General features: G+C 71.2%; 47 protein-coding genes (1 of these 47 running past the window's edge). 25 read left to right on the top strand and 22 right to left on the bottom strand.

Features of this window, described 5'->3' with window-relative positions:
• Nucleotides 1–106 carry the end of an aconitate hydratase AcnA gene (gene acnA / locus DT019_RS28875; RefSeq protein ID WP_114039882.1) on the top strand. 2624 nt of this gene lie to the left of the window's left edge, so 106 of the gene's 2730 nt are visible here — the last part of the coding sequence; its start codon lies beyond the left edge, outside the window; its stop codon occupies nt 104–106.
• A gap of 75 nt (nt 107–181) precedes the next feature.
• On the opposite strand, the gene DT019_RS28870 is transcribed toward acnA, so the two are convergent.
• From DT019_RS28870 to DT019_RS28860, 3 genes are all read right to left on the bottom strand, one after another.
• Nucleotides 182–1129, bottom strand: coding sequence for an FG-GAP repeat domain-containing protein (locus DT019_RS28870; protein ID WP_114039881.1), 948 nt, complete (start codon nt 1127–1129; stop codon nt 182–184).
• A gap of 194 nt (nt 1130–1323) precedes the next feature.
• Nucleotides 1324–2283 (bottom strand): FG-GAP repeat domain-containing protein, encoded by a 960-nt coding sequence (locus DT019_RS28865; RefSeq protein ID WP_114039880.1) that lies wholly within the window; start codon nt 2281–2283, stop codon nt 1324–1326.
• 93 nt (nt 2284–2376) lie between these two features.
• Entirely contained in the window at nt 2377–6213 is a 3837-nt protein-coding gene (locus DT019_RS28860) for a GH92 family glycosyl hydrolase (protein WP_114039879.1), read from the bottom strand.
• 486 nt (nt 6214–6699) lie between these two features.
• On the opposite strand from DT019_RS28860, the gene ngcE reads away from it, so the two are divergent.
• The 11 genes from ngcE (at nt 6700) to DT019_RS28805 (ending at nt 21640) form a co-directional block, all read left to right on the top strand.
• A complete protein-coding gene (ngcE, locus tag DT019_RS28855) occupies nt 6700–8124 on the top strand; it encodes an N-acetylglucosamine/diacetylchitobiose ABC transporter substrate-binding protein (protein ID WP_114039878.1) in 1425 nt (474 codons plus the stop codon).
• Nucleotides 8125–8169: 45 nt separating this feature from the next.
• A complete protein-coding gene (locus DT019_RS28850; protein ID WP_114039877.1) occupies nt 8170–9096 on the top strand; it encodes a carbohydrate ABC transporter permease in 927 nt (308 codons plus the stop codon).
• A 25-nt stretch (nt 9097–9121) separates the two neighbouring features.
• Entirely contained in the window at nt 9122–10018 is an 897-nt protein-coding gene (locus tag DT019_RS28845; protein WP_223279825.1) for a carbohydrate ABC transporter permease, read from the top strand.
• Nucleotides 10019–10244: 226 nt separating this feature from the next.
• On the top strand, nt 10245–11444 hold the full coding sequence (locus DT019_RS28840) for an ROK family transcriptional regulator (protein WP_114039875.1): 1200 nt from the start codon (nt 10245–10247) through the stop codon (nt 11442–11444).
• Between the two features lie 133 nt (nt 11445–11577).
• Nucleotides 11578–12687 carry a sugar ABC transporter substrate-binding protein gene (locus DT019_RS28835; RefSeq protein ID WP_189390032.1) on the top strand — a complete coding sequence of 370 codons (1110 nt, stop codon included), beginning with the start codon at nt 11578–11580 and terminating at the stop codon, nt 12685–12687.
• A gap of 192 nt (nt 12688–12879) precedes the next feature.
• Nucleotides 12880–13668: an ATP-binding cassette domain-containing protein gene (locus tag DT019_RS28830; RefSeq protein ID WP_114039873.1), complete on the top strand. Its 789-nt coding sequence runs from the start codon at nt 12880–12882 to the stop codon at nt 13666–13668.
• The gene (locus DT019_RS28825) at nt 13665–14969 is read left to right on the top strand and encodes a sugar ABC transporter permease (protein WP_114039872.1); all 1305 of its coding nucleotides are present in this window, start codon (nt 13665–13667) and stop codon (nt 14967–14969) included. Before DT019_RS28830 ends, DT019_RS28825 begins: the two co-directional genes overlap by 4 nt.
• 177 nt (nt 14970–15146) lie before the next feature.
• Nucleotides 15147–17072 (top strand): 1-deoxy-D-xylulose-5-phosphate synthase, encoded by a 1926-nt coding sequence (gene dxs, locus DT019_RS28820; protein WP_114039974.1) that lies wholly within the window; start codon nt 15147–15149, stop codon nt 17070–17072.
• A 150-nt stretch (nt 17073–17222) separates the two neighbouring features.
• Nucleotides 17223–18719 (top strand): amino acid permease, encoded by a 1497-nt coding sequence (locus DT019_RS28815; RefSeq protein ID WP_114039871.1) that lies wholly within the window; start codon nt 17223–17225, stop codon nt 18717–18719.
• 74 nt (nt 18720–18793) lie between these two features.
• Entirely contained in the window at nt 18794–20290 is a 1497-nt protein-coding gene (locus DT019_RS28810; protein ID WP_114039870.1) for an ArnT family glycosyltransferase, read from the top strand.
• A 198-nt stretch (nt 20291–20488) separates the two neighbouring features.
• On the top strand, nt 20489–21640 hold the full coding sequence (locus DT019_RS28805) for a hypothetical protein (protein WP_223279821.1): 1152 nt from the start codon (nt 20489–20491) through the stop codon (nt 21638–21640).
• Between the two features lie 250 nt (nt 21641–21890).
• On the opposite strand, the gene DT019_RS28800 is transcribed toward DT019_RS28805, so the two are convergent.
• From DT019_RS28800 to DT019_RS28775, 6 genes are all read right to left on the bottom strand, one after another.
• Nucleotides 21891–24023, bottom strand: coding sequence for a 3-hydroxyacyl-CoA dehydrogenase NAD-binding domain-containing protein (locus DT019_RS28800; protein ID WP_114039869.1), 2133 nt, complete (start codon nt 24021–24023; stop codon nt 21891–21893).
• The gene (locus tag DT019_RS28795; protein ID WP_114039868.1) at nt 24020–25246 is read right to left on the bottom strand and encodes a thiolase family protein; all 1227 of its coding nucleotides are present in this window, start codon (nt 25244–25246) and stop codon (nt 24020–24022) included. The genes DT019_RS28800 and DT019_RS28795 overlap by 4 nt, the downstream gene beginning before the upstream one ends.
• A 582-nt stretch (nt 25247–25828) precedes the next feature.
• Complete coding sequence (locus tag DT019_RS28790; protein WP_114039867.1) at nt 25829–29440, bottom strand: beta-galactosidase; 3612 nt, start codon at nt 29438–29440, stop codon at nt 25829–25831.
• A gap of 148 nt (nt 29441–29588) precedes the next feature.
• A complete protein-coding gene (locus DT019_RS28785; protein WP_114039866.1) occupies nt 29589–30872 on the bottom strand; it encodes a ribonuclease D in 1284 nt (427 codons plus the stop codon).
• Nucleotides 30873–30950: 78 nt separating this feature from the next.
• On the bottom strand, nt 30951–31613 hold the full coding sequence (locus tag DT019_RS28780) for a helix-turn-helix transcriptional regulator (protein WP_114039865.1): 663 nt from the start codon (nt 31611–31613) through the stop codon (nt 30951–30953).
• Nucleotides 31614–31874: 261 nt separating this feature from the next.
• Nucleotides 31875–32528 (bottom strand): DUF3000 domain-containing protein, encoded by a 654-nt coding sequence (locus tag DT019_RS28775; protein WP_114039864.1) that lies wholly within the window; start codon nt 32526–32528, stop codon nt 31875–31877.
• Between the two features lie 281 nt (nt 32529–32809).
• Between DT019_RS28775 and hemE the strand changes: the two genes are divergently transcribed.
• Nucleotides 32810–33877 carry a uroporphyrinogen decarboxylase gene (gene hemE, locus DT019_RS28765; protein WP_114039862.1) on the top strand — a complete coding sequence of 356 codons (1068 nt, stop codon included), beginning with the start codon at nt 32810–32812 and terminating at the stop codon, nt 33875–33877.
• Nucleotides 33878–33883: 6 nt separating this feature from the next.
• Here the strand turns inward: hemE and DT019_RS28760 are convergent, their stop codons facing one another.
• Entirely contained in the window at nt 33884–35260 is a 1377-nt protein-coding gene (locus DT019_RS28760) for an FAD-dependent oxidoreductase (RefSeq protein WP_114039861.1), read from the bottom strand.
• Nucleotides 35261–35477: 217 nt separating this feature from the next.
• On the opposite strand from DT019_RS28760, the gene hemG reads away from it, so the two are divergent.
• Both hemG and hemQ read left to right on the top strand, forming a co-directional pair.
• Nucleotides 35478–36908 (top strand): protoporphyrinogen oxidase, encoded by a 1431-nt coding sequence (gene hemG / locus DT019_RS28755; RefSeq protein WP_114039860.1) that lies wholly within the window; start codon nt 35478–35480, stop codon nt 36906–36908.
• A gap of 4 nt (nt 36909–36912) precedes the next feature.
• A complete protein-coding gene (gene hemQ, locus DT019_RS28750; RefSeq protein ID WP_114039859.1) occupies nt 36913–37629 on the top strand; it encodes a hydrogen peroxide-dependent heme synthase in 717 nt (238 codons plus the stop codon).
• Between the two features lie 76 nt (nt 37630–37705).
• Here hemQ and DT019_RS28745 read toward each other — a convergent pair whose 3' ends face one another.
• The 5 genes from DT019_RS28745 to DT019_RS39830 all read right to left on the bottom strand — a co-directional run bounded on the left by DT019_RS28745 (nt 37706) and on the right by DT019_RS39830 (nt 43173).
• Entirely contained in the window at nt 37706–39304 is a 1599-nt protein-coding gene (locus DT019_RS28745; RefSeq protein ID WP_114039858.1) for an alpha/beta hydrolase, read from the bottom strand.
• Nucleotides 39305–39410: 106 nt separating this feature from the next.
• A complete protein-coding gene (locus DT019_RS28740; RefSeq protein ID WP_114039972.1) occupies nt 39411–40169 on the bottom strand; it encodes a TIGR04222 domain-containing membrane protein in 759 nt (252 codons plus the stop codon).
• Between the two features lie 74 nt (nt 40170–40243).
• Nucleotides 40244–41032, bottom strand: a complete 789-nt coding sequence (locus tag DT019_RS28735) for a DUF4142 domain-containing protein (protein ID WP_114039857.1) — start codon at nt 41030–41032, stop codon at nt 40244–40246.
• Nucleotides 41033–41195: 163 nt separating this feature from the next.
• Nucleotides 41196–42509 carry a DUF692 family multinuclear iron-containing protein gene (locus DT019_RS28730; protein ID WP_411292746.1) on the bottom strand — a complete coding sequence of 438 codons (1314 nt, stop codon included), beginning with the start codon at nt 42507–42509 and terminating at the stop codon, nt 41196–41198.
• 58 nt (nt 42510–42567) lie between these two features.
• Nucleotides 42568–43173, bottom strand: a complete 606-nt coding sequence (locus tag DT019_RS39830; RefSeq protein WP_189390030.1) for a DUF4142 domain-containing protein — start codon at nt 43171–43173, stop codon at nt 42568–42570.
• A gap of 296 nt (nt 43174–43469) precedes the next feature.
• Here DT019_RS39830 and DT019_RS28720 point away from each other — a divergent pair, with 296 nt between their 5' ends.
• Entirely contained in the window at nt 43470–44774 is a 1305-nt protein-coding gene (locus DT019_RS28720) for a lipase (protein ID WP_223279820.1), read from the top strand.
• Between the two features lie 11 nt (nt 44775–44785).
• Here the strand turns inward: DT019_RS28720 and DT019_RS28715 are convergent, their stop codons facing one another.
• Nucleotides 44786–45502 (bottom strand): aminoacyl-tRNA hydrolase, encoded by a 717-nt coding sequence (locus DT019_RS28715; protein ID WP_223279819.1) that lies wholly within the window; start codon nt 45500–45502, stop codon nt 44786–44788.
• 70 nt (nt 45503–45572) lie between these two features.
• On the opposite strand from DT019_RS28715, the gene DT019_RS28710 reads away from it, so the two are divergent.
• Genes DT019_RS28710 through DT019_RS28700 form a run of 4 tightly spaced genes read left to right on the top strand, consistent with a single transcriptional unit; the run spans nt 45573 to nt 48021 of the window.
• Nucleotides 45573–46250, top strand: coding sequence for an AIM24 family protein (locus tag DT019_RS28710; protein WP_114039854.1), 678 nt, complete (start codon nt 45573–45575; stop codon nt 46248–46250).
• Nucleotides 46251–46264: 14 nt separating this feature from the next.
• Nucleotides 46265–47101, top strand: a complete 837-nt coding sequence (locus DT019_RS39825; protein ID WP_411292747.1) for an ATP-binding cassette domain-containing protein — start codon at nt 46265–46267, stop codon at nt 47099–47101.
• Complete coding sequence (locus DT019_RS39820) at nt 47098–47766, top strand: ABC transporter (RefSeq protein WP_189390021.1); 669 nt, start codon at nt 47098–47100, stop codon at nt 47764–47766. Before DT019_RS39825 ends, DT019_RS39820 begins: the two co-directional genes overlap by 4 nt.
• A 45-nt stretch (nt 47767–47811) precedes the next feature.
• Entirely contained in the window at nt 47812–48021 is a 210-nt protein-coding gene (locus DT019_RS28700; RefSeq protein WP_114039853.1) for a hypothetical protein, read from the top strand.
• A 14-nt stretch (nt 48022–48035) separates the two neighbouring features.
• On the opposite strand, the gene DT019_RS28695 is transcribed toward DT019_RS28700, so the two are convergent.
• Nucleotides 48036–48899: a polysaccharide deacetylase family protein gene (locus DT019_RS28695; protein ID WP_114039852.1), complete on the bottom strand. Its 864-nt coding sequence runs from the start codon at nt 48897–48899 to the stop codon at nt 48036–48038.
• 231 nt (nt 48900–49130) lie between these two features.
• Here DT019_RS28695 and DT019_RS28690 point away from each other — a divergent pair, with 231 nt between their 5' ends.
• Complete coding sequence (locus DT019_RS28690) at nt 49131–49886, top strand: hypothetical protein (RefSeq protein ID WP_114039851.1); 756 nt, start codon at nt 49131–49133, stop codon at nt 49884–49886.
• Nucleotides 49887–49898: 12 nt separating this feature from the next.
• On the opposite strand, the gene DT019_RS28685 is transcribed toward DT019_RS28690, so the two are convergent.
• From DT019_RS28685 to zapE, 3 genes are all read right to left on the bottom strand, one after another.
• A complete protein-coding gene (locus DT019_RS28685) occupies nt 49899–50771 on the bottom strand; it encodes a PPK2 family polyphosphate kinase (RefSeq protein WP_114039850.1) in 873 nt (290 codons plus the stop codon).
• 79 nt (nt 50772–50850) lie between these two features.
• On the bottom strand, nt 50851–51276 hold the full coding sequence (locus DT019_RS28680; RefSeq protein ID WP_114039849.1) for an OsmC family protein: 426 nt from the start codon (nt 51274–51276) through the stop codon (nt 50851–50853).
• Between the two features lie 66 nt (nt 51277–51342).
• Nucleotides 51343–52449, bottom strand: a complete 1107-nt coding sequence (gene zapE / locus DT019_RS28675; RefSeq protein ID WP_114039848.1) for a cell division protein ZapE — start codon at nt 52447–52449, stop codon at nt 51343–51345.
• Between zapE and DT019_RS28670 the strand changes: the two genes are divergently transcribed.
• The 4 genes from DT019_RS28670 (at nt 52448) to msrB (ending at nt 55799) form a co-directional block, all read left to right on the top strand.
• The gene (locus tag DT019_RS28670; protein ID WP_189390018.1) at nt 52448–53266 is read left to right on the top strand and encodes a pyrimidine reductase family protein; all 819 of its coding nucleotides are present in this window, start codon (nt 52448–52450) and stop codon (nt 53264–53266) included. The genes zapE and DT019_RS28670 overlap by 2 nt on opposite strands.
• A 171-nt stretch (nt 53267–53437) precedes the next feature.
• Complete coding sequence (locus tag DT019_RS28665; RefSeq protein WP_114039846.1) at nt 53438–53887, top strand: indole-3-glycerol phosphate synthase; 450 nt, start codon at nt 53438–53440, stop codon at nt 53885–53887.
• Nucleotides 53888–53983: 96 nt separating this feature from the next.
• The gene (gene murC / locus DT019_RS28660; protein ID WP_114039845.1) at nt 53984–55378 is read left to right on the top strand and encodes a UDP-N-acetylmuramate--L-alanine ligase; all 1395 of its coding nucleotides are present in this window, start codon (nt 53984–53986) and stop codon (nt 55376–55378) included.
• A 19-nt stretch (nt 55379–55397) separates the two neighbouring features.
• Nucleotides 55398–55799, top strand: coding sequence for a peptide-methionine (R)-S-oxide reductase MsrB (msrB, locus tag DT019_RS28655; RefSeq protein ID WP_114039844.1), 402 nt, complete (start codon nt 55398–55400; stop codon nt 55797–55799).
• Between the two features lie 63 nt (nt 55800–55862).
• Here the strand turns inward: msrB and DT019_RS28650 are convergent, their stop codons facing one another.
• Nucleotides 55863–56156, bottom strand: coding sequence for a chorismate mutase (locus tag DT019_RS28650; RefSeq protein ID WP_114039843.1), 294 nt, complete (start codon nt 56154–56156; stop codon nt 55863–55865).
• Nucleotides 56157–56417: 261 nt separating this feature from the next.
• Nucleotides 56418–57149, bottom strand: coding sequence for a 4'-phosphopantetheinyl transferase family protein (locus DT019_RS28645; protein ID WP_223279817.1), 732 nt, complete (start codon nt 57147–57149; stop codon nt 56418–56420).
• Between the last annotated feature and the right edge of the window lie 522 nt (nt 57150–57671).

The following is a 57671-nucleotide window of genomic DNA, read 5'->3' as shown; positions in this document are numbered from 1 at the left end:
CGTCGAGTTCGACGCGGTCGTCCGCATCGACACCCCCGGTGAGGCGGACTACTACCGCAACGGCGGCATCATGCAGTACGTCCTGCGCAACCTGATCCGCAACTAGCCCCACCGCACCACCAACGAACAAGGCCCGCACCCCGATTGGGGTGCGGGCCTTGCTCGTGTGCCGTGTTCTGGATCAGAACATCAGGCGCATGCCGTTCCAGCCGGTGCCGACCTTGACGCGGTCCTTGAAGGGGGCGCCGTTGGTGGTGCCGGTGCCCGCGTAGAACCACAGGCCGCCCGACGTGTCGCGACCGATGAGGTCCGCCTGGCCGTCGTTGTTCAGGTCGCCGATGCCGACGAGCTTGTTGTAGGTGTTCCAGCCGCCGCCGAGCTTGACGCGGTTGCCGAAGGGGGCGGCCCAGTTGCCCGTGCCCGGGTAGAGCCACGCCGTACCGGAGTTGTCGACGGCGATGATGTCGGCCTTGCCGTCACCGTTCATGTCGCCGCGACCGGCGATCTTGGTCATGGCGCCCCAGCCCGCGCCCAGCTTGACGGGCGGGGTGAAGGAGCCGTCGCCCTTGGCCGTGTAGAGCCACAGCACGCCGGACTTGTCACGGGCGATCAGGTCGTCGTTCGGGGCGCCGCCGAGGTCGCCGGGCGTGAAGACGAGGTTGTAGGTGTTCCAGCCCGCGCCGAGGTCCCGGGTGCCGGTGTCGTAGTTCTTGTAGATCAGGTGGCCGTCGAGCGACTTGACGTAGAAACCGTCGGCGCGGCCGTCCTTGTCGTTGTCGTACTGGGTCGCCTCGGAAATGGAGTTCCAGCCGTACGTGTTGGGCCAACGCTCGCCGAAGCCGCCCTGGCCGTTCGACGGGTAGTTCCACAGATAGCCGTCGCTGTCCACCGCCATCAGCTCGAAGGTCTCGGCGGACCCCCCGAACCCGGAGGCGTACGGCGCGGACCGCTGCTGGTCCTTGGCCTTCGGCTTGACGTGCTGCTGGGCCTTGCCCGCCGCGTCCTTGGCGGAGGGAACGCCGTCGGCGGCGGCGGTGCCCGCCGTGGTGGCGACGAGGGCCGCGGCGATGGCGGCGACGGCTATGCGAGAAGCGGTCCGCCCGTGCTTACGGCCGTTGAAAGGGGCCATGTGTTACTCCAACATGCGAAAGCGAGAGACACACATCTGGTCAAGATGCGGTAAGAGCGCTTTAGGCTCTCTTTACAGGATCTTCGCACAGTGCATACGGACTCCCCGCGCCCGGGGGTGACTTGTCGGCACATACGAGACAAGGCCCGTACTCCGCAGGGGAGTACGGGCCTTGCCCGGGTGCGGCCGATGGATCAGAACATCAGGCGCATGCCGTTCCAGCCGGTGCCGACCTTGACGCGGTCCTTGAAGGGGGCGCCGTTGGTGGTGCCGGTGCCCGGGTAGAACCACAGGCCGCCGTCGGCGTCGCGGCCGATGAGGTCCGCCTTGCCGTCGAAGTTCAGGTCGCCGAGGCCGACCAGGGTGTTGTAGGTGTTCCAGCCACCGCCGAGCTTGACGCGGTTGCCGAACGGGGCGGCCCAGTTGCCGGTGCCCGGGTACAGCCAGCCGGTGCCCGCGTTGTCGACGGCGATGATGTCGGCCTTGCCGTCACCGTTCATGTCGCCGCGACCGGCGATCTTGGTCATGACACCCCAGCCCGCGCCCAGCTTGACGGGCGGGGTGAAGGAGCCGTCGCCCTTGGCCGTGTAGAGCCACAGCACGCCGGACTTGTCACGGGCCAGCAGGTCGTCGGCCGGGGCGCCGCCGAGGTCGCCCGGCGAGAAGACGCGGTCGTAGGCGTTCCAGCCGCCGCCGAGGTCCTTCACGACGGAGTTCTCTTCAAGGGGCGCGAAGTACAGGTGGCCGTTGGTGCCCAGGGTGTACCAGGCGTCGGCGACCCCGTCCTTGTTGTTGTCGACCTGGGTCGCCTGGCTGATCACGTTCCAGCCGTTGCCCAGGGCCTGACGGTCACCGAAACCGCCCGAACCGTTCGGCGGGTACATGTAGACGGTGCCCGAACCGTCCGCCGCGGTGAGCGGGAACGTTTCCGCGGCCGGGGTCTCGCTGCCCGCCGCGAAGGCGCGCTTCTGGGCGGAGGGGGACTGCTTGCCCTTGGCCTGGGCGACCTTCTGCGCTGCCGTCGCCGCGGCGGGGGCCGGCGTGCTGTCGGCGGAAGCCGCACCCGCCGTCGTGCCCACGAGGGCGGCTGCGATCGCCGCGACGGCGATGCGGGACAGGGCGCGACCGCCCTTACGGCCGGAAAGTATGGCCACGTATTTCTCCATGTCGAGGAAGAGACGCGCCGCGCCTGGTCGAGGCGCGACGCGAGATCTTCTGGATCCTTTCACGCAATCTTTGCGTGTCAACTAGTTTGCGGACGGGGCGAGTAGCTCCAATTCGGCCAGCGTGGCCTTCGCCGCGGGAACTATTCGGTAATGGGTGTAGGAACCGGGCGAATGGATCGAGAACACCCTCGTCTGGCGGTCCCAGGTGAAGGTTTCACCGGTTCGCCTGTCCAACTCCGTCCACTTCGTTCCGTCCTGTGATCCTTCGAGGACCCAGGCCGAGGGAGCCGTCCCGGCGGTGGCCGAGGTCAGCGTGTACTGCGTGGCCTTCGTGGCCTTGCTGACGGGAAGATCCGTCGGGCCGAACTCGGCCGAGGTCGCGGAGGAGTTGTCGAACAGCGGGCCCGAGCCGGTGATCACGTCGGCCGGGGGAGCGGGCACCTGGTCGTCCTTGGCGATGGAGACCGGCGCCGCGTTCTTGCCGGTGCCCCAGGACGAGGGACGCGCCCCCATCGTGAAGTCGAGCGTGCCGCCGCGCGCGAGCAGGTCGTGCGGGAGCGCCGTCGAGTTCCACGGCTTCCCGTCGACCTTCAGGGACTGCACGTACACGTTCCGCGCGCTGTTCCGCGGCGCCTTCACCACCAGGTCGCGGCCGTTCTCCAGATGGACGGTCGCCTTGGTGAAGAGGGGAGAGCCGATCGCGTACTCGCCGCTGCCCATCACCAGCGGGTAGAAGCCGAGCGCCGAGAACACGTACCAGGCCGACTGCTCGCCGTTGTCCTCGTCACCGAGGTAGCCCTGTCCGATCTCGCTGCCGTTGTACAGACGCCTCAGGACCTCGCGGATCTTCTCCTGCGCCTTGTAGGGCTCGCCCGCCGCGTCGTACATGTACGTCACGTGATGGGCGACCTGGTTGGAGTGGCCGTACTGGCCCATCCGCACGTCACGCGCCTCGGTCATCTCGTGGATGACGCTGCCGTACGAACCGGCGAACTCGGGCGACGCCGTCTCGGGAGTGGAGAAGTAGGCGTCCAGCTTCTTGGCGAGGCCCGCCCGGCCGCCGTACAGGTTGGCGAGGCCGCGCGAGTCCTGCGGGGCGGTGAAGGCGTAGCCCCAGCCATTGGTCTCGGTGAAGTCGTAACCCCACACCCGGGGATCGAACTTCGCGCTGTCCACGCGCCACTGGCCGTTCGCGTCCTTGCCCTGGAAGAAGCCCGCCTTGGCGTCGAAGAGCTTCACGTAGTTCTGGGCGCGGCCCATGAAGTACGCGGACTCCTCCTTGTAACGGGGCTTCTTCGTCTTCGCGTACAGCGCCTGGCCCAGCTGCGCGAGGCCGTAGTCGTTGACATAGCCCTCCATCGACCAGGACAGGCCCTCGGGGGTCGAGGTCGGGGTGTAGCCGAGGAAGGGGGAGGTGTCCATGCCTTTGCGGCCGACGCCGGAGGAGGGCGGGGCGACGGTGGCGTTCTTCAGGGCCGCCTCGTACGCGGCCTCGGCGTCGAACTTCACGCCCTTCACATAGGCGTCGGCGAACGCGACGTCCGAACTCGTGCCGGTCATCAGGTCCGCGTAGCCGGGCGAGGACCAGCGGGAGATCCAGCCGCCGTCCTTGTACTGCTGCACGAAGCCGTCGACCATCTCGCCGGCCTTCTTCGGGGTGAGGAGCGAGTAGGCGGGCCAGGTCGTGCGGTAGGTGTCCCAGAACCCGTTGTTGACGTACACCGTGCCGTCGACGACTTTCGAGCCGGTGTGGGTGGGGGTGTCCGCGCCGGTCTTCGGCGAGAACGGGCTGGCGTACTGGTTCTTCGAACCGACCTTCTCGAAACCGGAGTTGGGGTAGAGGTAGAGCCGGTAGAGCGAGGAGTACAGGGTGGTCAGCTGGTCGTGCGAGGCACCCTCGACCTCGATGCGGCCCAGGATGTTGTCCCAGGCCTGCCGCGCCCGGTCCTTGATCTGGTCGAACCCGGTCCTCGCGGGAATCTCGGCCGCCAGGTTCGCCTTCGCCTGGTCCACACTGATGAGTGAGGTCGCCAGGCGCAGGGTCACCGTGCGGTTCTTGCCGGGTGCGAAGCGCGCGTAGCCGGTGACGTCGGCGCCCCCGCCGCCCGCCAGCCTGCCGCTCGCGGTCACCGCGGTGTCGAAGACGCCGTACACGAAGAGCCGTCCGGCGCCCGCCGACAGGCCGCTCCGCACGTCCGAGAAGCCGGTGAAGGAACGCGTCGCCGGGTCGAGGGTGAGCCCGCCCTGGTTGGTGACGTTGTCGAGGATCAGGCTCGCGTCGTCACCGGGATAGGTGAAGCGCATCATCGCCGCGTGGTCGGTCGGCGTGATCTCCGTCTTGAGACCGTTCTCGAAGGTGACGCCGTAGTAGTACGGCTTCGCGGTCTCGTTCTCGTGCCGGAAGGGCAGCGCGCGGGCGGTCCGGGAGGCGTCGGGGGTCCCGGCCGCCGCGGACGGCATCACCTGGAAGGTCTGCCGGTCGCCCATCCAGGGGCTCGGCTCGTGACTGGCGCTGAAGGCCTGGAGCATCGGCAGGTTGTCGGCGTTGTTGCGGCGCGCGTAGTCGTACAGCCAGTCCTGCGAACCGGCGTTGGTCACCGGCGTCCAGAAATTGAAGCCGTTGGGGACCGCCGTCGCGGGGAAGTTGTTGCCGCGCGAGAAGGAGCCGCTGGAAAGGGTGCCGCGGGTGGTGAGCGCGTAGTCCGCGAGGTGCGCGAGCGGCTTCTCGGGCTTCTTCGGCGCGATCGAGAGGTCGTCGATCCAGCCCTGGAACTTGGCGGGCCCCTTGACCGAGTCGTACGCCACCAGGATCCGGGCCACGCGCTTGCCGGCGGCGACGGTGCCGATCAGCGAGGACACGTGGTTCCACTGGTTGACGTAGAGCGTCTTGGCGGCACCCTGGCCCTGCGGGCTGAGCAGACCGCCGTGCGCGTCGAGCGCCTTGAGGTCACTCAGATAGGTGCCGTCCGTGAAGGCGAGGTCCACGGACACGTTGGTGGCCGGGTAGGTGAGGTCGGTCTCCGTCATCGACGGGAAGATCTTGTAGTCGAGCTCGGTGTCCCGGCCGACCGGCAGGTCCACGTCGAAGACCTTGTTGTACGAGTAGGCCCGGCCGTCCGCCTTGTGGGTGCCGGCGTAGCGCAGCGCCCGCTTCCCGGTGAAACCCGCGTTCGCCTTGGCGGTGGGGGAGCCGCCGGGGCCGCGGTCCGGGGCGGTGCGCATGTCCGGGGGGATCGGGGTGCTGGTGTCGCCGTTGGAGAACTGGATGTCGGCGAGCTGGGTGATGGGGGCGCCGTGGTTGGCGGTGATCTCCAGGCGGTAGTGCGCGTACGCCGTGGTGCCCGGGAAGTCGTACGTCTTGGTCTGGAAGCGGTCCTTGAAGCTCTCGCCGGTGCGGCTGTCCAGGGTCTTCCAGTCCTTGCCGTCCGCCGATCCCTTCAGCGTCCAGTCCTTGGGGTCGCGTTCGGGGGCGTCGTTGGCGGACGTCAACGCGTAGGTGACCGTCTTCACCGGTTCGGACAGATCGAATTCGAGCCAAGCGGTGGGCTGGAAGGCGAGCCATTTCGTGCTGGGCTGCCCGTCGACGAGATTCTCCTTCACCTCGCCGCCGTCGGTGTTCTCCGCGCTGGCCCGGACATCGGTGACCCTGTCGGTCACGTTGCCCGGTATGCCGCTGGTGAAGCCGCCGTCGACGCCCGAGGACCGCTTGTTCCCGGCGCGGTCGGTATCGACGGTATTGGTCCAGTCCGGCTGGGGCTGGCCCGTTTCGAACGAGGTGCTGAACCGGCCGCCGCCGCGGTCGGGTTGGGCGGTCGCGGAGGGCGCACCGACGGCCGACTGCGCCGTCACTACGAGCAGGAACGAGGCGGCCACCAGGGCGGCCGCCGGTCCTCGTCGGTACCGGGATCTGGGCAGCATGCGGGCCCTTTCCTTCGGTGCAAGCCGGGGTGAGCCGGCGTTTGCGAGGTGGACAACGTTGTCAGAGTGGAAACGCAGGATCCAGTAGCACGGCAAGTGGCTGTTCATGTCAAGGGTGTTGAGAAGGAATGGATGGCCTGAATCAACAGGGGCAATGCAGACGTCAAGGTGTGTAATGCGCGTCAAAAGGAGCACCCTCATCCACATTGGTACGTACCAATGGATATATCCGCGAGGTCTCAACTCGGGAAAGAACCTCGGCCAACCCTGCTTTCGATCTTGCTCAGTTGACGGGAAGTGGACTATACCTGTCGGCGTCCGGGCAACCCGCTGAACGCGGGCGGGGGGAACCGCGTGCGGGCCGGTCGGCCCGGGACCGGGCAGCCTCCGCGATGGATGTACGGCATCACTCACGCTTCAACTGTTCGCGGGCGTCGGCGGATTCCGCTGCACCGCATGAGTCCTGGAGAAGGCGAGGACTTGAGCATGGGATCCGAGATCAACCGCCGTGACGCACTCAAGCGGGCCATGGCAATCGGCCTGCTGGCTGTGCCGGCGACCTCACTGCTGAGCGCGTGTGCGAGTTCCGACGGCGGTGACACCACCAAGAAGCCGAGCTCCCAGGGCACCAAGTCGGCGGACAATCCGCTCGGCGTCAACAAGGGCACCGCCCTTGAGGCGTTCGTCTTCAAGGGAGGCTTCGGCGACGACTACATCAAGTCCGCCGAGGCCGATTACAACGCCAAGTACGGCATCACCATCAAGCACACCGGCACGCAGGCGATCGGCCCCAAGCTCCAGCCGCGTTTCGCGGGCGGCACCCCGCCGGACTTCATGGACAACTCCGGCGCCGACAACCTCGACACCGCGGCCCTCGCCAAGACCGGCAAGCTCCAGGACCTCACCCCGCTCCTGGACGCGCCCACCATCGACGACCCGTCGAAGAAGATCCGCGACGTCCTCATCGCCGGCACCGTCGAGCAGGGCCAGTTCGGCTCCAAGGAGATGTACGCGTTCAACTACGCGTTCACCGTCTACGGCAGCTTCTACTCCAACAAGCTGTTCAAGGAGAAGGGCTGGACGTACCCGCAGACCTTCTCGGACATGCTGGCCCTCTGCAAGAAGATCAAGGCCGCGGGCATCGCCCCCTTCACGTACCCGGGCAAGTACCCCTACTACGTGCACTTCGACCTGCTGCACCAGATCGGCAAGGTCGGCGGCAAGGAGGCCCTCAACGCGATCGACAACCTCGACGACGGCGCCTTCAAGACCGACGCGGTCAAGGAAGTCATCACGTACTACGAGGAGCTGGCCGGCCAGGGCTACTTCCTGCAGGGCTCCGAGGGCATGACGCACATCCAGATGCAGACCGCCTGGACGCAGGGCCGCGCCGCCATGGTGGCCGACGGCTCCTGGGTCGAGAACGAGGCCGCGCCCACCATGCCGAAGGACTTCGACCTCGCGGTCGGCTCCCTCATCGGCTCCGGGCCGAGCGACAAGCTCCCCTTCGGCGCCCTGTACGCGGCGGCCGGCGAGCCCTTCATCGTCGCCAAGGACGGCAAGAACCCGGTCGGCGGCATGGAACTGCTGCGCATCATGCTCAGCAAGAAGCAGACCACCAACTTCACCAACGCCATCAAGTCGCTGACCTGTGTGCAGGGCGCCGCCGACGGTCTCAGCCTCACCCCGGGCCTGACCTCCGCGAACGCGGCCCTGAAGGCGGCCGGGCCGAATGTGCTCAACTCCCGTCTGCAGGACTGGTACAAGAAGCTGAACAACGAGACCATCGGCAACCTGACCCTGGACCTGCTCACCGGCAAGATCAAGGCAGCCGAGTGGATGGACAAGGCCCAGAAGGCGTCGGACGACACCAAGAAGGACTCCTCCGTCCCGAAGTTCAAGCACCTCTGACGAGGGCGCTTACCCTTACTGGCTGAGACGAGAGCGACCGGCGACATGCGACACGGCAAGTACCGGTTCATCATCGGGTTCCTGGCAATTCCCCTGGCGCTGTACGGGGTCCTCGTGATCTCGCCGTTCCTCCAGGACTTCCAGATCTCGATGACGAGCTGGAGCGGACTGACGCCCGAGAAGAACTTCATCGGGCTGGACAACTATCAGAAACTGATTCACAACGACCTGTTCTGGAAGGCGTTGTGGCACAACGTCCTTCTGCTCCTCTTCGTGCCGGTCGTCACGCTGGCCCTCGGTCTCTTCTTCGCCTTCATGCTGAACGTCGGCGGCCGTCGCAGGGGTTCTGCGGGGGTCGCCGGCGTGCGGGGCTCCGGCTTCTACAAGGTGATCTTCTTCTTCCCGCAGGTCCTCTCGATCACGATCATCGCGATCCTGTGGCAGCAGATCTACAACCCCGACCCCCAGAACGGGATGCTCAACTCCCTTCTGGCGGACGTCGGTCTGAGCTCGCTCCAGCAGTCCTGGCTCGGTGACTCCAGCATCGCGCTGATCTGCATCATGGTCGTGATGGTCTGGGCGAACGTCGGTTTCTACGTCGTCCTGTTCTCGGCCGGAATGGCCTCCATTCCGGCCGAGATCTACGAGGCGGCGCTCCTGGACGGCGCCTCCAAGGTCAAGACGTTCTTCCGGATCACCCTGCCGCTGCTGCGCGACACGGTGGCCACCGCCTGGGTCTACATGGGCATCATCGCCATGGACGCGTTCATCTACGTACAGCTGATGTCCGTGAACGTCGGCGGCCCCGACGAATCCACCGACGTGGTCCCGCTGCTCCTCTACAAGACGGCGTTCCGGGACAACAGCCAGTACGGAATGGCCGCCGCCATGGGTGTCGCGATGCTCATCGTGACCCTGGTGTTCGCCATTCTCAGCATGCGTCTTTCGCGCCGCGAGCGCATCGAATTCTAGGGGTGGCGCGATGACGACCGAAACGATGAAGGTTGACGGCGAGCAGTCGTCCGCACCCGCCGCGAGCGCGGCCCGCTGGAAGTGGCGCAGCAGCGAGGGGGGTGTGCTCAACGCGTTCAGCCATGTGTTCCTGGTGGTGTGGGCGCTCATGGTGGGCGTACCCCTGCTGTGGGCGCTGTGGAGCTCGTTCAAGACCTCCGGCGACATCCTGACCCACCCCTGGTCGCTGCCCACCGAGTTCCACTTCGACAACTGGTCGCGGGCCTGGAGCAAGGCAAACATCGGGCAGTACTTCCTCAACACCGCGTTCGTGGTGGGTGTTTCGACCTTCGGCACCATGCTGCTCGGTTCGATGGCGGCCTATGTGCTGGCCCGCTTCGAGTTCCCCGGCAACAGGTTCATCTACTTCCTGTTCGTCGGCGGCATGGCGTTCCCCGTGGTGATGGTGCTCGTACCGCTGTTCTTCGTCGCGAAGAACCTCGGGGTCCTCAACACGCTGCCCGGTCTGATCCTGATCTACATCGCGTACTCGCTGCCGTTCACGGTGTTCTTCATGACGGCGTTCTTCCGGACGCTGCCGACCACGGTCGCCGAGGCCGCGCTGATCGACGGGGCCTCGCACACCCGCACCTTCTTCCAGATCATGCTGCCGATGGCCAAGCCCGGCATCATCAGCATCGGCATCTTCAACGTGCTCGGGCAGTGGAACCAGTACCTGCTGCCGCTGGTGCTCAACCAGGGCGACACCAAGAACTGGGTGCTCACCCAGGGTCTCGCGGACCTCGCCGTGCAGCAGGGCTACCAGGGCGACTGGGGGGCGCTCTTCGCGGGCCTCACCATCGCGATGCTGCCCGTGCTCGCCGTGTACGTCGTCTTCCAGAAGCAGGTCCAGGCGGGCCTGACGGCGGGCGCCCTCAAGTAACGCCGCCGCCTTCCACCCCTCCCCCCCGACCGCCCGTGGGCCCTTGCCCACGGGCGGTCCGGCGTTGTGGGCGCCGGGCTCCGCATCTGCTCAGGTCTTGACGGGAGACCACCCTGAAGGCTGAGCTTAGAGTTCACATGTTGGAGAAAAGACGGGGCCTCATTGCTGCGGCTCCGTGCGGGGGCGGCCGTCGTGCCGTCCGCCTACGGCGGGAGTGGATGAGTCGATGGAGACTCCGGGGTCGCAGACGTCATTGCACCGGGCCAACCTCGAGCGGGTCGTGCGCGCCGTGCGCATGGCGGGCTCCCTCACCCAGGCCGAGATCGCCAGAACGACGGGCCTGTCCGCGGCCACGGTCTCCAACATCGTCCGCGAGCTGAAGGACGGCGGGACCGTCGAGGTCACGCCCACCTCGGCGGGCGGCCGGCGGGCCCGCAGCGTCTCGCTCAGCGGCTCGGCGGGCATCGTCATCGGCGTCGATTTCGGCCATACGCACCTGAGGGTGGCCGTCGGCAACCTGGCGCACCAGGTGCTCGCCGAGGAGTCCGAGCCGCTCGATGTCGACGCCTCCTCGGCGGAGGGCTTCGACCGGGCGGAAGAGCTGGTCAAGCGGCTGATCGCGGCCACCGGCATCGGCCAGGACAAGGTCATCGGGGTGGGCCTCGGCGTGCCCGGCCCCATCGACGTGGAGTCCGGCACGCTCGGCTCCACCTCGATCCTGCCGGGCTGGACCGGCATCAACCCCAGCGAGGAGCTCTCGGGGCGCCTGGGCGTCCCGGTGTACGTGGACAACGACGCCAACCTGGGCGCGCTCGGCGAGCTGGTCTGGGGCGGCGGCCGCGGGGTCAGGGACCTGGCGTACATCAAGGTGGCGAGCGGTGTCGGCGCCGGCCTGGTGATAGAGGGGCAGATCTACCGGGGCCCCGGCGGCACCGCGGGCGAGATCGGGCACATCACCCTGGACGAGTCGGGCCCGGTGTGCCGCTGCGGCAACCGCGGCTGCCTGGAGACCTTCGCCGCGGCCCGCTACGTGCTCCCCCTGTTGCAATCCAGCCACGGCGCCGACCTGACCATGGAGCGCGTGGTCCAGTTGGCCCGCGAGGGCGACCCGGGCTGCCGCCGCGTGATCGCGGACGTGGGGCGCCACATCGGCAGCGGTGTCGCCAACCTGTGCAACCTCCTGAACCCGAGCCGGGTGGTCCTCGGCGGCGACCTCGCGGAGGCCGGAGAGCTCGTGCTCGGGCCCATCCGGGACTCGGTGTCGCGGTACGCGATCCCCAGCGCCGCACGGCAGTTGTCGGTTCTTCCGGGGGCGCTCGGCGGCCGTGCGGAGGTGCTCGGCGCGCTCGCCCTCGTCCTGAGTGAAATGGGGGATTCCACCCTGTTGGACAGCGCTCTGCCTGCCTCGGCGCCTGCCTTCACTTAGATAACGGATGGCACCGTTGTCATCTCGTTAAGGATTTACTCCTTGACGGTGGGCTTAACGCCGAGTTGACTTCCAGCCACCTCGGCCGCAACGTCGCGGCCTCGTCAGGGAGGTTTCTGAAGTGAACACGAACATGCGTCGTGCCGCTGTAGCCGTTGCCGCCACCGCGATGGCCGTCTCGCTCGCCGCCTGTGGCAGTGCCAAGGAGTCGGGCGGCGGCACCAAGTCGTCCGGCACCAGCAGCGCCAAGAAGGGCGACGACCTCAAGATCGGCCTGCTGCTCCCCGAGAACCAGACCGCGCGCTACGAGAAGTTCGACAAGCCGCTGATCGAGGCCAAGGTCAAGGAGCTGACCAACGGCAAGGGCCAGATCGTCTACGCGAACGCCAAGCAGGACGCGACGACCCAGAACCAGCAGGCCGACACGATGATCACCAACAAGGTGGACGCGCTCATCGTGGACTCGGTCGACTCCAAGGCCATCGCGGGCTCGGTCAAGAAGGCCAAGGACGCGGGCATCCCGGTCGTCGCCTTCGACCGCCTCGCCGAGGGTCCCATCGACTCCTACGTGTCCTTCGACAACGAGGAAGTCGGCCACGTGCAGGGCAAGGCCCTCCTCCAGGCCCTGGGCGACAAGGCCAAGTCCGGCGACATCGTCATGATGAACGGCGCCGTCACCGACCCGAACGCCGCGCTCTTCAAGAAGGGCGCCCACGCCGAGCTCGACGGCAAGGTGAACATCGGGAAGGAGTACGACACCAAGGAGTGGAAGCCCGAGAACGCCAACGCCAACATGGAGGCCGCGCTCTCGGCCCTCGGCAAGGACAAGGTCATCGGCGTCTACTCCGCCAACGACGGCATGGCGGGCGGCATCATCACGGCCCTCAAGGCGGCCGGCCTCGCCAAGCTCCCCCCGGTCACCGGCCAGGACGCCGAGCTCGCGGGTGTGCAGCGGATCATCACGGGCGAGCAGTACATGAGCGTCTACAAGTCGTACCCGCAGGAGGACGCCATCGCCGCCGAGATGGCCGTCAAGCTCGCCAAGGGCCAGGACCTCGGCTCGCTCGGCGCCAAGAAGGTCGACTCGCCGACCACCAAGGGTGTCCCGTCCACGATCGTCCCGGTCGTCTCGCTGACCAAGGACAACATCAACGACACCGTCATCAAGGACAAGATCTACACGATCGCCGACATCTGCACGGGCAACTACAAGGCTGCCTGCGACGCCCTCGGCCTCAAGTAGGTTCCTCGCCAAGTCCCCTTCACCACACGGGACTTGAGCCCCTCCACTCGTCCGGCGCCCTGCGCCCGCTCCAGCCCCCGCGAGGGCGCGGGCGCCGGACGGAACGTTTCCCCCTTGCTGTTCTCTTCTGCTCGACCTCCGCGCCCCCACCCCTCCGGGCGCGGCATCCCCGCCGGTCAGGCGGCGAAGGAGATGGTTCACGTGTCCGCTACGCCCGTGTTGGCGTTGCGCGGGGTCTCCAAGCGGTTCGGTGCCGTTCAGGCGCTCACCGACGTAGAGCTTGAGGTCCACGCCGGTGAAGTGGTCGCCCTGGTGGGCGACAACGGCGCCGGAAAGTCCACGCTGGTCAAGACGATCGCCGGCGTGCACCCCATCGATGACGGCGTCATCGAGTGGGAGGGCAAGGCCGTCCAGATCGCCAAGCCGCACGACGCCCAGAGCCTGGGCATCGCGACCGTCTACCAGGACCTCGCGCTGTGCGACAACATCGACGTCGTCGGCAACCTCTACCTCGGTCGCGAGCTGCGCAAGCGCGGCATCCTCGACGAGGTCGAGATGGAGCGCCGCTCGCGCGAGCTGCTCACCACGCTGTCGATCCGCATCCCGAGCGTGCGCATCCCGATCGCCTCCCTCTCCGGCGGCCAGCGCCAGACCGTGGCCATCGCCCGTTCGATGCTCGGCGAGCCCAAGCTCGTCATCCTCGACGAGCCGACCGCGGCCCTCGGCGTCGAGCAGACCGCGCAGGTCCTCGACCTGGTGGAGCGGCTGCGCGAGCGCGGCCACGCGGTCATCCTCATCAGCCACAACATGGCCGATGTGAAGGCCGTCGCCGACAAGGTCGCGGTGCTCCGGCTCGGCCGGAACAACGGTGTCTTCGACGTGAAGACCACCACGCAGGAAGAGATCATCTCCGCCATCACCGGGGCCACGGACAATGCCGTGACCCGCCGTGCGGCGCGCAACGCGGAGGTTCAGAAGTGAGCACCGACAAGACCTCCCCGGCCGACCTCGGCAAGCCGGCCGCGGCCCCCGTGGACGCGCCGCCCGCCGCCGAGGCCGCCTCCACCGCGGTCGACCCCCGGCTGCTGGTGCGCGAGCAGGGCTTCGCCGGCTACGTCGGCGAACTGAAGCGCAAGGTACGCGCCGGTGAACTGGGCGCGCTGCCCGTGATCGTCGGCCTGGTTATCATCTGCATCGTCTTCCAGAGCCTGAACTCCAACTTCCTCACCGCGGGCAACCTCTCCAACATCTCGGTCGCCATGGTCGGGACGGGCATGATCGCCGTCGGCATCGTCTTCGTGCTGCTGCTCGGCGAGATCGACCTGTCGGTCGGTTCGGTCAGCGGTGTGGCGGGCGCGTCCTTCGCGGTGCTCAGCATCCTGCACGGCACGCCCGAGTGGCTGGCGCTGGTCCTGGCCATCCTCTCGGGTACGGTCGCGGGCGCCATCCACGGCTTCATCTTCGCCCGGATCGGCGTCCCCGCCTTCGCCGTCACGCTGGCCGGTCTGCTGTTCTGGAACGGCTTCATGCTGAAGATCCTGGGCGACAACGGCACGATCAACACCAACGGCTCCGGCGTCTTCTACAACCTGTCGAACTACTACTTCAGCGATGTCGCGGTGGCCTACGGCGCCGCCGCCGTGGCTGTCGCGGTGTTCTTCCTCTCCGCGTTCTTCGACAACCGCCGCCGTGAGGCAGCGGGCGTGCCGTCGCGGCCGCTCAACGAGATCGTGCTGCGCACGGTGCTGCTGGCGATCGTGGCCTTCGCCGCGGCCTTCATGTTCAACCAGTACAAGGGCCTGCCGCTGGCCGTGGTGATCTTCCTCGCGGTGCTGATCGTCACCGACTTCGTGCTCCGCCGCACCGCGTACGGCCGCAAGATCTTCGCGCTCGGCGGCAGCGTCGAGGCCTCGCGCCGCGCCGGTATCAACATCGTGATGATCCGCACGTCGGTCTACGCGATCTCGGGCACCTTCGCGGCGGTCGGCGGTCTTTTCATCGCCTCCAAGATCAGCGCGGCCAACCAGAGCGCCGGCAGCGGCGACCTGCTGATGAACGCCATCGCGGCGGCCGTCATCGGCGGCACCAGCCTCTTCGGCGGCCGCGGCCGCACCTGGAACGCGCTCCTCGGCGTGCTGGTGATCGTCTCGATCCAGTACGGCCTGGCGCTCGAAGGCGTCGCCTCCGCGATTCAGCAGATGATCACCGGTGGTGTGCTTCTGCTCACCGTGATCATCGACGCCGTCACCCGGAAGACCCAGAAGTCCGCGGGCCGCGCCTGACCTGCGCGACAGCCGACGTGCCCGGTGCCCCTGAGGCGCCGGGCACCTCTGTGCGCGGCCGCGCTTGTCAGCCACACGGGTGACGCGGAACGCACCGCCCCGCGACCGCGGGCGCGGGCGGAACATTAGACTCAACGGATCGGCATGCTCGACCAGCACGGATGCAAGGAGGCACGGGTGCCGCTGCTTACCCGTATCAGGGGACCGCGCGATCTTGACCGGCTCAACCCGGAGCAGCTCGACCAGCTGGCGGCAGAGATCCGGGCCTTCCTGGTGGACGCGGTCTCCAAGACCGGCGGACACCTCGGTCCGAACCTCGGTGTGGTGGAACTGACCATCGCACTGCACCGCGTTTTCGAATCCCCGAAGGACAAGGTCCTCTGGGACACCGGACACCAGAGCTACGTCCACAAGCTCCTCACGGGGCGCCAGGACTTCTCCCGCCTGAAGATGAAGGGCGGCCTGTCCGGCTACCCGGCGCGCGGTGAGTCGGAGCACGACTTCATCGAGAACAGCCACGCCTCCACGGTCCTCGGCTGGGCCGACGGCCTCGCCAAGGCGAACGAGGTGCTGAAGAAGGACGACCACGTGGTGGCCGTCATCGGCGACGGCGCGCTGACCGGCGGCATGGCCTGGGAGGCGCTGAACAACATCGCCGCCGCCAAGGACCGCCCGCTCGTGATCGTGGTGAACGACAACGAGCGCTCCTACGCGCCGACCATCGGCGGCCTCGCCAACCACCTGGCCACCCTGCGCACCACCGACGGCTACGAGCGCTTCCTGGCCAAGGGCAAGGACCTCCTGGAACGCACCCCGGTCGTCGGGAAGCCGCTGTACGAGACCCTGCACGGCGCCAAGAAGGGCCTGAAGGACTTCATCGCCCCGCAGGGCATGTTCGAGGACCTCGGCCTGAAGTACGTCGGCCCCATCGACGGCCACGACATCGACGCCCTGGAGTCGGCCCTGCAGCGGGCCAAGCGCTTCGGCGGCCCGGTCATCGTGCACTGCCTCACCGAGAAGGGCCGCGGCTACCAGCCGGCGCTCGCGGACGAGGCCGACCGCTTCCACGCCGTCGGCAAGATCCACCCCGACACCGGCCTCCCGGTCTCGACCTCCGGCCTCGACTGGACCTCGGTGTTCGGCGAGGAGATGGTCCGGCTCGGCAAGGAGCGCGAGGACATCGTCGCCATCACCGCGGCCATGCTCCAGCCGGTCGGCCTCGACAAGTTCGCCAAGGCCTTCCCCGAGCGCGTCTACGACGTGGGCATCGCCGAGCAGCACGCCGCGGTCTCGGCCGCGGGTCTGGCCACCGGCGGTCTGCACCCGGTGTTCGCGGTGTACGCCACGTTCCTCAACCGCGCCTTCGACCAGGTCCTCATGGATGTGGCCCTGCACAAGTGCGGGGTGACCTTCGTGCTCGACCGGGCCGGTGTCACCGGCACCGACGGGGCCTCGCACAACGGCATGTGGGACATGTCGATCCTCCAGGTCGTGCCCGACCTCAGGATCGCGGCCCCGCGCGACGCCGACCAGGTGCGCGCCCAGCTGCGCGAGGCCGTCGAGGTCGACGACGCCCCCACCGTCGTGCGCTTCTCCAAGGGAGCGGTCGGCCCCGCCGTCAAGGCCGTCGGCAAGGTGGGCGGCATGGACGTGCTGCGGCAGCCGTCCTCCGACGCCGTGCGCCCGGACGTGCTCCTGGTCTCCGTCGGCGCACTGGCGCCGATGTGCCTGGAGATCGCCGACCTCCTCGACGCCCAGGGCATCTCGACGACCGTGGTCGACCCGCGCTGGGTCAAGCCGGTCGACGAGGCCATGGCGCCGCTCGCCGAGAAGCACCGCGTCGTCGTCACGGTGGAGGACAACAGCCGTGTGGGCGGCGTCGGTTCGGCCGTCAGCCAGGCGCTGCGCGACGCGGGCGTCGACGTGCCGCTGCGCGACTTCGGCATCCCGCCGCGCTTCCTCGACCACGCCTCGCGCGGCGAGGTCATGGCGGAGATCGGTCTGACCGCGCCGGACATCGCCCGTCAGGTCACGGGCCTGGTCTCCAAGCTGGACGGCCGGTTCGAGGAGAGCCGGGCCGCCGTGGAGCCCGCCCGCGACTGATCATGTGACCGCCGGGTCAACGGGCCGGACCGATCTCCCTGTACGGGTGATCGGTCCGGCCCGTTCGCGTGAATAACGGGCTCGGCCCGGTACCCGTAGCGCCAGTCCTCCCGATCATGGCGAGGACGTTGAGCTAGCGGAGGTGCACGGGTGGCCAGTAGCAGTCTGTTCCGGACCAAATCGATCGAGCAGTCAATTCAGGACACAGAGGAGCCAGAACACGCGCTCAAAAAGTCCCTGTCCACGCTCGACCTCACCGTTTTCGGGGTCGGAGTCATCATCGGCACCGGCATCTTCGTCCTCACCGGCAAGGTCGCCAAGGAGAACGCGGGACCCGCGGTCTCCCTCGCATTCGTGGTGGCGGGCGTCGTCTGCGCGCTGGCCGCGCTCTGCTATGCCGAGTTCGCCTCCACCGTGCCGGTGGCCGGGTCCGCGTACACCTTCTCCTACGCCTCGCTCGGCGAGCTGCCGGCCTGGACCATCGGCTGGGACCTGGTGCTCGAATTCGCCCTGGGCACGGCGGTGGTGGCCGTCGGATGGTCCGGCTACGTCCGCTCCCTGCTCGACAACGCGGGCTGGCACCTGCCCGAGGCGCTCAGCGGCCGCGACGGCGCCCACGGGTTCGGCTTCGACATCCTCGCGGCCGCCCTGGTCCTGGTGCTCACCGCCATCCTCGTCCTCGGCATGAAGCTGTCCGCCCGGGTCACCTCGGTGGTCGTCGCCGTCAAGGTGACCGTCGTGCTCATCGTGATCGTGGCGGGCGCGTTCTTCATCAAGTCCGGCAACTATTCACCGTTCATCCCCACCGCGCAGCCGCAGACCGCGGGCAGCGACCTCAAGGCCCCGCTCATCCAGCTGATGTCCGGCTACGCGCCCACCAACTTCGGCGTGATGGGCATCTTCACCGCGGCCTCGGTCGTCTTCTTCGCCTTCATCGGCTTCGACGTCGTGGCGACCGCCGCCGAGGAGACCAGGAACCCGCAGCGCGACATGCCGCGCGGCATCCTCGGCTCCCTCCTCATCTGCACGATCCTCTACGTGGCCGTCTCCATCGTCGTCACCGGCATGCAGCACTACACCGACCTCTCGGTCGACGCACCGCTCGCCGACGCCTTCAAGGCCACCGGCCACCCCTTCTTCGCGGGTGTCATCAGCTTCGGCGCCGCCGTGGGCCTGACCACGGTGTGCATGATCCTGCTGCTCGGCCAGACCCGGGTGTTCTTCGCGATGAGCCGGGACGGGCTGCTGCCCCGGTTCTTCTCGCACGTCCACCCGCGGTTCCGTACCCCGCACCGGCCGACCATCCTGCTCGGCGTGATCATCGCGATCGTCGCGGGCTTCACGAGCCTCAGCGAACTCGCCGAACTGGTCAACATCGGCACCCTGTTCGCCTTCGTCGTCGTCGCGGTGGGCGTCGTCATCCTGCGCCACACCCGCCCCGACCTGCCCCGCGCCTTCCGCACCCCGCTGGTGCCCTGGGTGCCCGCGGCCGCGGTGGCCGCCTCGCTGTGGCTGATGCTCAACCTGCCCGCCGAGACCTGGATCCGGTTCGGCATCTGGATGGCGATCGGCATCGTCATCTACTTCGGCTACGGCCGCCGGCACAGCCGCGTCGAGGCCCGGCAGCCCGGTCGCAACCCCCAGTAATCGGGGCCCGATTGCAGCGCGGCCCCGAATGTCCCTCCTGAACCGGGCGTACGGGGCCGCATAGGGTGGCCCGCATGCTCGCCGAGCCGCCGCCCTCGCTACGAACCGTGACCAGGCGTGGGCTGCCGGGCCAGCGCCGCCGCCCCTCGGACCCGCCCGCGACCGCCCCGCACCGCTACTGGGGGCGGCTGGTTCCGGTCCTCGCCGTCCTCGTCCTGCTCACCCGCGTCCCCTCGTTCCGGCACCCGCTGTGGAACCCGGACGAGGGCTATCTCGCCGTCCAGGCGCGGCTCCTGGCCGGCGGCGGCACGCTCTACGGCACGGTCGTCGACCGCAAACCGCCGCTGCTGCCCTGGCTGTACGAGGCCGCGTTCGCGCTGTGCGGCGACGGTTCGCTCGGCCCGCTCCGCCTCGCCGCCGTCGCGGCGCAGCTGCTCACCGCCCTCGCGCTCGCCTCCACCGCCCGCCGCCGCTGGGGCGACCGCGCGGGCCGTGCCGCCGGCGTCCTCCATCTGCTCGTCTCGGTGGGGCTCAACCCCGAGGACGCCCAGGCCGCCACCTTCGAGGTGTTCATGCTGCCCTTCACCGCGGCGGCCGTGCGGTGCGCGGACCGGGGCCAGTGGACCCGGGCCGGCCTCGCCGTCGCCGGGGCCTGCCTCACCAAGCAGACCGGCGGCGCGGCCCTGGTCCCCGTCCTGTGGCTGCTCTGGCAGCGGCCCGCACCCCGGCGAAATCCCGTGCTGCGTACGGCAGTCGGTGTCACGCTGCCCGTCCTCGCGGTGGCCCTGCTCACCGGTCCCTCCCGCTTCCTGTTCTGGACGGTCACCGGCTCCGCGGCGTACGCCTCCTTCACCGGCTCCGAACTCCACGTCCTGCTCCGCGGGTTGGCCAACACCGCCCTCTGGGCCGCGGGCTGCGCCGGACTGCTGCCGCCGGTCGTGCGGGTGCTGCGCATCGCGCGGACCGGCGCCGCCGACCTGTGGCTCTGGCTGATCGCGTCGGCGGGCGCCGTCCTGCTCGGCTGCCACTTCTTCGGCCACTACTACCTCCAGCTCACCCCGCCCCTGGTCCTGCTCGCCACCGGCGCGCTCCAGATCCTGCCCACCCACCGGCTCACCAGCGCGCTGCTCACCTCCGCCTGCGCCTGCGCCCTCTTCGTGCTGTGGGGCCTCCTCGCCCCGCGCCCGGACCTCGCCCACACCGAGCGCCTCGCCGCCGCGGTCCAGGCCCGCACCGGGCCCGCCGACCGGGTCCTGGTGTGGGGGATACACCCCGAGACGTACTGGCTGGCCCGCCGTGCCCCGGCCAGCCGCTACCTGACGGCGGGGCTGCTCACCAACTACAGCGGCGGCCGGGACGGACCCCAGGTGGGGGAGAAGTACGGGATCGACGGCACCTGGCCGGTGTTCCGCGCCGAGCTCACCGACCGCCCCCCGGCGCTGATCGTGGACGACTCCCGGGGCCTGCCCTACGCCGCGGACCGGCTCCCCAGCCTGCGCCGCTTCCTCGCCTCCCGGTACGAGAGGACCGCCGTGGTGGACGGCGCCGTCTTTTACGCACGCACCGACTGACCCTCACCCGACCGGCCCAACGGCCCGACCGGAACCCCGCCCGCCCCGCTTGCGCCGAGTGCCGAAAAGCCGCACGTCGGGACGGAAATACCAGGGGAAATCAGGGGTACTGACCAGTGTTATGGTCGGCAGAAAGTCGCTGGTTTGCTGGACCCGGACGCGCCGCGCGGATCCGGTGGGGAAAGGTGGTCGTGGACCATGGCACTGAGGTCTCGACAGGCATCGAACGGGCAGCCCGCCAGGACCGGCGGCATCGTCACCGCCCCGACCCCCGCCACCCCGGTCGTGGCGACCGAGGACGGGCGCCCCACGGTCACCGGCTGGCTCCGGCTCGGCAAGGACGGCCGGCTCTCCGCGTACGCGCCCGCCCCCGGCGGCGTGGCACGCTGGACCGAGTCGCGGCCGGGCGGCGCCTGGAGCGGCCCCGAGCTGGTCGCGCCGGGCCAGGGCCTCCAGTCGCACCTCTCCATCGCCCAGGGCGCCGACGGCTATGTGCACCTGACGGCGCTGCGGCACACCCCCATGGAGGACGGCGGCACCTGGGTCGAGCTGGTCCACGCCATCCAGTACCAGACGGGCCGCCCGGTCAAGAACTGGGCCGTCGTCGGCTCCCCGTACCCGAGGCGCGACTGGGAGAAGGGCCTCAAGATGGGCCACCCCTCGGTGGGCGTGGACTCGGCGGGCAACGCCCAGATCGTGGTGCGCAACGCCTTCGGCGGGGTCTCCGCACGCGGCCAGGAGCCCTCCGGCAAGTGGGCGGGCTGGGCCGACCTCAACGGAAACGGGGCCGACCGCTCGATATCGGTGGTGGCGGGCGAGGCCGGCCGGATGGTCATCCACGCCCCGTCCAACACCGGTGTCATGCGCTTCGAACGGGCCGCAGCCGACGCCAAGTTCGAGGAGATCGAGAAGCTGGCGGCCGACCCGGAGACGGGCACCATCGACGGTCTGGTGACCGGCGAGGGCGGCCGCATCACCTTCTTCCTGCGCGACGCCAAGTCCGGCGAGCTGCGCGCCTGGCGCGGCGACGGCCCCGCCACACCGCTCGGCGGCCGGGGTTCGGGCCCGGTCGCGCTGCTGCGCAAGGAGATCGACGGCGTCGACTGCACCGTCCTCGCCCAGCGCGACCGCGACGGCCGTCCCTCGATAGCGGCCTACCCCAGCGAGCAGGAGGGCGCCGGGGTCACCTGGACCCCGACCGGCGAGGTCTGCGCGGGCGCCCCGGCGCTGGCGCTGGACGCCGACGGAAGGATCGTGCTCGGCGTGTTCACCCCCGAGGGCGGTCTCCGGATCACCCGCCAGCGCACGGACGAGCCGGGCCTCGCCCTGGAGGCCTGGCAGCAGGTCTGACGCACCGCACGACGGAGAAGGCCCGGGACCGCGGCGCGGCCCGGGCCTCCGTATGCCCCGTCCCGGTCCCTTCCGCCCGCGGATCGTGCGTGGCCGCGCGCGGGGGCTTCCCGCGCCCTGAGGCGCGTCGTTCCGCCCGCGCGGGGCGCGGACATCCCTGACCTACCGTCAACAGGCTTGTCCGGCGCGGAAGTCGGGCGCACGGCGAAGGCCCCGCACCGAAGTGCGGGGCCTCTGCTTCGGGACGGTGCTACGCGGGAACGCTCGCGACGCCCTGCGCCAGGAACTTCTTCCCGTTCACGCGCTCCGAGACGCCCTCGCGGTCCAGGTACGGCGTGATGCCGCCCAGGTGGAAGGGCCAGCCGGCGCCCGTGATCAGGCAGAGGTCGATGTCCTGGGCCTCGGCGACGACGCCCTCGTCCAGCATCAGACCGATCTCCTGCGCCACCGCGTCCAGGACGCGGTCACGGGTCTGCTCCTCGGTCAGGACGACATCGCCCTGCTTGAGGAGGGCCGCGACCTCCGGGTCCAGCTCCGGCTTCCCGGAGTCGTACACGTAGAAGCCGCGCTTGCCCGCCTTGACGACCGCGGCCAGGTTCTCCGAGACCGTGAAGCGGTCCGGGAAGGCGCGGTTGAGGGTCTCGGACACGTGCAGGCCGATGGCCGGGCCGACCAGTTCGAGCAGGACCAGCGGCGACATCGGCAGACCGAGCGGCTCGACGGCCTTCTCGGCGACGGCGACCGGGGTGCCCTCGTCGATGACGTTCTGGATCTCGCCCATGAAGCGGGTCAGGATGCGGTTGACGACGAACGCCGGGGCGTCCTTCACCAGGACCGCGGTCTTCTTCAGCTTGCGCGCCACGCCGAACGCCGTGGCCAGCGAGACGTCGTCGGTCTGCTCGCCGCGGACGATCTCCAGGAGCGGCAGGATCGCGACCGGGTTGAAGAAGTGGAAGCCGACGACCCGCTCGGGGTGCTTCAGCTTGGACGCCATCTCGGTGACCGACAGCGAGGAGGTGTTGGTGGCGAGGATCGCGTGCGCCGGAGCGACCGCCTCGACCTCCGCGAACACCTGCTGCTTGACGCCGATCTCCTCGAAGACGGCCTCGATGATGAAGTCGGCGTCCGAGAAGCCCTCGGCCTTGTCGAGGACACCGGAGACCAGGCCCTTGAGACGGTTGGCCTTGTCCTGGTTGATCCGGGACTTCGAGAGCAGCTTGTCGATCTCGGCGTGGACGTAGCCCACACCCTTGTCGACGCGCTCCTGGTCGATGTCGGTCAGGACGACCGGCACCTCGAGGCGGCGCAGGAACAGCAGGGCCAGCTGCGAGGCCATCAGGCCCGCGCCGACGACGCCGACCTTGGTGACCGGGCGCGCGAGGTTCTTGTCCGGGGCGCCGGCGGGCCGCTTGGCGCGCTTCTGCACCAGGTTGAACGCGTAGATGCCGGACCGCAGTTCGCCACCCATGATCAGGTCGGCGAGCGCGCTGTCCTCGGCGTCGAAACCGGCCTGGAGGTCGCCGTCCTTCGACGCCGCGATGATGTCGAGGGCGCGGTAGGCGGCCGGGGCGGCCCCGTGCACCTTCGAGTCGGCGATGAAGCGGCCCTTGGCGACGGCCTGGTCCCAGGCCTCGCCGCGGTCGACCTCGGGGCGCTCGACGGTGACGTCGCCCTTGAGGACCTGAGCGGTCCACACGAGCGACCGCTCCAGGAAGTCGGCACCCTCGAAGAGGGCGTCGGCGATGCCGAGTTCGAAGACCTGCTTGCCCTTGAGCTGGCGGTTCTGGTTCAGCGAGTTCTCGATGATGACCGAGACGGCCTTCTCGGCGCCGATCAGGTTGGGGAGCAGCGTGCAGCCGCCCCAGCCCGGGACCAGGCCGAGGAAGACCTCGGGCAGCGAGAACGCGGGCAGCGCCTTGGAGACGGTGCGGTAGGTGCAGTGCAGACCGACCTCGACACCGCCGCCCATGGCCGCGCCGTTGTAGTACGCGAAGGTCGGAACGGCGAGACCCGAAAGCCGCTTGAAGACCTCGTGGCCGCTCTTGCCGATGGCCAGGGCGTCCTCGTGGCGCTTCAGGATCTCGACGCCCTTGAGGTCGGCGCCGACCGCGAAGATGAACGGCTTGCCGGTGACGCCGACGCCGACGATGCTGCCCTCGGCGGCCTCCTTCTCGACCTGGTCGATGGCGGCGTTGAGGTTCGCCAGCGAGCCGGGGCCGAAGGTGGTCGGCTTGGTGTGGTCGAAGCCGTTGTCGAGCGTGATGAGCGCGAAGCGCCCGGCGCCGTAGGGAAGTTCCAGGTGGCGGACGTTCGCGGACGTCACGACCTCGTCCGGGAACAGCTCGGCCGCGCCCTTGAGAAGCTCAGCGGTGGTGGTGCTCACTTGCTGCCTCCGGCGTCCTTGTGGTGCGGGTTCTCCCAGATGACCGTGGCGCCCATGCCGAAGCCGACGCACATGGTGGTGAGGCCGTAGCGGACCTCCGGCTGCTCCTCGAACTGCCGCGCCAGCTGCGTCATCAGACGTACGCCGGAGGAGGCGAGCGGGTGGCCGTAGGCGATGGCGCCGCCGTACTGGTTGACGCGCGCGTCGTCGTCGGCGATGCCGTAGTGGTCCAGGAAGGCGAGGACCTGGACGGCGAACGCCTCGTTGATCTCGAAGAGGTCGATGTCACCGATGGTCAGGCCCGCCTTGGCGAGCGCCTTCTCGGTGGCCGGGATCGGGCCGTAGCCCATGACCTCCGGCTCGACGCCGGCGAAGGCGTACGAGACGAGGCGCATCTTGACCGGGAGGCCGTTCTCGCGCGCGAACTCCTCGGACGCGATGATCGACGCGGTGGCGCCGTCGTTGAGGCCGGCCGCGTTGCCCGCGGTGACGTTGCCGTGGACGCGGAACGGCGTCTTCAGGTTCGCCAGGCTCTCCAGGGTGGTGCCCGGGCGCATCGGCTCGTCGGCGGTGACCAGACCCCAACCGGTCTCGCCCACCTCGGCGTTGGTGTTGCGCACCGAGATCGGGACCAGGTCCTGCTGGATCTTGCCGTCGGCGTAGGCCTTGGCGGCCTTCTCCTGCGAGCGCACCGCGTACTCGTCGGCACGCAGCTTGGTGATCTGGGGGTAGCGGTCGTGCAGGTTCTCGGCGGTCATGCCCATGAAGAGGGCGGACTCGTCGACCAGCTTCTCGCTGACGAACCGCGGGTTCGGGTCGACGCCCTCGCCCATCGGGTGGCGGCCCATGTGCTCGACGCCACCGGCGATGACGGCGTCGTACGCGCCGAACGCGATCGAGCCGGCGACCGAGGTCACGGCGGTCAGGGCGCCCGCGCACATGCGGTCGATGGAGTAGCCGGGCACGGACTGCGGGAGGCCCGCGAGGATGCCGGCCGTGCGGCCCAGGGTCAGACCCTGGTCACCGATCTGCGTGGTGGCCGCGATGGCGACCTCGTCGATCTTCGCGGGGTCCAGGGCCGGGTTGCGGCGCAGCAGCTCGCGGATCGCCTTGACGACCAGATCGTCGGCCCGGGTCTCGTGGTAGATGCCCTTCGGGCCCGCCTTGCCGAACGGGGTGCGGACGCCGTCGACGAAGACGACGTCCCTGACGGTACGAGGCACGATGGCTCTCCTCCAGGGTGCGGGGTGGCACTGCACTGCTGCGCACGCGACTGAGCGCGCGCTCACCCGGCCCATGCTACTTACGAGTAACCAAACTGCCCAGTCCCGGGGCCGGGAGCGGCGAAGGTCACACCGGGATTCTGCCCCCACCCCGCCCCTTCCCGAGACCCTCCGGGGGTTGTGGGGCTGACCAGAACCCCTGGGGCTCCGCCCCAGACCCCGTTCGCGCCTGAAGGGCGCTCGTCCTCAATCGCCGGACAGGCTGGAAAGCACCCCGCAAGGCCCGCGGCCGACCGCATCCCCTTGGGTGTGCTGGGCAGCATGCCGCTGAGGGGCGCGGGGAACTGCGCGATCGGCCACGCACGGTCCGCGCCCGACCGACAGGCCCTCCCACCCCACCCCCGGAAGGTCTCGGGAGGAACCGTGCGACCTGCCGCCTGTCCCCGAGGGGCTGGGCGGCATGCCGCTGAGGGGCGCGGGGAACTGCGCGATCGGCCACGCACGGTCCGCACCCGACCGACAGGCCGCCCTACCCCCCGGGGGGGGTCTCGGGAAGGGGCTGGGCGGCGACCCAGGGTGGGGTTACGCGCAGGTCACCTGGGCGGACGCCCAGTCCGCGTGGTCCAGGCCGTTGCCGTCCCCGCCGTCCCCGACGACCAGGTCGACCACCTGAGCCCCGGACACGTCCGCGGCCACCGGCATCGCCGCGCCCCGCCCCCGAAGCACCGGCGTCGACGCCACGGGACGCCCGTCCGCCAGCACCGAGAAGGTCACCGACCCGCCGCCACCCGTCTCGTCGTCCACTCCGACCGACGCCGTGAAGCGGGAGCACGCCCCGCCGAGGAACACCGTCACGTCGCCGTTGGCGTGGACCCCGAGCCCCTTCGCGTAGGAGACCCCCGCGATGGACATCGGGCGCCCGTCGCCCGCCGCGTCCTCCCCGTTGGAGGTGTTGCGCTCCACCGGCCCCCACCCGTTCGTCGCGGTGAAGTCGAGATCGGCGAGGTCGTGCGGACCGGCCCCCGGGGCCGGAGGCGGCGAGGCCACGCCCACCGCGGCGGACGCGGCGCCGCCGCGGTACCGGGCCGTCGCCGAGAGCACCGCCGACCAGGGCCGCGCCCCGCTCGCCGCCGTCACCTTCCAGGTGCGCGTCACCGTGCGCCCGCCCGGCACGTCGCCGAGCCGCTGGGTGAGCGGTGCCGAGGCCGTCCAGCCGTCGGGCAGCCGCAGGGTGAGCGAGGCGTCCCGGGCGGGGGCCCGGCGCGGCGTGAGGGACGCCGTCACCTCACCCGTGGCGCCCCGCGCAAGTGTGTCCGGCGCCGCGACGCGTACGTCCGCACCGGCCCGCGGGTCGCGGTTCGCCGTCGCCGACCAGCCCGGCGAGGCGATGTCCCCGTACCGCAGCGGCGTCGTGAAATTGCCGGACGCGTCGAGGGTGACCTTCCCGAGTCCGTCCCCCGCCGCGTCCTGGCCGATCACGGCGATGGCGACCGTGTTGTGGCCGTGGGTGCGCAGCATGCCGGGCTGGACGGGGAACGACGTCTGCGGGCCGAGGTCGTTCACGTACAGGCCGGTCATCCAGCCGTTGACGTACAGCAGCGCCCGGTAGTGCTTCGCCTTGTCGTCAAGGATCGTGAGGCTCAGCGGTACGTCCTGGCCCTGCGGCAGGTCGAGGTCGAAGCCGGTGCGGTACCAGGAGACCCCGGCGGCGCCCGGCCGCGGGTCCGGCAGGGCGGTGGTGGCCCAGCCGCCGTCGGGATAGCCGGGCAGGTGCATGCCCTGGCGTTCGCCGTACAGGCCGCCGGTGTTGAGCGGCCCGCGCACCGGGTCGACGAGGTCCTCGCCGCCGAGCGCGCCCTGGATCCGCCACCCGATCTGCTTGGCCGAGCCCACCAGCCGCACCGAGGTCAGACCGCGGGGCTGCTTGTGGCTGTCGTCGGCCGACCAGTCCTGTTCGTGCGCCATGTCGGCCGCGAGCACCGCGAGGACGTTGTCCCCGCCCGCCTTCAGGACCCCGCCGGGCACCGCGAACAGGTGCGTGGCGTCGGCGGAGCTGCCCAGATAGGTGCCGTTCAGCCAGGCCAGGTACGAACCGCCCCTGCCCGTACTGGCGTTGACCTGGACGCCGGATTCGGTGCCGGCAGCCGTGAAGTGGCCCCGGTACCAGATGGACCCGGCGTGGAAGCCGTAGTCGTCCGCCGAGAGCGCCGGCTGGTCGGCGGCCCGCCACGCCGCGTCGTCGAACCCGGGCGCCGCCTCCGGGGTCTCCCGCTGGACCTTCCAGCTTCCCAGCGCGGGAAGGGACACCGGCTTCGGGCCGTCCAGCGCGCTGCCCGTGGTGTCGAGCGCGCCGGGTGCGCCGCGTCCGTTCCAGCTGACGGAGGTCGCGGGCGTGCCCGTCAGGACGTGCAGCGAGGCCGCCTTGTCGGTGTCGCCGGTGAGCTTCAGTACGCCCTTGTCGTACGAGGCGGTCCTCAGCAGTTCCGGACCGCTCGCCAGGACGGGCCCCTGCGGGGTGTCGAGGCGCCAGTAGGTGTCGGCCGTCGCGTCGTCGGCGAGCAGGAGCAGCAGGGGAGTCGAGCCGTCGGCCGGGGTGATGAGGACCTGGGTCAGACCGGCGTGGGTGTAGTTGAGGCGGAGGTCGCCGGTCGCCGCGTCCCAGGTCTGTCTGGCCTGGCCGGCCAGCACCTTCACGTCCGGCCGCGCCGCGTACCGCAGCACGCTCTCGCCGTCCTGCCCGTGCCGCCCGTACAGCAGCGCGACGTCCCGCGTGCCGAACGTGCCGTGCGTCATGAGCTCGGACGTGGAGTACCTCAGCCGCTGGTGGTCCATCGCGTAGTCGGAGATCAGGAGCTTCGAGTCGCGGCCGTCGACGGTGAGCGCCGTGCCGGGTTCCTGCGGCACCGACGCGTACCCGCCGAGCGCGAGATGCGTGGTGTCCTTCGCCTTGTTGTTGACGTCCCGGTGCCGCACGACGGTGATCGTGGTGCCGTCGTCGGGGTTGCGCCGGTCGCGGCGCAGCACGGCCGCGTTGTCGGGCGCGCTCGCGGTCGCGCTCTCCGTCCGTGTCAGCGGCGCCACCGACTGCACCAGGTACCCGAGCCGCTTGTCCACGAGGTACTTCTCGCTGAGCCGGCGGTCCTCGCGGATCGGTGCGCCGTAGTCGTAGGAGCTGTAGACCGCGCCGGGCGAGGGCAGCCAGCCCCAGGAGGTGCCGCCGTAGGCCATGTAGAAGTTCTGCAGGGTGGCGCCCGAGGCGATGTTGTTCTCGTACGCGGCCTTCTCGAAGTCGCCGCCCGTGAGCCGGCGGCACTTGTCGAAGCCGGGGCCGCCCCAGGGGTCGAAGGAGCCGCCCTGGAATTCGGCCAGAAACAGCGGTTGGTCCTTCTTCTTCGCGCCGGACAGATCGGGCAGGGCGTGCCAGGTGTCGGGGCTGGAGCAGTTGAAGCCCTGGGGGTAGGAGTCGTGCCCGTCGATGTCGAGTTCCTTGGCGAACACGCCGTTGTGGTTGCCCGTCAGCGGCACCGTGATGCCGTCGGCGTGCGCCTTGTCGACCAGGTGCCGGATGTAGGCGTGGCCGTCCGCGGTGTCCTGGTAGTACTCGTTCTCGACCTGGTAGGCGATCACCGTGCCGGTGCCGTTGGTCAGCTGGTGGCGGGCGAGGATCGGGTCGATCTTCGACAGCCATGCGTCGGCGGCCGCCAGGTAGTCGGGGGCGGTGGTGCGGGCCTTGCCCTTCTGGGTGACCAGCCAGCCGGGGAAGCCGCCGCCGTCGGTCTCGGCGTTGATGTACGGGCCGGGGCGGGCGATGACGTAGATCCCCACCTCCCGTGCGATGTCGAGCAGCTTGTCGACGTCCCGGACGCCCGTGAAGTCGTACACGCCGGGCTTGGGGGAGTGGAAGTCCCAGTCGAAGTAGATGGAGGCGGCGTTGAACCCGCCCGCCTTCATCTTCTGCAGGACGTCCCGCCACGCGTCGGGGCTGGGCAGGCGCCAGTAGTGGAACTCCCCCGACCAGATGGAGAGCGGCTTGCCGTCGATGGTGAGGGCGTGGTCGTCGTGGCCGACGGTGTGGGCGGCGGCGGGTGCCTGGGGGCGGGCCTGGGCGGCGGGCGAGACGGCGGCCGGGCCCGAGGCGCCCAGAGCGAGCACGGTGGCGATCGCGAGAGCCGCCGCACGTAATGGCGTGCGCATGTCATTCCTTCCGTGGTGCGGTGCACTGAAAGAATCTGATGCGGCGCACAGCCTAAAGCTGTTCGAGGCTGTTGGATACGGTCCGGTCTTGGGGAATTCTGGGCCCGCGGCGGCAGGAAAGCACCGCGGGCCCGGCCCGTTCAGACGGTCAGGACTTGGCGGGGGCGTCCCTGAGCGCCGCCGAGAGCAGGGGAGTGACCTGCTCGATCTGCCAGCGCCTGGCCCCGTACGAGGCGAGGGCCTCGGCGACGGCGGCCTCGGAGCGGTCGCCCGGCGGCTCCCAGCAGACCCGGCGCACGGTGTCCGGGGTGATCAGGTTCTCCTGCGGCATGTTCAGCCGCTCGGCGAGCTCCGAGACCGCCGCGCGGGCCGCCGACAGCCGGGCCGCGGCGGCCGGGTCCTTGTCCGCCCAGGAGCGCGGCGGCGGCGGTCCTTGCAACGGCTGGCCGGGCTGCGGCAGTTCCCCCTCCGACAGGGCCTTGGCCCGGTCGACGGCCGCCTGCCACTGCTCCAGCTGGCGCCGCCCCATCCGGTGCCCGAAGCCGGGCAGCGCGGTCAGCGCGTTCACATGGGCGGGCAGCGCGAGCGAGGCCTCGATGATCGCGGAGTCGCTCAGCACCTTGCCCGGCGAGACGTCACGCCGCTGGGCCACCTTGTCGCGGGCGGTCCACAGCTCGCGCACGGCGGCCATCTGACGGCGCCTGCGCACCTTGTGCATGCCGGAGGTGCGGCGCCAGGGGTCCTTGCGCGGCGGCGCGGGCGGCGCGGAGGCGATGGCGTCGAACTCCTCGCGGGCCCACTCCAGCTTGCCCTGCCGGTCGAGTTCCTTCTCCAGCGCGTCCCGCAGGTCGACCAGGAGTTCCACGTCGAGCGCCGCGTACCGCAGCCAGGGCTCGGGAAGGGGCCGGGTCGACCAGTCGACCGCCGAGTGGCCCTTCTCCAGGGCGTACCCGAGCACGCTCTCCACCATCGCGCCGAGGCCCACGCGCGGGAAGCCCGCGAGCCGCCCGGCCAGTTCGGTGTCGAAGATCCGGGTGGGGACCATGCCTATTTCGCGCAGGCACGGCAGGTCCTGGGTGGCGGCGTGCAGAATCCACTCGGTGTCCGAAAGTGCCTCCCCGAGGGCGGACAGATCCGGACAGCCGACGGGATCGATGAGCGCGGAGCCCGCGCCCTCCCGGCGGATCTGCACGAGATAGGCGCGCTGCCCGTAGCGGTAGCCGGACGCGCGCTCGGCGTCCACGGCGACGGGGCCGGTGCCGGCCGCGAAGGCGGCGACCACTTCGGCCAGCGCGTCATCGGTGGCTACGACAGGCGGAATGCCCTCTCGGGGCTCCAGCAAGGGAATCGGCGCCTTGTCGACGTCGTCCGGGGGAGCGCCCCCGGTGGTTCGCAGTGCTGTCTCTGCTGCGGTCTTATGGGCGTCGGTCACCTGTCAAGGGTATCCGTGTATGCACGGCGCCCGTCGACGGAACGTTCCGTCGACGGGCGCGCGAGGGTCGTAATCCAGTCAGTGGATGATTCCGGTACGCAGCGCGACGGCCACCATCCCGGCGCGGTCACCCGTGCCGAGCTTGCGTGCGATCCGGGCGAGATGGGACTTCACGGTCAGGGCGGACAGGCCCATGGAGACGCCGATCGCCTTGTTGGACTGGCCTTCCGCGACCAGCCGGAGCACCTCGACCTCGCGGCCGGAGAGCTCGCGGTAGCCGCCCGGGTGGCTCGGGGCACCCGGGGGGCGGCGGTGCATACGGGCGGCCGCGGCGCCGATGGGGGCGGCGCCGGGACGGCCGGGGTGGCCGATGTTGGTGCGGGTACCGGTGACGACGTAGCCCTTCACACCGCCCGCGAGGGCGTTGCGCACGGCGCCGATGTCGTCGGCCGCGGACAGGGCCAGGCCGTTGGGCCAGCCCGCGGCTCGGGTCTCGGACAGCAGGGTCAGCCCGGAACCGTCGGGCAGGTGGACGTCGGCAACGCAGATGTCGCGCGGGTTGCCGACGCGGGGACGGGCCTCCGCGATGGACGACGCCTCGATGACGTCACGTACTCCGAGCGCCCACAGGTGCCGGGTGACGGTGGAGCGGACTCGGGGGTCGGCAACGACGACCATGGCCGTCGGCTTGTTCGGGCGGTAGGCGACCAGGCTTGCGGGCTGCTCAAGAAGAACGGACACCAGGCCTCCTGGAAAGGTGCGGGACGTAGCCGGCTCGGGGATGAAGCCGGGGCGAACCGTGCAGTTAGGGTCACAAACCTCTTCGGCACCAAACCCCTCCGCCTTTAGAGAATGATCACGATTTGGTGAGAAACATTTAGGGCAATTCGGACGAGTGCTCGATCGTCGAGTGGCCGCCGGGGCGCGCGGGCCCGTGCGGGGGCCCGCGCCAACGCCGCGCGCCCCGCCGTCGGCAGGGCGCGTGGGGCGCGAAAGGCGAGGTCAGCGAGGGTCGCGACGCTGCGGCAGGGTCACCACGCCGCTACCCGCCTCGGTGGGACCCGACACCGGCGGCAGGCCCGCGATCTGGCACAGCAGATCGCACCAGGCGGAGAGGTGGCCCGCCGTGTCCGGCACCCCGCCCAGGCCCTCGCGGGGTGTCCAGGACGCCCGGATCTCGATCTGGGTGGCGGGCAGCCGCTCCGCGAGCCCCCCGAAATAGTGCGAACCGGCCCGGGTGACCGTGCCGCTGGCCTCACCGTAGGACAGGCCCCGCGCCTCCAGGGCGCCGGTCAGCCACGACCAGCAGACCTCGGGCAGCAGCGGGTCGGCCGCCATCTCCGGCTCCAGTTCGGCCCGTACGAGCGTGACCAGGCGGAAGGTGCCCTGCCAGGCGTCGTGGCCGGCCGGGTCGTGCAGCAGGACGAGCCGGCCGTCGGCCAGGTCCTCCTCGCCCTCGACGACCGCCGCCTCCACGGCGTAGGCGTGGGGCGCGAGACGCTGGGGCGGACGCGTTTCGTCCACTTCGATCTCGGGGCGCAGTCGCGCCGTCCGCAGTGCGTCGACGGCCCGACGGAAGGGGAGCGGAACGGTGGTCCCGTCCGCGGCTTCCCTGCCGTCAGCGCCATCCGAAGTTCGTCCCTGAGCGGCAGCCATGCGGGGAAGACTAGGGCCTGTCCGGCGGATCTCGTCTGGGACGCGCGGGCCCGGCACGCCCATCTACGGCGTTGTCGTCGGTTGTCGACGCTCCGTGTCGTCGCCCTCCTCCGCCTTGCAGTCGGCCGCACCAGGCTCTCGCTCACCGGCGCCAAAAGAGCCACAGCAGCTCGCGAGCGACCGGATCCGCCGGACAGGCCCCAGGCGGAACGGGCGCCCGGCGCCGGTAGGGACACCCGGCCTGGGGCAGCGGCTTGCGGGCACATGCGAAGATTCTGGTCGTGAGCGCCAACGACCGCCCTGTGGGCCAGCCGAACAGCAAGACGCACGACTCCGCGTTCCTCAAGGCGTGCAGGCGGGAAGCCGTCCCGCACACGCCGGTCTGGTTCATGCGCCAGGCGGGGCGCTCGCTCCCCGAGTACCTGAAGGTGCGCGAGGGCATCCCCATGCTGGAGTCCTGCATGCGGCCGGAGTTGGTCACGGAGATCACGCTCCAGCCGGTGCGCCGGCACAAGGTCGACGCGGCCATCTACTTCAGCGACATCGTGGTCCCGCTCAAGGCCATCGGTGTCGACCTGGACATCAAGCCGGGCGTCGGCCCCGTCGTCGCCGAGCCGATCCGGACCCGGGCCGACCTCGCGCGGCTGCGCGACCTCACCCCGGAGGACGTCCACTACGTCACCGAGGCGATCGGCATGCTGACCGGCGAGCTCGGCGCCACGCCGCTCATCGGCTTCGCGGGCGCCCCGTTCACGCTGGCCAGCTACCTCGTGGAGGGCGGCCCGTCCCGCAACCACGAGAACACCAAGGCCATGATGTACGGCGACCCCGAGCTCTGGGCCGACCTGCTCGACCGCCTCGCCGACATCACCGCCGCCTTCCTCAAGGTGCAGATCGAGGCGGGCGCCTCCGCGGTGCAGCTCTTCGACTCCTGGGTGGGCGCGCTCGCCCCCGCCGACTACCGCCGCTCGATCCTGCCCGCCTCCGCGAAGGTCTTCGACGCGGTCGCCTCCTACGGCGTCCCCCGCATCCACTTCGGCGTGGGCACGGGCGAACTGCTCGGCCTCATGGGCGAGGCCGGCGCGGACGTCGTCGGTGTCGACTGGCGCGTCCCGCTGGACGAGGCGGCCCGCCGGGTCGGCCCCGGCAAGGCGCTCCAGGGCAACCTCGACCCGGCGGTCCTGTTCGCCCCGACCGCGGCCGTCGAGGCCAAGACCCGCGAGGTCCTGGACGCGGCCGCCGGCCTGGAGGGCCACATCTTCAACCTCGGCCACGGGGTGCTGCCGTCGATGGACCCGGACGCGCTGACCCGCCTCGTCGCCCACGTCCACGAGCAGACCGCCCGCTAGCGGCGGCTATCCGGCGGCGCGCACGGCGGATACCGCCTTGCGCGCCGCCACCAGGACCGGGTCCCACACCGGCGAGAACGGCGGGGCGTATCCGAGGTCCAGCGCGGTGAGCTGATCCACCGTCATTCCCGCGGTCAGGGCGACCGCCGCCACGTCGATCCGCTTCGCCGCGCCCGCGCCGCCCACGATCTGCACGCCGAGCAGCCGCCCCGTGCGCCGCTCGGCCAGCATCTTCACCGCCATCAGGGCCGCACCCGGGTAGTACCCGGCGGTGTGGGTGGACTCGATGGTCGCCGTGACGTACTGGAGGCCCTCCGCGCGGGCCTCCTTCTCGGTGAGCCCCGTGCGCGCGATCTCGGTGTCGCAGACCTTGGTGACGGCCGTGCCGACGACACCGGGGAACGTGGCGTAGCCGCCGCCCACGTTGGAGCCGATGACCTGGCCCTGCTTGTTGGCGTGGGTGCCGAGCGCGATGTGGCGGTGGCGGCCCGAGATCAGGTCGAGCACCTCGACGCAGTCGCCGCCCGCCCAGATGTCCTCGTGTCCGCGCACCCGCATCGAGGTGTCCGTGCGCAGCCCGCCCGTCTCGCCGAGCGGCAGCCCGGCCGCGCGGGCCAACTCGGTACGGGGCGTGACGCCCAGGCCGAGCACCACCACGTCGGCCGCGTACTCGGCGGCGTCCGTCGCCACCGCGCGCACCCGGCCCGACTCCGCCGTGTGCACCTTGGTGACCTCGGCGCCGGTGACCACCCGGATCCCGGAGCGCTCCATCGCCTCGGTGACGCGCCGGCCCATGTCCGGGTCGAGCGAGTGCATCGGCTCGGCGCCGCGCGTCAGCAGCGTCACCTCGAACCCGCGCCCGGTCAGCGCCTCCGCCATCTCGACGCCGATGTAGCCCCCGCCCACCACCACCGCGCGCCGGCCCCCGGCCGCCTCCAGGCTGTCGAGCAGGGCCCGGCCGTCGTCGATGGTGTGCACCCCGTGCACCCCCGGGGCGTCGATCCCCGCCAGCGCGAGCCGCACCGGGCGCGCACCGGTGGCCAGGACGAGCTTGTCGTACGAGGTCCACTCCTCGGCGCCGGACGCCAGGTCGCGGGCCCCCACCCGGCGCCCCGCCAAGTCGAGCTCCGTCACCTCGGTGCGCATGCGCAGATCGATGCCGCGGGCCCGGTGCTCCTCGGGCGTGCGGGCGATGAGGTCCTCGTGGGCCGGTACGTCGCCGCCCACCCAGTAAGGGATGCCGCACGCGGAGTACGAGGTGAAGTCCGAGCGCTCGAAGGCGACGATCTCCAATTCGTCGGGGCCCTTCAGCCTGCGCGCCTGCGACGCCGCGGACATGCCCGCCGCGTCACCGCCGATGACCACCAGTCGCTCCGCCGCCATGGGGGTTGCCTCCGTCGTGGGGTTGCTCCGGATCCGCCTTCTCCTGGTGAAGATACGTACCGGGGGAGCGGGGAATTCCCCGCCCGGCCGGTGGCCTTCGCGCCGTTGGTCCCGCCGCCCTGCCAACTTGCCCTCCGCGTACGGTCGTCGAGTGTCCCGGTCGTGGCGTGCCGGGACTCGTTTCGGCTCGTCGGGGGCGGTCTGAGACAGTGGAGTCATGGACAACGCCGTCAGCCGCGCCCCGCACATCGTCGTCGTCGGAGGCGGCATCTCCGGACTCGCCGCAGCCCACCGGCTGCTGGGCGCCGGAGCCCGGGTGACCGTGCTGGAGGCGAGCACGGTGCTCGGCGGCAAGCTGCTGAGCGGTGAGATCGAAGGCGCGCCCGTCGACCTCGGCGCCGAGTCGATGCTGGCCCGCCGACCCGAGGGCGTGGAACTGGCCCGCGCGGTCGGCCTCGGCGACCGGATCCAGCCGCCCGCCGCCGCGTCCGCCGCCATCTGGACCCGGGGCGCCCTGCGGCCGATGCCCACGGGCCATGTGATGGGCGTCCCCGCGCAGCCCGCCACCCTGCACGACATCCTGTCCGCCGAGGGACTGGCCCGCATCGCGCAGGACCGCGACCTTCCCTCCACCGAGGTCGGAGAGGACATCGGCGTCGGCGAGTTCGTCGCCCAGCGGGTCGGCCGCGAGGTCGTCGACCGCCTGGTGGAGCCGCTGCTCGGCGGCGTGTACGCGGGCGACGCCTACCGGATCTCCCTGCGGGCCGCCGTGCCCCAGCTCTTCGAGGCGGCCCGCACCCACGGCTCGCTCCTCGACGGCGTCCAGGACATCCAGGCCAGGGCCGCCGCCCGGCAGCAGACCGGGCCGGTGTTCGCGGGCCTCGACGGCGGCATCGGCACCCTGCCCGGCGCGGTCGCCGACGCGGTGCGCGCCCAGGGCGGCGAGATCCGCACCGAGACTCCCGTGCTCGCCCTGAGCCGCACCCCGGGGGGCTGGCGGATCCGTACCGACACCGAACTCCTCGACGCGGACGGCGTGATCCTCTCCACCCCCGCCTGGTCCGCCTCCGCGCTGCTCGCCGCCGAGTCGCCCGTCGCGGCCGCCGAGCTCTCCGAGATCGAGTACGCCTCGATGGCGCTGGTCACCCTCGCCTTCCGGCGCGCCGACCTGGCCGCTCTTGAGGAGCGGTCCGGGTTCCTGGTGCCGCCGGTGGACGGCCGCACCATCAAGGCCTCCACCTTCTCCTCGTACAAGTGGAAGTGGGTCGCAGACCGCGGCTCGGACCTGTTCGTGCTGCGCACCTCGATCGGGCGCTACGGCGAGGAGGAGCACCTGGAGTGGGACGACGCCGATCTCGTGGACGTCTCGCTCGGCGATCTCGGCGAGGCAGTCGGCCTGTCCGCCCGGCCCGTCGCGACCGAGGTGACCCGCTGGATCGGCGGACTCCCGCAGTACCCGGTGGGCCATCTGGGCAGAGTCGCGCGCATCCGCGCCGAGGTCGCCAAGCTGCCCGGACTGCGGGTCTGCGGCGCGGTCTACGAGGGTGTCGGCATTCCCGCGTGCATCGCGAGCGCCCGCCGGGCGGCGGACGAGATCATCGCCACGTCGACCCTGGCGCAGAACACCCAGAGGGACGCGGGACAATAGCCACATGAGTGCTGCTCCGGAAAAGATTCCCAACGCGGGGAAGAAGGCGAAGGACCTCAACGAGGTCATCCGCTACACCCTGTGGTCTGTCTTCAAGCTGCGCGACGTCCTGCCCGAGGACCGCACCGGCTACGCCGATGAGGTCCAGGAGCTGTTCGACCAGCTCGCCGCCAAGGACATCACCGTCCGCGGCACCTACGACCTGTCGGGTCTGCGTGCCGACGCGGACATCATGATCTGGTGGCACGCGGAGACCTCCGACGAGCTCCAGAGCGCCTACAACCTGTTCCGCCGCACCAGGCTGGGCCGCGCGCTCGAACCGGTGTGGTCGAACATGGCGCTGCACCGGCCCGCCGAGTTCAACAAGTCGCACATCCCGGCGTTCCTCGCGGACGAGAACGCCCGCGACTACGTGTCGGTGTACCCGTTCGTGCGCTCCTACGACTGGTACCTGCTGCCCGACGAGGACCGCCGCCGGATGCTCGCCGACCACGGCAAGATGGCCCGTGGCTTCCCGGACGTGCGGGCCAACACGGTCGCCTCGTTCTCGCTGGGCGACTACGAGTGGCTGCTCGCCTTCGAGGCCGACGAACTGCACCGCATCGTCGACCTGATGCGCCACCTGCGCGCCTCCGAGGCCCGCATGCACGTGCGGGAAGAGGTGCCGTTCTACACCGGCCGGCGCAAGAGCGTCGCCGACCTCGTCGACGGCCTCGCCTGACCAACAGGCCCTGAAAGACCAGGTGACCGGGGTCCGCGCCACGCGAGCGGCACCCGGACACCCCTGACCCGGAAGATCAGAGAGCGGGCAACACATGCCCCGGCCTGCCGGCTGCCCGCTCGTCCAGCGACACCGGGTTCGGCTCCCGGTGCGGCGCGCACGCAGCGCGCCGCACCGGCGTCCGGCCGTTGAGCAGGTAGTCCTCCACGTAGCCGTTGACGCAGGCGTTCGCGCCGCCCGCGATGCCGTGCGTACCGGCGTCCTTCTCGGTGACCAGGACGGATCCCGGCAGCCGCCGCTGGAGTTCCAGCGCGCCGGGGTACGGCGTCGCCGCGTCCCGCTCGGCCGCCAGGATCAGCGTCGGCGGCAGCGCCCCCTCCCTGGCCCCCACGTCCACCGGCTTCTGCTGCGGGGCGGGCCAGTAGGCGCACGGAAGGTTCATCCACGCGTTGTCCCACGTCTCGAACGGTGCGATCCGGGCGAGCCGGGTGTTGTCGCGGTCCCAGGTCCTGAAGTCCCGCGGCCACGCCGCGTCGTTGCACTCCACGGCCGTGTAGACCGCGTTGCCGTTCTCGTCGTCGCGCGCCGACTCCGGCTTGGGCGCGGCCTGTTGGACCAGCGGCCGCGGGTTGCCCTTGAGGTACTCCGACAGCGCGGTGGCCCGGCTCGCCCAGTAGTCGTCGTAGTACCCGGCCTTGAGGATCGCGGCCTGCAACTGGCCGGGGCCCACGGTGCCGCCGGCCGGTTCGCGGGCCAGCCCGGCCCGCACCTTCTCGTAGCTCTCCAGCACCTCCTGCGCCGTGTCGCCGAGGTGGTAGACCGCGTCGTGCTTGGCGACCCAGGTGCGGAAGTCCGCCCAGCGGCTCTCGAAGGCCCGCGACTGGTCGAGGTTGTTGCGGTACCAGATCTGCTCCGGGTCCGGGTCGACCGCCGAGTCGAAGACCATCCGGCGGACGTGCGAGGGGAAGAGCGTCGCGTACACCGCGCCGAAGTAGGTGCCGTACGAGGCGCCCATGAAGGTCAGCTTCCGCTCGCCCAGCGCCGCCCGCAGCACGTCCAGGTCCCGCGCGTTGTTGATGCTGGTGTAGAACGGCAGCGCCGCGCCCGCGTTGCGCGCGCAGCCCTGGGCGTAGGCCTGGGCCTGCGCGATCCGCTCCTTCTTGTACGACTCGGAGGGGTGCGAGGGCGACTGGGTGGGGGCCTTGGCGAAGTCGCCGGGGTCCTGGCAGGACAGCGGGGCCGAGCGGGCCACCCCGCGCGGGGCGTAGCCGACGAGGTCGTAGGCCCCGGCGATCCGCTTCCAGTCGGCGAGTTGGGCGACCATCGGGAAGTACATGCTGGAGGCGCCGGGGCCGCCGGGGTTGAACACCAGGGCGCCCTGCCGCTCGGCGGGCTTGCCGCCGGCCTTGAGGCGGCTGACGGTGAGCGCGATCTGACGGCCCGTCGGGTGGGCGTAGTCGAGCGGGACCTTGACGGTGCCGCACTGGACGGAGGCTGGCAGCGACTCCACGTCCGGGCAGCGGCCGAAGGCGATCGGGGTGGCGGCCGCGCGCCGGGCGGCGGCGGCCACGCCCTGGGCCTCGGCGGTGAGCGGGTCGGCGCTGCCCGCGGGGGCGGCGACGAGGGCGGAAAGAACGAGGGAACCCAGGGTCCCGTACAGCGCTACAGCTCTCATCGCCGGTCCATCCCTTTCGTGCTGCGGTACTACGGAAGTACATACAGATCAAAAGGGGATACTTCGCCGGAGGTGAAGTAAAGCAGCGGGGCCGCGCCGGACGCGGTCATTGACCCCGATGCGCGAAGCGGCCGCTCGTCAGGGCGGTGCGCAGCTGGGGATCGTCCACCGCCCGCAGGCCGCGCACGGCGATCGCGGTGAGCGGATCGCCCGCCGCGTCGAGCCCGCCGAGCAGCCGCTGGCCGTCGGGCGAGGCCCAGCGGGTGTACGGATGGATCTCCACCCGGGCGATGACGAGGCAGCCGAGCGTGAGGACCAGGGGCAGCGCGAACCAGGCGGCGATCTCGCCCCGCCCGGTGTCCCCTTCGCCCGGCATGAGGAGCGCCGCGAGGGCCAGCGCGGTGATCAGCGCGGTGGCCGACCGCACCGCGCGGACCGAGGCGCTCACCCCGGACCGCACGGTGTGGGGGACGGCGAGCCCGGCTCTGGCGAGCCGGTCGGCGAGCGAGCGCACCGCGTCGGCGGCCGCCGTGCCGGAGCGTATGGCCGCTATCCGCTCCTGGCCGCCGGGGCCGATCGCGGTCAGGACGGACCGCTCCAGGTCGTCGCGGCCCTCGGGGACGACGACGGTGGCCCAGCCGGTGTGCGCGAGCAGCAGCCTGCGGGCGCGGTGCATGGAGACCAGGGTGAGGTCGGCGACCCGGTAGGGGCCGCCGGCCAGGAACGCGGCCTCGTAGCAGGACAGGTCCCGCTCTCCGTCCGGGCGCGGTTGCGGACGCGCCGCGGCGACGGCGGCGAGGCAGAGGCGGCCACAGGACAACCCGGCCGCGACCATCGCGGGCAGAAGGAAGAGGACCCAGAACATGGCCGAGTTGTATGCGAAGTTGACGCTTCGCCGCCACAGTCTGCCCACATTTTGGACGTCGGGTTATCGCTTCGTTACGGAGTGTGGGAGGCGGGTTCGGGCGAGGCCTGGTCCTTCGGCCGGGACGCGGGGGGCGGCAGCGGGAACGACGGCGAGGCGGCGTCGGACGGCGCGGGCGTGAGGGGCACCGGGCTCCTCGGGGTGGCCCCGGGGGTGGGCGGTGGAGGCCCGGTGGGGCTCGCGGTCGCGGTCGCCGCGCCGTCCCGGGCGAGCGCGTCGAAGTCCACGAACCCGGTCGCCTCCAGCATCGTGATGTGGTCGAGGACGGTCGTGTTCGCGTCGTCGGCCAGGCCGCGCACCAGCGAGTTGCGGGTGGTGGCACGGATCTGGGCGACCAGTGCGAACACCTTGCCGTGCGCGGCGCGCAGGAGGTTGGCGAAGTCCCGCTCGTAGGCGGTGCCGGTGTCCGCCGTGAGCCGGCGCAGCCAGCCCTGCTGCTGGGCGTTGGGCTGGTCGGGCAGCTCCATGCCGAGTTCGGCCGCGACCTCGCGGACCCGGGCGTCGAGGAAGGCGTGCCCGTCGACGAGGTGCTGCCCCGCCGCCTTGACCGAGGCGCTGGGCGCCCGCTCGATGGCCTGCTGGCCCGCCGGTCCCTCCCAGAGCCCGGCCAGCCGCACCCGGACCACGAAGTCCCGGTCGGCCGCGGACAGCGGGCCCCCACGGGCCGCCACCGTACCCGCGTCGAGATCGGCCAGCGGGGTGCCGGAGCGGTCGGCGTAGGACCAGACGGGGAAGAGCAGCGCGAGCAGCGTCGCCGCGAGGGCGACGAGGACGAGCCCGGTACCGGACGACAAGCGACGCATGGGTGCCTCCTGGTGCGGTGCCGCACGGTAGTGCGGATGCCGCTGATCCGGGAGGCGGTTTCGTGAAATGGGTGGCCGAGTGGTGTGGGGGTCGTCACGTGATGCGCAACGTCCGGTCAACTCTCGTGCGCACACGGTACGTTGGCCGGTTCGGCGGCATCGCTCAGGCGGCCCGGGTCAGGGTGCGAAGGAGCCGGGCCGCGCGGCCCGGCGGCCTGGCCCCGGCCCGCTCCTTCCACCAGCGGGCCAGGGCGCGGCGGGTGTCCGCGTCGGCGGGCGGCCGGTCGTCGAGCACGAACCGCGCGAAGTCGAGGGCGTCCTGGCGGTAGCCGCCCCGCAGCGGCCGCGACCCGGCGTACGCGGCGAAGGCGTCCCGGTAGCCCTCGCCCAGGACGCGCGGCAGCTCCGGGGCCACCTTGGCCACCACATCGGCCCGCTTGGCCGCGAGCGCGCGGGCCTGCACCCGCAGCCGCCGTCCGTCGAAACCCGTCGGGGCGGGCGTCCCGGCGGTCAGCGAGGAGAGCAGCGCGGTCTGGGCGAGGGCGAGGCGCTCGCGCGACCGGTCGCCGTCGTCGGGAGGCGAGGCGGGGGGACGTCCTTTCGGCTCGGCGGGACGCCGGGTCGGCGCCGTGGCCGTGTCCAGGGTGGCCCGGATCGCTTCGAGTTCCCCCGCAAGCTCCGCCGCGGGCGGAAACGCCTCGTCCCGCTCCAGGAGCACCCCGGGCGGCGAGATCCGCGAGGCCAGTTCCGCCAGGATGTCGAGGACCGGGCGGGGCACGGGGTGGGCGTGCGTGTCGTGCCACACCCCGTCCCGCTCGACGCCGCCCGCGACATGCACGTACGCGATGGCCTCCAGAGGCAGCTGGTCGAGGACCTTCGCGGGGTCCTCGCCGCGGTTGACGTGGTTGGTGTGGAGGTTGGCCACGTCGATGAGCAGCCCGACCCCGGTGCGCTCGACGAGCTCGGCCAAGAACTGACCCTCCGTCAATTCCTCGTCGGGCCAGCCGATCAGGGCCGCGATGTTCTCCAGGGCGAGCGGCACCGGCAGCGCGTCCTGCGCGATGCGGACGTTCTCGCACAGCACGCGCAGGGCGTCCCGGGTGCGGGGCACCGGCAGCAGATGGCCCGCCTCCAGGCGCGGCGATGCGGTCAGTGTGCCGCCCGCGCGCACGAACGCGATGTGCTCGGTGACGAGCGGGGCGCCGAGCGCCTCGGCCCGCGCCGCGAGGTCGGCGAGGCGGCCGGTGTCGGGCCGGTCCGCGCCACCGAGGCCGAGCGAGACCCCGTGCGGCACGACGGTGACGCCGCGCTCACGCAGCCGTACCAGCGCCTCGGGAAGGTGCCCCGGGCAGAGGTTCTCCGCGACCGCCTCGACCCAGTCGATGCCGGGGAGCTCTTCCACGGCCCGAGCGATCTCAGGCCGCCAGCCGATGCCGATGCCCACATGCTTCATGGACAGGTCATGGCCCGCGGCCATGGCGCCGAATCCCGCCCGGGCACGTTCAGAGCTTGATTTGAGGTTGCCGGTCGCGCGGTCAGCTGGGGACGGCCAGCGCGTCGAAGTCCACCAGGCCCGTCGCCTCCAGCATCGTCATGTGGTCCAGGACGGTCGTGTTCGCGTCGTCGGCAAGCCCGCGCACCAGCGAGTTCCTGGTGGTCGCGCGGACCTGGGCGACCAGTGCGAACACCTTGCCGTGCGCGGCGCGCAGGAGGTTGGCGAAGTCCCGCTCGTAGGCGGTGCCGGTGTCCGCCGTGAGCTGACGCAGCCAGCCCTGCTGCTGGGGGCTGGGCTGGCTGGGCAGCTCGATGCCGAGCTTCCCGGCGACGTCACGATCGTGCTGGTCCAGTGCGGCGTGGCCCATGACGAGATGGTCCCCGGCCGCCTTGATCGCCACGCTGGGCGCCCGCTGCTGGGCCTGAAGTCCGGCCGCGCCCTCCCACAGCCCGGCGAGCCGCACCTTGGTGACGAAGTCCCGGTCCGTCGCGGACAGCGGGCCCCAGGGGGTGGGCGTGGAGGCGGCGTCGAGGTTGGCCTGCGGGGTGCCCGCCCGGTCGGCGTACGACCAGACGGGAAAGGAGAGCGCGCCGAGCGTGGCCACGAGCACCGCGATGAGCAGGCCCGTGCCGTTGACGCGGCGCAGGACGGAACGGCTGGAGCGGACTATTCCACGCGACAAGATGCCTCCCGGGGCGGCCGGTTGAGAGCGTGATCGCTGCTCGGCGGTATCGGAAGGTACGTAAGGGGCGGGTGGTGCGTTCAGCCGGGGAAGGGCGGATCGGCGGTGCCTCCGGGCACCGACGCCTCGCGGCCGTGACCGCGCGCGGCGGATGAGGAGGGGGTGCCCCCACAGAAGGCCCGGGGGACTGCACCAGTGTGTCGGGAGTGCCGGGACGCGAGTCTGAACAGGCCGTACTACAGGGCCACTTGGAGGAAGTCGTGAGAACCCGTATGCCCTCGCCGCCCCCGTCGTCATCGCGCACCGCCCGCCGCTGCCGGGCCGTTCTCGGGGCGGGGGCGTCACTGCTGTGCTGCGGTCTGCTGCTCGGCGGGCCCGCCGTGACCGGCGCCGTCGCCGCCCCGGCCCGGACCGGGCACGAGGAGGGTGCCCGGGGTGAGTTGGTCTCCGCCGAGAAGCTGTACACGCTGGCCTCGGCGCAGGCGGTCGCCGCCGAGCTGGGCCGCGCCGGCTTCGACGGCGCTGTCGCCCGGCACGGCGTGGCCGGGTACCGCCTCGTGTACTGGACGGTCGATCCGCACGGGCGGCCCACCCTCGCCAGCGGACTGCTTGTGCTGCCGCTCGACGGCGAACGGCGGCTGCGGACGGTCTCCTTCGCGCACGGCACCGGTGTGCACAGGAACGACTCCCCGTCCATGAGCGGCCCGGGCACGTTCCTGTCCGCGCCGGTCGTCGCGCACGCGGCGGCGGGGGCCGCGACGGTCGCACCCGACTATCTGGGGATGGGCACGGGCCCCGGCCCGCACCCCTGGATGGACGTTCCGTCCGAGACCACGGCGTCCCTGGACCTGCTGCGGGCCGCCCGCGCCTTCGTGCCGCGCACCGGGCACGCACTGGAGCGCACCGTCCAGGTCACCGGGTTCTCGCAGGGCGCGTCGGCGGCCCTGGGACTGGGGCGGGCCTTGCAGGCGGGCGAGGACCACTGGTTCCGGCTGGGCGCCCTCGCACCGGTCAGCGGTGCCTACGACTTCGGCGGCACCGAGCTGCCCGCCCTGCTCGCGGGGCGCCTCGACCCCAAGTCCGGTGTCGTGTACGCCGCTTACACCCTGGTGGCCTTCAACCGGCTCCAGCCCGTCTACGACCGGCCCGGCGAGGTCTTCCGGGCCCCGTACGACCAGAGCGTCGAAGCGCTCTTCGACGGCGCGCACACCGGCGAGCAGCTGATGCGGGGCACGCCGGACACGCTCGGCGAACTGCTGACCGCGCACGGCCGGGAGCTGCTCGCGCACCCGGCGGGCCCCCTCGCGGCGGCCCTGCGCGCCACCGACGCCGTCTGCCGCGACTGGGCTCCGCACGCGCCGACCAGGCTCTACATGGCGACCGGGGACGAGCAGGCCGTCACCGACAACACCGCCGGATGCCGGAAGGCGCTGCGGGCGAGCGGTGTGGACGTACCGGTCGTCGATCTCGGACCGGTCGACCACCACGGATCCCGCCACCTGGGGTCCAATGTCGCGGCCACGACGCGGATCGTGCGCTGGTTCGCCGGGCTCCGCGAACGGTGAGCCGCCCGGGCTCACCCCGTGCGCAGCGCCGGGTGGTCCGCGACCACCGTGCACGAGCCGGGGGCGATCTCGGTGAAGCCCGCGTCGCGGACCACCGGGAGCCCGCTGAGCGTCAGTTCGCGCCACACGGCCGGGTCCGCGGTGCGGACCGACAGGGCGAAGTCCGCCTCGCGCCAGGCCTCGCGGTCCGCGTCCGACAACTCCCACCAGGCGAGTTGGGCGCCGTGGCCCGCCTGCGCCATGGCCTTGCCCGCCGACATGTCGAGGTCCGGGTTGAGCCAGAGCACCGGCGCCAGCGGATCGGGCGCGCCCGGCTCGGCCGGGTCGTCCAGATCGGTGCCCGAGACCTGGAGCTTGGCCAGTTCCTTGGGCCAGCCGTCCAGCGGCACCGGCGGGAAGACGCGTACCTCCGCGGCCTTCCCCGTCACCGTGATGCCGGGGAGCGCGGAGGCCTTGCGCCACTCGGCGCCGCGGGCCCGCCGCACCACCTTGCGGATCCGCGCGTCCTGCCAGGCGCGTACCACCGCGGCCCACTCGCCCTCGCCCCGCGACCGCTCGTCGGAGAGCATCACCAGCACCGCGCGGGCCGCCGTCTCCAGGGCGTCGGTGCGCGCCGGGGGCTCGGCCTTCTCGATGTGCACGACGAGCGGCAGCACGTACTGCCGCTCCTCGTCGCGCGGCGACTCGTCGTGAAAGGGGCTGTCGGAAAGGGTGTCCTGGGTGCTCACGCCCCCAGTCTGCCAGCCGCCGAATTGGTGATTCTTGGCGGAATGAATTGTTCCGGGACAGGATGCGCCCATGAAGAGCGACCTTTTTGCCATCGAGAACATGGCCCAGCCGGCGACCGCCGCCGGAATGACGCTGGAGAACGCCAAGTCGATCAAGTACGCCGTCAACGGCGAGATGCTCGCGCGCCAGGGAGCGATGATCGCCTACCGCGGCACCCTCCAGTTCGAGCGGCGGGGCCAGGGCATCGGCGGCATGCTCAAGCGCGCGGTGACCGGCGAGGGGCTGCCCCTGATGTCGGTCAGCGGGCAGGGCGAGGCCTGGTTCGCGCACGAGGCGCAGAACTGCTTCATCGTCGACATCGAGCAGGGTGACGCCCTCACCATCAACGGCCGCAACGTGCTGTGCTTCGACGCCACGCTCAGCTACGAGATCAAGACGGTCAAGGGCTCCGGCATCGCCGGCGGCGGCCTGTTCAACAGCGTGTTCACCGGCTACGGCCGGCTCGGCCTGGTCTGCGAGGGCAACCCGCTGGTCATCCCGGTCTCCCCCCAACTGCCGGTGTACGTCGACACCGACGCGGTGGTCGGCTGGAGCGCGAACCTCCAGACCTCCCTGCACCGCTCGCAGTCCATCGGCTCGATGCTGCGCGGCGGCTCCGGCGAGGCCGTCCAGCTCATGCTCCAGGGCGAGGGCTACGTCATAGTCCGCCCGAGCGAGGCGACGCCGCAGAAGGCGCAGCAGCACTGAGCACCGCACGCGCCCTGCGGGGAGTGGGCCGCCGGTACTGTCTCGGCGGCCCCTGGGTCCTGCGCGGCATCGACCTGGACCTGGCCGAGGGGACCCTGCTCCGGGTCGAGGGCGTCAACGGCACAGGGAAGTCAACCCTGTTGAGGCTCCTCGCCGGTATCGACGCGCCGACCGAGGGCCGCGTCACCGGCCGCCCCCGCACCGCCTACGTCCCCGAACGCTTCCCCGCGGCCCTGCCCTTCACCGCGGCCGGGTATCTGACGCACCTCGGCCGCATCCACGGCCTGCCGCGCCGGACGGCGAAGGAGCGGGCGGGAGGGTGGCTGGAACGGTTCGGCGCGGCCGCGCACGCGGGCACCCCGCTCGCCGAGCTCTCCAAGGGCACCAGCCAGAAGGTCGCCGTCGCCCAGGCGTTGCTCGCCGACCCCGAGCTCCTCGTCCTGGACGAGGCGTGGACCGGCCTGGACACCCGCGCCCGCGCCGAGCTGGACCGCGCGGTGCACGAGCGGGTGATGGCGGGCGCCACCGTCGTCTTCGTCGACCACGACCCGAAGCGGCTCGCCGACCGCGAACACGCGCGGTACGCGGTGACCGGCGCGACCCTGAAGCCCGTGGCCCCCGAGCCGCTGCCCGCGCCGAGGACGGCACCGCTCCCCGGTTTCGTCCTCATCGACGTGACGGGAGCCGAGGACACTCCGCTTCCGCCCCAACTGCCTGGCTGCCCACAGGAGTTGGCTGGTTCCGGCGGCTCCCGCACCCTCCGGGTCGCGGCCGCCCGGTCGGACGACCTGCTGCGCGCCCTGCTCGCCGCCCGCCCGCCCTGGCACATCGAAGGAGTACGCGGCCCGTGATTCCGCTCGTGCGCTACCAGAGCGCGCTGCTGCTGCGCTCCCAGCGCTGGCTGGGCCCGGTCCTCGGGTACGCCGCCCTCATGGGCATCGGCGTGCAGCCGGGCGAGCCGGTGCTCGACTCAATGGGGTACGCCGCCGCCGGACTGCTGCCGGTGGCGGCCTGGCTCGTGCGGATCTGCGTCACCCAGGAGCCGGAGGCCGCCCGGGTCTGCGCGGCGGCGGCGACCGGTCCGGCGCGGGTCCACCTCTCGGCCCTGCTGTCCGCGACGGGCTGCGCCGCCCTGCTCGGCCTCGTCGGCACGGCGTACGTCGCCGCGGTGAGTGCCCCCATGAGCGGTGACCACAAGGTCGCGGTGCCGCTGGGGTCCGCGGCCCTGGCGGGGCTCGTGGCCGCCGGGGTCTGCGTGCTGACCGGCGCCGCGGTCGGCGCGCTGGGCAGCCGTCCGGTGCTGCACGGCCGCGGCTGGTCCCTCGCGCTCACCGCGCTGGCCGCGCTGTTCGCCCTGGTCCTCGCGCCCTCACCCGCGCAGTACGCCGTCCACGCGCTCGTCGCGGGCTCGCGCACCGGCGCCGTCCACCCGGCGGTGCTGCCGCTGGCCGCGGCGCTCGTGCTCGCGGTGGTGGTCGCGGCCGGGGTCTGCGCCCTCAGCCCGCGCCGCCGCTGAGCCCGCCCGCGGCCCCCGTCGCCGCATCCGATTAGGCTCGACCGCATGGACGAGACGCCCCCGCACGACGACACGGCCTCCTGCGACGGCGGCCCCGCCAGGGTGGCCCCCGTGCCCGTCCCGGCGGACGGCGGCCCCTTCGCCGAGTGCGTGCTGTGCCGCGAGCCCACCGAGTACCCGGAGTCCACCAGGGGCAGCACGCTCTGCCCGGTCTGCGAGTGGCAGGAGGCCCAGCGCACGGCCTGTTCGGGCTGACCGCCGCCGGTCCCTCAGTGCCGGGCCGCGCCGCGGATCAGGTCCGAGACCTTGACGAAGCGGTAGCCGCGCCTGCGCAGCTCCGGCACGATGCGCTGGAGCGCCGCGTCGGTGACCGGTGCCGCGCTGCGGGTGCAGTGCATGACGACCAGGGAGCCCGGCTGGACCCCGGCCAGCACCTGGTCGGCCACCGCGTTCGCGTCCTTGGCGAAGGCGTCCCCGCTCACCACGTCCCACTGGACGGCGGTCATCCGCAGCGGGGCGAGCGCGCGCAGCACCTCGTCGTCGTAGCAGCCGCCGGGGAAGCGGAAGTACGGGACGGCGTTGCGCACTCCGGCCTTCTTGAACTGGGCCGTCGCCTTCTCGACGTCCGCCCGCATCGCGTCCTTCTCCACCACGGGCAGCCCGTAGCAGTCGGACTTGAACGCGTAGTGGCTGTAGGAGTGGTTGCCGATCTCGAAGTTGGGGTCGGCCCCGATGTCCCGGGCCTCGGCCGGGTACTCCTCGGCCCACCGCCCGGTCATGAAGACGGTGGCCGGGACCTTCAGCCGCCGCAGATCGGCGATGAGCGCGGGGTTGTCGAAGCGCTCGCCGCCCGCCGCGCGCGGGCCCTGGTCGGCGGTCATGTCGGCGTCGAAGGTGAGCGCCACGACCTTCTCGCCCCGCGGATTCTTCGGCGCCCGCTCGAAGACGGGGGTGAGCCCGCCGGGGCCGGGGGCCAGGGTCGCGGGGGCCCCGGCCAAGGACGGCGCGGCCGCGCCCGAGGGCGCCGAGGAGGGACTGGCCGCCGCCGGACGGGGGGCCGGGTCGGAGCCGCAACCCGCGAGTGAGGCACCGAGCAGGGCAACCGCGAGCAGTTTGCGTACAGAAGTGGTCACTTTCGGAAATTAACCGATCGTATGGACCGATTTGTGAGCGGCGCACTGGTCGGCGCGGAGATTCCGGCCAATGCCGCACAACCGGGTCACCGCGCGGCCCCTGCGGTCCCTGGGACCCAAGCCCCGCAACGCGCCCGACGCGCCCCCGCGGACTACGCTCGTTGCATACGGAACACGCGCCCGAACGGCCCTTTCGCAGGCGGGGCGCGGTTCACGGCCCAGGGAGGCGACGTGGCCGGATCCCGTACAGCCGCGGGCTCGGCGGCACTCTGCTCGGCCGCCGTGGTGCTCTCGCTCGCGGGCGCGGCCACCGCGCACGCGGACGACACCGGCTCCCTCACCGCCGAGCAGATCTCCCAGCGCTCCCACGAGGCCCTGCTCGGCGCGCACTCGCTGCATGTGACGGCCAAGGGCGAGCTCGGCACACCGGGCAGCTCGACCTCCTTCGACCTGACGCTCGACCGGTCCGGGAACTGCCGGGGCTCGGTGAGCCTCGGCCCGCAGGGCTCGGTCGAGATCGTGAAGCGCGGCGCCGACATCTGGATGAAGCCGGACGCCGCGTTCTGGAAGAACGAGGTGCCCGGCGGCGGCAGCGCGCTCGCCTCGCTCGTCGGCGACCGGTACCTCAAGGGCACCACCAGCGATCCGGTGCTGCGGAACACGACCGCCGTGTGCGATCTCGACACCTTCCAGAAGTACCTCGACACCTCCGCCGCGATGCCCACCACCGGGCTCACGAAAGGCAGACCGACCACGGTCGACGGCACCGCCGTCATCCCCGTCTCGGCCACCGAGCAGGGCCGCGTCCACACCCTCGACGTGGCGGCGACCGGCAAGCCCTACCCGGTGCGGATCACCGTCGCCAGGACCGGCGCGGCCCCGGACGCGACCGTCCGCTTCGACGGGTTCGACCAGCCGGTTCCGTCCGCCACCCCGTCCGCCGCGGCCAGCGTGGACCTCTCGGGCCTGCTGAGCCACTCGGCGTGAGCCGCCCCGGGGTCACCCCTCCGCCAGCAGGCGCCGCCTGCACTCCGCCACGTCGAAGCCGCCCGGCGGGTACCGCGGGTCGAGCGCTTCGAGATGCTCCAGGAGCAGCCTGCCGACCGCCCAGTCGCGGTACCACTTGCGGTCGGCCGGCACGAGGTACCAGGGGGCGGCTGCGGTGGAGCACCGCTCAAGGGCGATCTCGTACGCCTTCTGATACGCGGGCCACAGCGCCCGCTCGTCGATGTCCCCGGGGCTGAACTTCCAGTGCTTGTCCGGGTTGTCGAGGCGCGCCAGCAGACGGCGGCGCTGCTGCTCGTAACCGATGTGCAGGAACACCTTCACGACGCTCACGCCGTCGTCCACCAGAGACCGCTCGAAGTGGTTGATCTCCTCGTAGCGGCGCGCCAGTTGGGGGCGCGGGACCAGCGCGCGGACGCGGGCGATCAGGACGTCCTCGTAGTGCGAGCGGTCGAAGATGCCGATCTCGCCGGGCAGCGGCAGGGCCTGGGCGACGCGCCACAGGAAGGGGTGAGCCAGCTCTTCGCGGGTCGGCTCCTTGAACGCCTTGATGCGGCAGCCGGAGGGGTTGAACAGGCCGATCACGTGCTTGACGGTGCCGCCCTTGCCACTGGTGTCCATGCCCTGGAGCACCAGCAGGATCCGCCGCCTGTCGCCCGCCGTGCTCGCCGCGTACAGGCGCTCCTGGAGACCGGCGAGCCGTTCACCCATCCGGGCGGTTTCCCTGAGACCCGCGGCCTTGTCCCGCGGCCCGGCGGGCAGGGGGTCCCCGGCGTACGAGGCGAGGTCGGGGCGGGTGCCCTCGGGGATGCGCAGCAGCGCGCGGAGGTCCTGTCCGGGCTCGTTCTTCCTGCCCTTCCCGGCCACTGCGCACCCCTTCCGGCCGCCGGTACGTTCCCTCGATCGTGCGATGGAACGGCGCCCGGCGCTACCGCTGGCGCGAGCCTCAGGCGAGCTCGGCGGTGAGCGTGATGGTGGTCCCCGAAAGGGCCTGGCTCACCGGGCAGTTCTTCTTGGCGTCCTCGGCGGCGGCCTGGAAGCCCTGCTCGTCCAGGCCCGGCACCTCGCCGCGCACCGTGAGGTGGATGCCGGTGATGCCCTCGCCGGGCTGGAAGGTGACGTCGGCCTTGGTCTCCAGGCGGGTGGGCGGGGTGCCCGCGCCGGTCAGGCCGTGCGAGAGGGCCATCGAGAAGCAGCTGGAGTGGGCGCCCGCGATGAGCTCCTCCGGGCTGGTCTTGCCGTTGGCCTGCTCGGCGCGGGACGGCCAGGAGACCGCCTGGGACGCGATGCCCGAGGAGTCGAACGTGACGGTGCCGGAGCCCTTGATGAGCTCGCCTTCCCAGACCGTGTGCGCCGTGCGCGTGGTGGCCATGGTGATTCCCTTCTGTGGCCGAGGGAGCCACGGACGGATGCAGCTTCGGCCCCCTCGGCCCCAAACCTACTGCGCGACAAGGCCCTTCGCGTCGCGGGCGAGCGCGGTCAGCCGGGAGATCGCCCGGAAGTACTTCTTGCGGTAGCCGCCGTTCAGCATCTCGTCACTGAACAGCCGGTCGAAGGGCAGGCCCGAGGCGAGCACCGGCACCTCGCGGTCGTAGAGGCGGTCGGCGAGCACCACGAGCCGCAGCGCGGTCGACTGGTCGGGCACCGGCCGCACATCGGTCAGGCAGACCGCGCGCACGCCGTCCGTCAGGGCCCCGTACCGGCTGGGGTGGACGCGCGAGAGGTGGTCGAGGAGCTGCGGGAAGTCGTCGAGGGCCGCACCCTCGGTGGCGTACGCGGCCCGGGTGACCTGCTCATCGGAGAACGGGGCCGGGGCCTCGGGCAGACCGCGGTGGCGGTAGTCCTCGCCGTCGATCCTGAGCGGCCGGAAGTGCGCCGAAAGGCCCTGGATCTCGCGCAGGAAGTCGGCGGCCGCGAACCGGCCCTCGCCGAGCTTGCCGGGCAGCGTGTTGGAGGTGGCGGCGAGCGCCACGCCCTGCTCGACCAGCTTGCCGAGCAGCGAGGACACCAGCACGGTGTCACCCGGGTCGTCCAGCTCGAACTCGTCGATGCACAGCAGCCGGTGGCCGCTCAGGGTCTGCACGGTCTGCTGGAATCCGAGCGCGCCGACCAGGTTCGTCAGCTCGACGAAGGTCCCGAAGGCCTTGAGCGCGGGCTCGGCCGGGGTGGCGTGCCACAGCGAGGCGAGCAGGTGGGTCTTGCCGACGCCGTACCCGCCGTCCAGGTACACCCCGCGCGGCCCGGTGGCGGCGGCCGGCTTCTTCGCGAACCACCGGCGCTTCGCCCCCACGGCGTGCGCCCCGCCGAGCCCCGCCGCGAACGAGGAGAGCACGGTGACCGCCTCGGCCTGGCTGGGCTGGTTCGGGTCCGGTACGTACGTCTCGAAGCGGACCGAGTCGAACCGCGGCGGCGGCACCATCTCGGCGACCAGACGGTCGGCGGGGACATGCGGCGCGCGGGCGCAGAGCGACACCGGGGCCGCTTGGGTTATGGGGCTGGTCGACACAGTTCCCCACTGTAAGGGTCGTGCCAGACTGCACGGCATGCGACAACTGTTCCCTGTGACCGACCAGACACCGGATGCCGCAGGCGCCCTGGACGCCGACGCCGACAGGGTCGCCGCGTCGGCCGCTCCCGCCGCCGACGCGGAGTGGTCGCTCGACCGGCTGGCCGATGCCTACGCCTATCCCCGTACGGACGGCCCCTGGCTGCGGGCCAACATGGTGTCCTCGCTCGACGGCGCGGGCCAGCACGACGGCCGCTCGCAGCCGCTGTCCTCGGAGACCGACATGCGGATCTTCGGCACCCTGCGGGCGCTGGCGGACGCGGTCGTGGTGGGTGCGGAAACGGTACGCCTGGAGGGGTACCGGCCGGCCAGGGCACGGGCCGAGTTCGCCGAGCGCCGCAAGGCGGCCGGGCAGGGCCCGGTCCCGGTGATCGCCGTCGTGAGCGCCAGCCTGGACTTCGACTTCTCGATGCCCCTGTTCACCTCGCCGCTGGTGCCCACCCTGATCCTCACCGGGGCGGCCGCCGACCCCGACCGGGTCCGCGAGGCCGAGCGGGCCGGCGCGAAGGTGGTCGTCGCGGGCGACGGCCCCGGGATCGAGCCCGCGTGGGCCCTGCGGGCGCTGGCCGACCGGGGCCTGGTGCGGCTGCTGACCGAGGGCGGCCCGCGGCTGCTCGGCCAGTTCGTGGCGGCCGAGATCCTCGACGAGCTGTGCCTGACGGTGTCGCCGACGCTGACCGCGGGCGCCGCGCAGCGCATCGCCGGAGGGCCCGCCGTGCGGATCCCCCAGCGGTTCGCGCCGACGTCCGTACTGGAGGACGACGGCTTCCTGTTCACCCGTTACCGCCGGATGTGACAATCGGCGGAATTTGCCGTTCCGGTTAGCTCACGCTGGGCACACTTACTCACGCAGACCCCGTGCGGGCACGGGGAAGGATGGTTTCCGCAGGGGCCGTACCCGCCACTTCGGCGTGGCGGCGGCCATGGAGAGAACAGAAGGGCGCCTGTGGTGTTCACGAGCGTATTGATGATCGAGAAGCCCCTGACCTCCGTCGACGTGGAATTCGTCACCACCCTGCACGGGGACGAGCCGGTTTCCTTCGTCGTGCTCATGCAGCCCAGGGGCGACCAGGACCGCCTGCTGCGGGCGATCGACGACGTGGCGCTCGGCGAACTCGACGAAGCCGTCCACGAGGGCGAGGAGCCCGAGGGCCAGGCCGCCCACGGCCCCGCCGAACTGGCTCTCCAGCACTCCGTGCAGTCGCTGCGGGACGCCGGCAGCAAGGCGGTGGGACATCTCGTCGACGAGCACCCCCTCGACAAGCTCAAGGGCGTCGTCGACGAGGTGCGGGCCGACGAGGTCATCGTCCTGACCGCCCCGCACTACGTCGAGGAGTTCTTCCACCGGGACTGGGCCTCGCGCGCCCGCCACAAGGTGGGCGTCCCCGTCCTGAAGCTCTTCGCCCACAGCGAGTAGCCCCGCCCCGTCATCCGGAGCCGTGTCGCGGCCGGAGCCCCCGCAGGAATTAGGGTGGGGGCTCCTTCTGTACGTCGCACCCGGGGAGAGAACCGCATGGCATCCGCCATTCCCACCGCCATGGAACGGCCGCACTTCATCGGCATCGGCGGTGCCGGCATGTCGGGCATCGCGAAGATCCTGGCCCAGCGCGGAGCCGAGGTCGCGGGCAGCGACGCGAAGGAGTCCGCCACCGCCGAGGCGCTGCGCGCGCTCGGCGCCACCGTGCACATCGGCCACGCGGCCGGTCACCTCGCCGACGACGCCACCTGCGTGGTCGTCTCCAGCGCGATCCGCGCCGACAACCCCGAGCTGGCCCGCGCCGCCGAGCTGTCCGTGCCCGTCGTACACCGCTCGGACGCGCTCGCCTCGCTGATGAACGGCCTGCGCGCGATCGCCGTGGCGGGCACCCACGGCAAGACGACCACCACCTCGATGCTGGCCGTCGCCCTGACCGAGCTGGGCCTCGACCCCTCGTACGCCATCGGCGGCGACCTCGAAGGCCCCGGCACCAACGCCCGCCACGGCGAGGGCGACATCTTCGTGGCCGAGGCCGACGAGAGCGACCGCAGCTTCCAGAAGTACGACCCCGAGGTCGCCATCGTCCTCAACGTCGAGCTGGACCACCACGCCAACTACGCCTCGATGGACGAGATCTACGAGTCCTTCGAGACCTTCGTCGGCAAGGTCAGGCCCGGCGGCACCCTGGTGATCGCCGCCGACCAGCCCGGCGCGGTCGAGCTCACCCAGCGGGTCCGCGACCTGTCCTCGCTCAACGTCGTCACGTACGGGGAGTCGGAGACGGCGGACGTACGCGTCCACAAGGTCACCGCGCGCGGCCTCGCCTCCGAGGTGACCGTCCTCCTGAACGGCAAGTTCCTGACCTTCACGGTCTCGGTCCCCGGCCGCCACTACGCCCACAACGCGGTGGCCGCGCTCGCCGCCGGCGTCGCGCTCGGCATCCCGGCGCACAACCTCGCCTCGGCGCTCGGCAAGTACACCGGAGTCAAGCGCCGCCTCCAGCTCAAGGGCGAGGCCAAGGGCGTCCAGGTCATCGACTCCTACGCGCACCACCCCACCGAGATGACCGCGGACCTGGAGGCCATGCGGGGAGCGGCCGCGGACTCCCGTCTCCTGGTGGTCTTCCAGCCGCACCTGTTCTCCCGCACCCAGGAGCTCGGCAAGGAGATGGGCGAGGCCCTGGCGCTCGCCGACCTCTCCGTAGTCCTCGACATCTACCCGGCCCGCGAGGACCCGGTCCCCGGCGTCACCAGCGCCCTGATCATCGACGCGGCCAAGGCCGCGGGCGCCACGGTGACCGCCGTGCACGACCAGTCCTCCGTGCCGGACGTCATCGCGGGAATGGCAGCCCCCGGCGATCTCGTTCTCACCATGGGCGCGGGCGACGTGACGGACCTCGGCCCGGCCATCCTGGCCCGCCTGTCGAACTGATCCGACCGAGGAGCACCCCATGGCGTACGACGTCGAGAAGCCGGACGAGCAGTGGCGCGCGGAGCTGACCCCCGCCGAGTACCAGGTGCTGCGCCGGGCGGGCACGGAGCCCGCCTTCGTCGGTGAGTACACGGACACCAAGACGGAGGGCGTGTACTCCTGCCGCGCCTGCGGCGCCGAGCTCTTCACCTCCGGCGAGAAGTTCGAGTCGCACTGCGGCTGGCCGAGCTTCTTCGACCCGAAGGACAGCGAGGCAGTCGAACTCATCGAGGACCGCACCCACGGCATGGTGCGCACCGAGGTCCGCTGCGCCCGCTGCGGCTCGCACCTGGGCCATGTCTTCGAGGGCGAGGGCTACCCGACCCCGACGGACCAGCGGTACTGCATCAACAGCATCTCGCTGCGGCTGAACGAGAAGTAGGACCGAGCACCCGAGGGGGGCCGGGACGGACACGCGTCCGTCCCGGCCCCTGGCCGTTCGCGGCTACCGGCTCACCTTGATGGTGCCCCGGCAGATCTCCAGGATCTTCATCGCGATGGCGCTCCCGGGCCGCCCGAACCGGTCGGCGTACCGGTTGATGATCACGTTCTCGCGGCTGAACTCGGTACGGCGCCCGCCCGCCGTGAGCCGGACCCGCTGGACGGCCTCGGACAGTGTGCGGCGGCGCTCCAGAAGGACCAGGATCTCGGCGTCGAGCACGTCGATGGAGCTTCTGAGCTCCGCGATCGCGGCCTCCGGGCCGGCTTTCTCGCTGGTCGGCAGTGTCTCCAGGGTCATGGTGCTCTCCTCGTGGGGCAGGACGGGTGACGTACGGGACGGTCGGCCTGGCACGGCTCGTGGGAGCGGAAGGTCAGTCATGGACGGCGATGGGCATCGGATCGTTTTCCACGACTCAACGCCTATCAAGGAAGGGCCTGCCGTTTGGGCGAACTCGCCTGAAAAAACAGGACAGTTCAGCACCCGCACCCCTGGGGCGCGAGAGCCTCCTGAGGCTGCGCGGCCCGGCGGTGAAGCCGCCCGCCGGGGGAGGAGCAGCGCCTACGCGTGTTCGTGGAGACAGACCTCGGGGAGTGCGGCGCCCGGTTCCGCGGGCACGGCGAGGGCCGCCGCCCAGGCTGCGGGTATCGCGAGGTCCGTCACGGCCCACGACGCGGGAGTCCCGGGCACCCCGGTCGCCACGACGGCCGGACCGGCGTGCTCCGGCCGGGTCTCCACTTGGGAGAGGTCGGTCGTGATCCCGACGCCGACGGCCTTGAGCACGGCTTCCTTACGGGTCCAGCAGCGCAGGAAGGCCCGGGTGCGGGCATCCCCCTCCGCGCCGAGCACGACCCCGCGCTCCGACTCGGTCAGCGCGGTCGGCGCGAGCTCCTCGATCGGGAACTCCCGTACGACCTCGACATCCACCCCCACCGGCACGCGGGCCACGGCGAGCATCCCGCAGCCCTCGGTGTGCGAAATGCTGATCCACCACGGGGAGCTCGGGTGCAGCACGGCGGGCGGCCCGTGCAGGGGATCACCGCATCCCGGGCACGGCCTGCGGCCGAGGCCTATCTCGGTGGGCGGTACGTCGAGCAGCTCCGAGAGGATCCGCCGGCTCGCCGCGCGCCCCGCCACGAAGCCCGCCGCCGCCCCCGCGTGCACGAACCGGGCGGCACGATCCCGCTCCTCCTTGCTGAGCAGGGCCAGGTCGGCGGGGTCTGCGGGGCCGTCGCCCGCGCGCCACCACCAGGCGTGCGCGACGGCGGTGTCGGATTCGAGGATCAAGGTCACGGAGGAACGCTACAGCCCCTGGACCGCGCGGGGTTGACGCTCGAGTTGACGCGGCCAGTGCGGGCCCGTAAGGTCCTTCGAGTTGCCACGGAGCCGGAACGGTTCTGCGGCAACCGTCCGCCGCAGGTTCTGCGGCACCCAACTCAGCACGATCTCCCGCCCGGGATGAATTTCGGCATGCCGAATTCCATTTCCGGTCGGACCGGAAGACTCGATTATGAATCGGCCGGGGAAATCCGCTAGAGTTCGGGACGTCGGAACGGCCCAACAGCCGGGAAGACAAACCCCAATTCGACGGGGAATCGGACGCGAAAGAGTCTGATAGAGTCGGAACACGAAATACCGAAGGGAAGCGCCCGGAGGAAAGCCCGTGAGGGTGAGTACGAAGGAAGCGGCCGTTCCTTGAGAACTCAACAGCGTGCCAAAAGTCAACGCCAGATTGACAACCCCGTCCACTTCGGTGGATCGAGGTTCCTTTGAAAAGTCCTGTCCGGCCCGTGTGGTCGGCAGGCAATGACACAG

Source organism: Streptomyces sp. SDr-06, assembly GCF_003324565.1.
Classification (GTDB): Bacteria; Actinomycetota; Actinomycetes; order Streptomycetales; family Streptomycetaceae; genus Streptomyces.
The sequence above is the reverse complement of the archived record's forward strand: the minus strand, read 5'-3'. Positions and strand labels throughout refer to the sequence as shown.

What these genes read in the sequence shown, in the direction of transcription:
- DT019_RS28810 (WP_114039870.1), top strand. Translation starts at nt 18,794, where the DNA reads ATGCTCGCCGAGCCGCCGCCCTCGCTACGAACCGTGACCAGGCGTGGG.
- DT019_RS28775 (WP_114039864.1), bottom strand. Translation starts at nt 32,528, where the DNA reads ATGGCTGCCGCTCAGGGACGAACTTCGGATGGCGCTGACGGCAGGGAA.
- hemQ (WP_114039859.1), top strand. Translation starts at nt 36,913, where the DNA reads ATGAGTGCTGCTCCGGAAAAGATTCCCAACGCGGGGAAGAAGGCGAAG.
- DT019_RS28805 (WP_223279821.1), top strand. Translation starts at nt 20,489, where the DNA reads ATGGCACTGAGGTCTCGACAGGCATCGAACGGGCAGCCCGCCAGGACC.
- DT019_RS28670 (WP_189390018.1), top strand. Translation starts at nt 52,448, where the DNA reads ATGCGACAACTGTTCCCTGTGACCGACCAGACACCGGATGCCGCAGGC.
- DT019_RS28870 (WP_114039881.1), bottom strand. Translation starts at nt 1,129, where the DNA reads ATGGCCCCTTTCAACGGCCGTAAGCACGGGCGGACCGCTTCTCGCATA.
- DT019_RS28840 (WP_114039875.1), top strand. Translation starts at nt 10,245, where the DNA reads ATGGAGACTCCGGGGTCGCAGACGTCATTGCACCGGGCCAACCTCGAG.
- ngcE (WP_114039878.1), top strand. Translation starts at nt 6,700, where the DNA reads ATGGGATCCGAGATCAACCGCCGTGACGCACTCAAGCGGGCCATGGCA.
- DT019_RS28740 (WP_114039972.1), bottom strand. Translation starts at nt 40,169, where the DNA reads ATGTTCTGGGTCCTCTTCCTTCTGCCCGCGATGGTCGCGGCCGGGTTG.
- hemG (WP_114039860.1), top strand. Translation starts at nt 35,478, where the DNA reads ATGGACAACGCCGTCAGCCGCGCCCCGCACATCGTCGTCGTCGGAGGC.
- DT019_RS28700 (WP_114039853.1), top strand. Translation starts at nt 47,812, where the DNA reads ATGGACGAGACGCCCCCGCACGACGACACGGCCTCCTGCGACGGCGGC.
- DT019_RS28650 (WP_114039843.1), bottom strand. Translation starts at nt 56,156, where the DNA reads ATGACCCTGGAGACACTGCCGACCAGCGAGAAAGCCGGCCCGGAGGCC.
- DT019_RS28760 (WP_114039861.1), bottom strand. Translation starts at nt 35,260, where the DNA reads ATGGCGGCGGAGCGACTGGTGGTCATCGGCGGTGACGCGGCGGGCATG.
- DT019_RS28850 (WP_114039877.1), top strand. Translation starts at nt 8,170, where the DNA reads ATGCGACACGGCAAGTACCGGTTCATCATCGGGTTCCTGGCAATTCCC.
- murC (WP_114039845.1), top strand. Translation starts at nt 53,984, where the DNA reads ATGGCATCCGCCATTCCCACCGCCATGGAACGGCCGCACTTCATCGGC.
- DT019_RS28860 (WP_114039879.1), bottom strand. Translation starts at nt 6,213, where the DNA reads ATGCTGCCCAGATCCCGGTACCGACGAGGACCGGCGGCCGCCCTGGTG.
- DT019_RS28845 (WP_223279825.1), top strand. Translation starts at nt 9,122, where the DNA reads ATGAAGGTTGACGGCGAGCAGTCGTCCGCACCCGCCGCGAGCGCGGCC.
- DT019_RS28735 (WP_114039857.1), bottom strand. Translation starts at nt 41,032, where the DNA reads ATGCGTCGCTTGTCGTCCGGTACCGGGCTCGTCCTCGTCGCCCTCGCG.
- DT019_RS28835 (WP_189390032.1), top strand. Translation starts at nt 11,578, where the DNA reads ATGCGTCGTGCCGCTGTAGCCGTTGCCGCCACCGCGATGGCCGTCTCG.
- zapE (WP_114039848.1), bottom strand. Translation starts at nt 52,449, where the DNA reads ATGCCGTGCAGTCTGGCACGACCCTTACAGTGGGGAACTGTGTCGACC.
- DT019_RS28830 (WP_114039873.1), top strand. Translation starts at nt 12,880, where the DNA reads ATGGTTCACGTGTCCGCTACGCCCGTGTTGGCGTTGCGCGGGGTCTCC.
- msrB (WP_114039844.1), top strand. Translation starts at nt 55,398, where the DNA reads ATGGCGTACGACGTCGAGAAGCCGGACGAGCAGTGGCGCGCGGAGCTG.
- DT019_RS28680 (WP_114039849.1), bottom strand. Translation starts at nt 51,276, where the DNA reads ATGGCCACCACGCGCACGGCGCACACGGTCTGGGAAGGCGAGCTCATC.
- DT019_RS28710 (WP_114039854.1), top strand. Translation starts at nt 45,573, where the DNA reads ATGAAGAGCGACCTTTTTGCCATCGAGAACATGGCCCAGCCGGCGACC.
- DT019_RS28745 (WP_114039858.1), bottom strand. Translation starts at nt 39,304, where the DNA reads ATGAGAGCTGTAGCGCTGTACGGGACCCTGGGTTCCCTCGTTCTTTCC.
- DT019_RS28665 (WP_114039846.1), top strand. Translation starts at nt 53,438, where the DNA reads ATGATCGAGAAGCCCCTGACCTCCGTCGACGTGGAATTCGTCACCACC.
- DT019_RS28790 (WP_114039867.1), bottom strand. Translation starts at nt 29,440, where the DNA reads ATGCGCACGCCATTACGTGCGGCGGCTCTCGCGATCGCCACCGTGCTC.
- DT019_RS28730 (WP_411292746.1), bottom strand. Translation starts at nt 42,509, where the DNA reads ATGGCCGCGGGCCATGACCTGTCCATGAAGCATGTGGGCATCGGCATC.